The 57,671-nt window shown below is 30.4% G+C and carries 55 protein-coding genes, 1 tRNA gene, 2 pseudogenes and 2 riboswitches (1 of these 60 running past the window's edge); of the genes and pseudogenes, 52 read left to right on the top strand and 6 right to left on the bottom strand.

Going from position 1 to position 57,671, the window contains the following annotated elements; all coding sequences use genetic code 11:
• The 15 genes from ABNK64_RS04620 to ABNK64_RS04550 all read left to right on the top strand — a co-directional run.
• Window positions 1-844, top strand: partial view of a phage tail sheath protein gene (locus ABNK64_RS04620; RefSeq protein ID WP_349763630.1) — the 3' portion only. 311 nt of this gene lie to the left of the window's left edge; 844 of the gene's 1,155 nt are visible here — the last part of the coding sequence; its start codon lies beyond the left edge, outside the window; its stop codon occupies window positions 842-844.
• Between the two features lie 10 nt (window positions 845-854).
• Window positions 855-1,307: a phage tail tube protein gene (locus tag ABNK64_RS04615; protein ID WP_349763629.1), complete on the top strand. Its 453-nt coding sequence runs from the start codon at window positions 855-857 to the stop codon at window positions 1,305-1,307.
• A gap of 11 nt (window positions 1,308-1,318) precedes the next feature.
• The gene (locus tag ABNK64_RS04610; RefSeq protein WP_349763628.1) at window positions 1,319-1,696 is read left to right on the top strand and encodes a phage tail assembly chaperone; all 378 of its coding nucleotides are present in this window, start codon (window positions 1,319-1,321) and stop codon (window positions 1,694-1,696) included.
• Window positions 1,697-1,864: 168 nt separating this feature from the next.
• Window positions 1,865-4,015, top strand: coding sequence for a phage tail tape measure protein (locus ABNK64_RS04605; protein WP_349763627.1), 2,151 nt, complete (start codon window positions 1,865-1,867; stop codon window positions 4,013-4,015).
• A 12-nt stretch (window positions 4,016-4,027) separates the two neighbouring features.
• Entirely contained in the window at window positions 4,028-4,681 is a 654-nt protein-coding gene (locus ABNK64_RS04600; protein ID WP_349763626.1) for a hypothetical protein, read from the top strand.
• A gap of 9 nt (window positions 4,682-4,690) precedes the next feature.
• On the top strand, window positions 4,691-5,695 hold the full coding sequence (locus ABNK64_RS04595) for an XkdQ/YqbQ family protein (protein WP_349763625.1): 1,005 nt from the start codon (window positions 4,691-4,693) through the stop codon (window positions 5,693-5,695).
• A complete protein-coding gene (locus tag ABNK64_RS04590; RefSeq protein ID WP_349763624.1) occupies window positions 5,696-6,133 on the top strand; it encodes a DUF2577 family protein in 438 nt (145 codons plus the stop codon).
• Complete coding sequence (locus tag ABNK64_RS04585; RefSeq protein ID WP_349763623.1) at window positions 6,130-6,615, top strand: contractile injection system sheath initiator; 486 nt, start codon at window positions 6,130-6,132, stop codon at window positions 6,613-6,615. Before ABNK64_RS04590 ends, ABNK64_RS04585 begins: the two co-directional genes overlap by 4 nt.
• Window positions 6,602-7,645 (top strand): baseplate J/gp47 family protein, encoded by a 1,044-nt coding sequence (locus tag ABNK64_RS04580; RefSeq protein WP_349763622.1) that lies wholly within the window; start codon window positions 6,602-6,604, stop codon window positions 7,643-7,645. Before ABNK64_RS04585 ends, ABNK64_RS04580 begins: the two co-directional genes overlap by 14 nt.
• Before the next feature lie 15 nt (window positions 7,646-7,660).
• Window positions 7,661-8,038 (top strand): phage tail fiber protein, encoded by a 378-nt coding sequence (locus ABNK64_RS04575; RefSeq protein ID WP_349763621.1) that lies wholly within the window; start codon window positions 7,661-7,663, stop codon window positions 8,036-8,038.
• 12 nt (window positions 8,039-8,050) lie between these two features.
• Window positions 8,051-8,752, top strand: coding sequence for a hypothetical protein (locus ABNK64_RS04570; protein WP_349763620.1), 702 nt, complete (start codon window positions 8,051-8,053; stop codon window positions 8,750-8,752).
• A 1-nt stretch (window position 8,753) separates the two neighbouring features.
• A complete protein-coding gene (locus ABNK64_RS04565) occupies window positions 8,754-9,068 on the top strand; it encodes a hypothetical protein (protein ID WP_349763619.1) in 315 nt (104 codons plus the stop codon).
• Between the two features lie 4 nt (window positions 9,069-9,072).
• A complete protein-coding gene (locus ABNK64_RS04560) occupies window positions 9,073-9,621 on the top strand; it encodes a hypothetical protein (RefSeq protein ID WP_349763618.1) in 549 nt (182 codons plus the stop codon).
• 14 nt (window positions 9,622-9,635) lie between these two features.
• Window positions 9,636-10,463 carry a hypothetical protein gene (locus ABNK64_RS04555; RefSeq protein WP_349763617.1) on the top strand — a complete coding sequence of 276 codons (828 nt, stop codon included), beginning with the start codon at window positions 9,636-9,638 and terminating at the stop codon, window positions 10,461-10,463.
• Between the two features lie 9 nt (window positions 10,464-10,472).
• The gene (locus ABNK64_RS04550) at window positions 10,473-11,177 is read left to right on the top strand and encodes a phage baseplate protein (protein ID WP_349763616.1); all 705 of its coding nucleotides are present in this window, start codon (window positions 10,473-10,475) and stop codon (window positions 11,175-11,177) included.
• Here ABNK64_RS04550 and ABNK64_RS04545 read toward each other — a convergent pair.
• Window positions 11,170-11,628, bottom strand: a complete 459-nt coding sequence (locus tag ABNK64_RS04545; RefSeq protein ID WP_349763615.1) for a hypothetical protein — start codon at window positions 11,626-11,628, stop codon at window positions 11,170-11,172. The genes ABNK64_RS04550 and ABNK64_RS04545 overlap by 8 nt on opposite strands.
• 124 nt (window positions 11,629-11,752) lie before the next feature.
• On the opposite strand from ABNK64_RS04545, the gene ABNK64_RS04540 reads away from it, so the two are divergent.
• From ABNK64_RS04540 to ABNK64_RS11225, 3 genes and pseudogenes are all read left to right on the top strand, one after another.
• A complete protein-coding gene (locus ABNK64_RS04540; RefSeq protein WP_349763614.1) occupies window positions 11,753-12,682 on the top strand; it encodes a hypothetical protein in 930 nt (309 codons plus the stop codon).
• 62 nt (window positions 12,683-12,744) lie between these two features.
• A complete protein-coding gene (locus ABNK64_RS04535) occupies window positions 12,745-13,701 on the top strand; it encodes a tyrosine-type recombinase/integrase (RefSeq protein WP_349763613.1) in 957 nt (318 codons plus the stop codon).
• A 34-nt stretch (window positions 13,702-13,735) separates the two neighbouring features.
• A pseudogene (locus ABNK64_RS11225) lies at window positions 13,736-14,194 on the top strand (phage baseplate protein); the annotation flags it as partial.
• On the opposite strand, the pseudogene ABNK64_RS11220 reads toward ABNK64_RS11225, so the two are convergent.
• A pseudogene (locus ABNK64_RS11220) lies at window positions 14,186-14,668 on the bottom strand (phage baseplate protein); the annotation flags it as partial. The pseudogenes ABNK64_RS11225 and ABNK64_RS11220 sit on opposite strands and share 9 nt — an antisense overlap.
• A gap of 66 nt (window positions 14,669-14,734) precedes the next feature.
• On the opposite strand from ABNK64_RS11220, the gene ABNK64_RS04525 reads away from it, so the two are divergent.
• Genes ABNK64_RS04525 through ABNK64_RS04515 form a run of 3 tightly spaced genes read left to right on the top strand, consistent with a single transcriptional unit; the run spans window position 14,735 to window position 15,872 of the window.
• Window positions 14,735-15,148 (top strand): M15 family metallopeptidase, encoded by a 414-nt coding sequence (locus ABNK64_RS04525; RefSeq protein ID WP_349763611.1) that lies wholly within the window; start codon window positions 14,735-14,737, stop codon window positions 15,146-15,148.
• A gap of 11 nt (window positions 15,149-15,159) precedes the next feature.
• Window positions 15,160-15,411 (top strand): hypothetical protein, encoded by a 252-nt coding sequence (locus ABNK64_RS04520; RefSeq protein ID WP_349763610.1) that lies wholly within the window; start codon window positions 15,160-15,162, stop codon window positions 15,409-15,411.
• A gap of 14 nt (window positions 15,412-15,425) precedes the next feature.
• Complete coding sequence (locus ABNK64_RS04515; RefSeq protein WP_349763609.1) at window positions 15,426-15,872, top strand: phage holin family protein; 447 nt, start codon at window positions 15,426-15,428, stop codon at window positions 15,870-15,872.
• A 197-nt stretch (window positions 15,873-16,069) separates the two neighbouring features.
• On the opposite strand, the gene ABNK64_RS04510 is transcribed toward ABNK64_RS04515, so the two are convergent.
• Together ABNK64_RS04510 and ABNK64_RS04505 are read right to left on the bottom strand one after the other, a co-directional pair.
• A tRNA-Leu gene (locus ABNK64_RS04510) sits at window positions 16,070-16,156 on the bottom strand.
• A gap of 29 nt (window positions 16,157-16,185) precedes the next feature.
• Window positions 16,186-16,752: a hypothetical protein gene (locus tag ABNK64_RS04505; RefSeq protein ID WP_300341443.1), complete on the bottom strand. Its 567-nt coding sequence runs from the start codon at window positions 16,750-16,752 to the stop codon at window positions 16,186-16,188.
• Between the two features lie 356 nt (window positions 16,753-17,108).
• On the opposite strand from ABNK64_RS04505, the gene ABNK64_RS04500 reads away from it, so the two are divergent.
• Window positions 17,109-18,794 carry a sulfatase-like hydrolase/transferase gene (locus ABNK64_RS04500; RefSeq protein WP_349763608.1) on the top strand — a complete coding sequence of 562 codons (1,686 nt, stop codon included), beginning with the start codon at window positions 17,109-17,111 and terminating at the stop codon, window positions 18,792-18,794.
• A gap of 27 nt (window positions 18,795-18,821) precedes the next feature.
• Window positions 18,822-20,033, top strand: a complete 1,212-nt coding sequence (locus ABNK64_RS04495) for an anaerobic sulfatase maturase (RefSeq protein WP_349763607.1) — start codon at window positions 18,822-18,824, stop codon at window positions 20,031-20,033.
• 59 nt (window positions 20,034-20,092) lie between these two features.
• On the opposite strand, the gene ABNK64_RS04490 is transcribed toward ABNK64_RS04495, so the two are convergent.
• Entirely contained in the window at window positions 20,093-21,103 is a 1,011-nt protein-coding gene (locus tag ABNK64_RS04490; protein WP_291255609.1) for a hypothetical protein, read from the bottom strand.
• A gap of 284 nt (window positions 21,104-21,387) precedes the next feature.
• Here ABNK64_RS04490 and ABNK64_RS04485 point away from each other — a divergent pair, with 284 nt between their 5' ends.
• The 23 genes from ABNK64_RS04485 to fba all read left to right on the top strand — a co-directional run bounded on the left by ABNK64_RS04485 (window position 21,388) and on the right by fba (window position 49,800).
• Complete coding sequence (locus tag ABNK64_RS04485) at window positions 21,388-22,023, top strand: bifunctional 2-keto-4-hydroxyglutarate aldolase/2-keto-3-deoxy-6-phosphogluconate aldolase (RefSeq protein WP_291255608.1); 636 nt, start codon at window positions 21,388-21,390, stop codon at window positions 22,021-22,023.
• An 18-nt stretch (window positions 22,024-22,041) separates the two neighbouring features.
• Complete coding sequence (locus ABNK64_RS04480; protein WP_291255607.1) at window positions 22,042-23,079, top strand: sugar kinase; 1,038 nt, start codon at window positions 22,042-22,044, stop codon at window positions 23,077-23,079.
• 186 nt (window positions 23,080-23,265) lie between these two features.
• Window positions 23,266-24,024 (top strand): IclR family transcriptional regulator, encoded by a 759-nt coding sequence (locus ABNK64_RS04475; RefSeq protein ID WP_291255606.1) that lies wholly within the window; start codon window positions 23,266-23,268, stop codon window positions 24,022-24,024.
• A gap of 287 nt (window positions 24,025-24,311) precedes the next feature.
• Window positions 24,312-24,483, top strand: a riboswitch (Lysine riboswitch).
• Window positions 24,484-24,554: 71 nt separating this feature from the next.
• On the top strand, window positions 24,555-25,151 hold the full coding sequence (locus ABNK64_RS04470; RefSeq protein WP_291255605.1) for a nucleoside recognition domain-containing protein: 597 nt from the start codon (window positions 24,555-24,557) through the stop codon (window positions 25,149-25,151).
• A gap of 49 nt (window positions 25,152-25,200) precedes the next feature.
• Complete coding sequence (locus ABNK64_RS04465) at window positions 25,201-25,740, top strand: spore maturation protein (RefSeq protein ID WP_291255604.1); 540 nt, start codon at window positions 25,201-25,203, stop codon at window positions 25,738-25,740.
• Window positions 25,741-25,761: 21 nt separating this feature from the next.
• The gene (gene dacB / locus ABNK64_RS04460; protein ID WP_349763606.1) at window positions 25,762-27,414 is read left to right on the top strand and encodes a D-alanyl-D-alanine carboxypeptidase/D-alanyl-D-alanine endopeptidase; all 1,653 of its coding nucleotides are present in this window, start codon (window positions 25,762-25,764) and stop codon (window positions 27,412-27,414) included.
• 9 nt (window positions 27,415-27,423) lie between these two features.
• Window positions 27,424-28,347, top strand: a complete 924-nt coding sequence (locus ABNK64_RS04455; protein ID WP_349763605.1) for a S66 peptidase family protein — start codon at window positions 27,424-27,426, stop codon at window positions 28,345-28,347.
• A 245-nt stretch (window positions 28,348-28,592) separates the two neighbouring features.
• The gene (locus tag ABNK64_RS04450) at window positions 28,593-30,161 is read left to right on the top strand and encodes a ClC family H(+)/Cl(-) exchange transporter (RefSeq protein WP_349763604.1); all 1,569 of its coding nucleotides are present in this window, start codon (window positions 28,593-28,595) and stop codon (window positions 30,159-30,161) included.
• Window positions 30,162-30,322: 161 nt separating this feature from the next.
• On the top strand, window positions 30,323-30,757 hold the full coding sequence (locus ABNK64_RS04445) for a MarR family winged helix-turn-helix transcriptional regulator (RefSeq protein WP_291255600.1): 435 nt from the start codon (window positions 30,323-30,325) through the stop codon (window positions 30,755-30,757).
• A gap of 25 nt (window positions 30,758-30,782) precedes the next feature.
• Complete coding sequence (locus ABNK64_RS04440) at window positions 30,783-32,177, top strand: MATE family efflux transporter (RefSeq protein ID WP_291255599.1); 1,395 nt, start codon at window positions 30,783-30,785, stop codon at window positions 32,175-32,177.
• Window positions 32,178-32,216: 39 nt separating this feature from the next.
• Window positions 32,217-33,434: a peptidase T gene (gene pepT / locus ABNK64_RS04435; RefSeq protein WP_349763603.1), complete on the top strand. Its 1,218-nt coding sequence runs from the start codon at window positions 32,217-32,219 to the stop codon at window positions 33,432-33,434.
• A 143-nt stretch (window positions 33,435-33,577) separates the two neighbouring features.
• A complete protein-coding gene (locus tag ABNK64_RS04430) occupies window positions 33,578-34,927 on the top strand; it encodes a TrkH family potassium uptake protein (RefSeq protein WP_349763602.1) in 1,350 nt (449 codons plus the stop codon).
• Window positions 34,928-34,945: 18 nt separating this feature from the next.
• Window positions 34,946-35,602, top strand: a complete 657-nt coding sequence (locus tag ABNK64_RS04425) for a potassium channel family protein (RefSeq protein WP_291255596.1) — start codon at window positions 34,946-34,948, stop codon at window positions 35,600-35,602.
• Window positions 35,603-35,629: 27 nt separating this feature from the next.
• Window positions 35,630-37,513 carry a tRNA uridine-5-carboxymethylaminomethyl(34) synthesis enzyme MnmG gene (gene mnmG / locus ABNK64_RS04420; RefSeq protein ID WP_291255595.1) on the top strand — a complete coding sequence of 628 codons (1,884 nt, stop codon included), beginning with the start codon at window positions 35,630-35,632 and terminating at the stop codon, window positions 37,511-37,513.
• A 1-nt stretch (window position 37,514) separates the two neighbouring features.
• Window positions 37,515-38,216, top strand: coding sequence for a 16S rRNA (guanine(527)-N(7))-methyltransferase RsmG (rsmG, locus tag ABNK64_RS04415; RefSeq protein ID WP_291255594.1), 702 nt, complete (start codon window positions 37,515-37,517; stop codon window positions 38,214-38,216).
• An 18-nt stretch (window positions 38,217-38,234) separates the two neighbouring features.
• Window positions 38,235-42,674: a translocation/assembly module TamB domain-containing protein gene (locus ABNK64_RS04410; RefSeq protein ID WP_349763601.1), complete on the top strand. Its 4,440-nt coding sequence runs from the start codon at window positions 38,235-38,237 to the stop codon at window positions 42,672-42,674.
• Window positions 42,675-42,685: 11 nt separating this feature from the next.
• Window positions 42,686-44,770 carry a BamA/OMP85 family outer membrane protein gene (locus ABNK64_RS04405; RefSeq protein WP_300341420.1) on the top strand — a complete coding sequence of 695 codons (2,085 nt, stop codon included), beginning with the start codon at window positions 42,686-42,688 and terminating at the stop codon, window positions 44,768-44,770.
• A gap of 32 nt (window positions 44,771-44,802) precedes the next feature.
• Complete coding sequence (locus ABNK64_RS04400; RefSeq protein WP_291258685.1) at window positions 44,803-45,282, top strand: OmpH/Skp family outer membrane protein; 480 nt, start codon at window positions 44,803-44,805, stop codon at window positions 45,280-45,282.
• 22 nt (window positions 45,283-45,304) lie between these two features.
• Window positions 45,305-46,312: a UDP-3-O-(3-hydroxymyristoyl)glucosamine N-acyltransferase gene (gene lpxD / locus ABNK64_RS04395; RefSeq protein ID WP_300341417.1), complete on the top strand. Its 1,008-nt coding sequence runs from the start codon at window positions 45,305-45,307 to the stop codon at window positions 46,310-46,312.
• 71 nt (window positions 46,313-46,383) lie between these two features.
• On the top strand, window positions 46,384-46,977 hold the full coding sequence (locus tag ABNK64_RS04390; RefSeq protein WP_349763600.1) for a TIGR03936 family radical SAM-associated protein: 594 nt from the start codon (window positions 46,384-46,386) through the stop codon (window positions 46,975-46,977).
• Between the two features lie 26 nt (window positions 46,978-47,003).
• Window positions 47,004-48,275: a serine--tRNA ligase gene (serS, locus tag ABNK64_RS04385; RefSeq protein ID WP_291255588.1), complete on the top strand. Its 1,272-nt coding sequence runs from the start codon at window positions 47,004-47,006 to the stop codon at window positions 48,273-48,275.
• A complete protein-coding gene (locus tag ABNK64_RS04380; protein WP_300341414.1) occupies window positions 48,262-48,732 on the top strand; it encodes a CbiQ family ECF transporter T component in 471 nt (156 codons plus the stop codon). The genes serS and ABNK64_RS04380 overlap by 14 nt, the downstream gene beginning before the upstream one ends.
• An 87-nt stretch (window positions 48,733-48,819) precedes the next feature.
• Window positions 48,820-49,800, top strand: a complete 981-nt coding sequence (gene fba, locus ABNK64_RS04375; RefSeq protein WP_291255586.1) for a class II fructose-1,6-bisphosphate aldolase — start codon at window positions 48,820-48,822, stop codon at window positions 49,798-49,800.
• Window positions 49,801-49,879: 79 nt separating this feature from the next.
• Here fba and ABNK64_RS04370 read toward each other — a convergent pair whose 3' ends face one another.
• Entirely contained in the window at window positions 49,880-50,155 is a 276-nt protein-coding gene (locus tag ABNK64_RS04370; RefSeq protein ID WP_291255584.1) for an HU family DNA-binding protein, read from the bottom strand.
• 145 nt (window positions 50,156-50,300) lie between these two features.
• On the opposite strand from ABNK64_RS04370, the gene ABNK64_RS04365 reads away from it, so the two are divergent.
• The 6 genes from ABNK64_RS04365 to ABNK64_RS04340 all read left to right on the top strand — a co-directional run bounded on the left by ABNK64_RS04365 (window position 50,301) and on the right by ABNK64_RS04340 (window position 57,575).
• Window positions 50,301-51,131 carry an N-acetylmuramoyl-L-alanine amidase gene (locus ABNK64_RS04365; RefSeq protein WP_349763599.1) on the top strand — a complete coding sequence of 277 codons (831 nt, stop codon included), beginning with the start codon at window positions 50,301-50,303 and terminating at the stop codon, window positions 51,129-51,131.
• Window positions 51,132-51,168: 37 nt separating this feature from the next.
• A riboswitch (cyclic di-AMP (ydaO/yuaA leader) is annotated at window positions 51,169-51,302 on the top strand.
• Between the two features lie 86 nt (window positions 51,303-51,388).
• A complete protein-coding gene (locus ABNK64_RS04360) occupies window positions 51,389-52,969 on the top strand; it encodes an ABC transporter permease/substrate-binding protein (RefSeq protein WP_349763598.1) in 1,581 nt (526 codons plus the stop codon).
• Window positions 52,970-52,989: 20 nt separating this feature from the next.
• On the top strand, window positions 52,990-54,111 hold the full coding sequence (locus tag ABNK64_RS04355; protein ID WP_291255581.1) for a betaine/proline/choline family ABC transporter ATP-binding protein: 1,122 nt from the start codon (window positions 52,990-52,992) through the stop codon (window positions 54,109-54,111).
• A 33-nt stretch (window positions 54,112-54,144) separates the two neighbouring features.
• The gene (locus ABNK64_RS04350; RefSeq protein ID WP_349763597.1) at window positions 54,145-55,473 is read left to right on the top strand and encodes a hemolysin family protein; all 1,329 of its coding nucleotides are present in this window, start codon (window positions 54,145-54,147) and stop codon (window positions 55,471-55,473) included.
• Window positions 55,474-55,591: 118 nt separating this feature from the next.
• The gene (locus tag ABNK64_RS04345) at window positions 55,592-56,866 is read left to right on the top strand and encodes a serine/threonine protein kinase (protein WP_300341406.1); all 1,275 of its coding nucleotides are present in this window, start codon (window positions 55,592-55,594) and stop codon (window positions 56,864-56,866) included.
• Window positions 56,856-57,575 (top strand): MlaA family lipoprotein, encoded by a 720-nt coding sequence (locus tag ABNK64_RS04340; RefSeq protein ID WP_291255578.1) that lies wholly within the window; start codon window positions 56,856-56,858, stop codon window positions 57,573-57,575. The genes ABNK64_RS04345 and ABNK64_RS04340 overlap by 11 nt, the downstream gene beginning before the upstream one ends.
• Window positions 57,576-57,671: the final 96 nt, after the last annotated feature.

The raw sequence follows: 57,671 nt of genomic DNA, 5'->3' as shown, positions 1-57,671 counted from the left end.
TCCTTTTACAACAGGAGAAGATAAGCCTGAAACATTGGTATCTGATTTAGAAAGTTGGATAAATTCAATAAGAAATGACGAAACAATTAAACTTGGAAATGATATTTCTACAATAAAATTAGTTGTATCATCATCAGCTAAACCTGATAAACCTTGGATAATAGATTATGATTCAAGGCAAATAGCTCACACAATAGTTGATTTTGAAGATAAAGCTTATACAGCACAAGAATATACATTATGTATAGCTTCGTTATGTGCTGGAGCTCCACTCAATGCTTCTATAACTAATATGGAACAGTCTTGGTTAAAAGCATTTAAGACTAGTGTTGAAGATGAAAATACAGCAATTGGAGAAGGAAAATTATTAACAACTTTTGATGGTAAAAAATATACAATTCTGAGAGGAATCACATCATTTACAACTGCAACAGACACAAAGAATAGAAGTTTTACAAAAATAAGAAAAATGGAGATTATGGATCTTCATCAAAAAGATATAAGAAATGTTTTTAAGGAAAGCTATAGAGGTAAATATCAAAATATCTATTCAAATAAATTATTATTTTTAGGTGCAGTTAATGCTTATTTAAAAACATTTATAAAAGCTGGTCAATTAGATCCAGCTAATGAAAATAGAATGAAGATCGATACTGAAGCTGTTAGAGATTACATCATAGGAAAGGGAACTTATAAAGGTAAACCAATATCAGAAGAGGAAGCTAAGAAATTAACTGAATACGAGTTATTAAGAGCAAATACAGATGATATATTATTTGCCTATATTCCTGACTACAAACCTACAGATGTAATGGAGGAATTTGAAGGAGCAGCTTATTTATAGGAGGTAAAAAATGGCTGGAGAATTTAACTTTAAACCAGGTGATGTAGTAAATGGTTCATTTGGTAAAGTATATATGGATGGAAGAAATATAGCAGAAATATTAGAGTTTACAGGAAAATTAAGTTTAGAAGGAAAGGATGTAAAACTTGCAAATGGAGAAACAGGAAAAAAGAATACATCTAGTTCTTTAGAATTGACAATAAAATTACAAAAGGTATTTTCTCAAGAATTAAAAATTTTGGAAAATGTAAAAGCTGGAAAATTAAATAATTATTGTGATTTGAATATACAGATAGATGACCCAGATGCATATGGAGCAGAGGCAATAGCTATTTCAAATTGCTTATTTACAGGTGATTTTGATATTTTATCTTTCCAAAGAGGAGAACTTTTAGAAAGAGAGATTACTTTATCAGCACAACCAAGCAATATTGATATTTTAGAGAGTATTGAAGATATATAGGAGGAAAATTAATGGATATCAAAGAATTAATAGATAATGCAGAGAGAATAAAGGATAAATCTAAAATAAAAAGAACATCAGTTAAGGTAAAAATACCAAGATTTGAAGAATTAGGTTTTGAAGAACCTTTTGTTACATTAGAAAAACCTAGTTCATCTATATTATTAGCAATGACAGAAAGAAGTGATAAATTTTACTTACTTTCAGAAGCTATTATTAATCCTGATTTATCTAACAAAGAAGTTCAAACAGTTTTTAAAGTAAATAATAAATTGGCACTTTTGAAGAAAATATTTACAGAGGAAGAATTAGATGACCTTTTACAGCATGTTGGAAGACTAAATTTAACTCAAAATAGAGCAGTATTAATAAGTGATATAAAAAACTAATTAAATCTAATGATAGATTATACGGACTCTATCATTGGAGCTTAAAAGGACAGAATATATTTTCTAAACCTCTTATAGAACTAAATAGTATAGAACAGGCATTTTTAGAAGCCTGTTTTATATTAGAAAAGGAAGAAGAAAAACAAGGGATAAGAAATAGGAGGTTATATGGCTAGAGAAGTAGATTATATTGAAATTGTTGCTCAAGCAAAGGGACAACAAGAATTACAAAAAGTTGGTGGCATAGTTGATGAACTGATGGAAAGAGCTAAAAAAGCTGGAGTAAGTGTAGATGATTTAGCTGAAAAAATGAAAAAGCTTGGAAAAAAAGCTGAAAATACTCAACCTTATAATGCTTTTATAGGAAAGATGAAGCAGATAGCTGGAATTGCAATAGTTGGAATGGGTATAAAAAAATCCATTAATATGTTCACTGCGTTTGATGACGTGGCTCGTAGAGTTCAAGGGACAACAGGAGCTAATGCTGAAACAATGGAGCTATTAAGATTCCAAGCTAAAGAACTAGGGAGAACAACTTCTTGGAGTGCTAGTGAGGCAGCTGAAGCACAATTTGAATTTGCAAAAGCTGGATTTAGTAACAATGAAATTTTAGCAGCAACTCCAGGAATATTAGATACAGCAACAGCAGCACAAATGGGATTAGCTGAAGCTACTGAAATAACAGCTGGAGCTTTAAGAATGTTTGGTTTAGATGCTAGTAAATCTACACAAGTAGGAGATATGCTTACCAAAACGGCTAGTTCAACTACTACTGATGTTAGGAATTTAGCTGAAAGTTTAAAATATAGTGGAAATGGAGCTAAGCAATTTGGATTAAGTTTAGAACAAACTTTAGGAATTTTAGGTCAGTTAGGAAATTTATCACTAAAAGGATCACAGGCTGGGACTGCTTTACAAGCTGTATTTTCTACTTTACAAAATAATAAAAAACAAGAAATGTTAACTAAAATAGGAGTACAACTTACAGAAGATGGAAGTTATAGAAATATATTAGATATTATTGAAGATATTAAAGATAAAACTAAAGGAATGGAAAAAGCTCAAAGAGAAAGTTTTATAAGTCAAGTATTCCAAGAGCAAGGTTCTCAAGCAATGAATAGATTATTAGATACTCCTAAGGAAGAGTTAGATAAACTTATAAATGAAGTCCAAAGTTCAAGTGGTTTTGCTAGTCAACTTGCTAAAATACTTGGAGCTGGTGTTGGAGGAGCATTTAAAAACTTAACTTCAGCAACTGAGGGATTAGGTATATCGTTTGGACAATATTTAGCTCCAGCAATAATAGATCTTATAAATGTAGCTACACAACTTATTTCAGCAGGAACAGGTTTTATTGAGTGGTTAAACTCTGGAAGCTATGTAGCTGAAACTATGACCTTTACTATTACAGCACTAACGGCTGGTTTCTTAGCATATAAAGGAGTTTTAATTGCTACTACTATATGGGAGAAAGCTTTAACAACAGCTAGTGCTATAAAAAATGGTATTTTATTTGCTGGAAATATTGTTATGTCAGCAGCTACCATTGTAACTGCTCTTTTCACAGGAAATATGTTTTTAGCGACAACAGCAACGACTGCTTTAACTGCTGCTTTAGGAATTTTAGTCTCTCCTGTGGCTTTGATAGTAGGTGCTATTGTAGGGCTTGGAGTAGGTTTTTATATGTTATATAAAAAATCTGAAAGATTTAGAAATACAATAGCTCCATTAATTGATAAGTTAAAAAGTTTATGGGGTTGGATTAAAAAATTTAGTTTTGTTGAGGGAATAATTGATTTTGGAAAAAATGTATATAACAAAGCTAAAGATTTTGTTACTGCTGGAACTCAAGGTAAAACAAGAGAAGAAACAGAAAAAGAGATACAAGATAGAGTAAATCAAGTAAGGAATAATCCTAACCAAGCTTCTAATGAGATAAATGCTGGAACAGGGCAAGGAGTAAATACAGACTATTTACTAAGTGGTAGTGGTACAAGTAATGATAAAATTAAACATAACGGATATTATCTAAAAGGAACTAAAAATAATAGTGTTAATGGAAATATTTATAATAGTAATTCTAATAGTTCTACTTCAAATAATATTTATACCTCAGCCACTGTTGAAAAGACTATTGAAGAAAAAATGTTAGATACATTATTGGCCATAAAAAATCTTTTAAGTTTCAAAGGAGAAAAGAGCAATAATACAGCTACTAATAACTCTCAAATAGTTATTAATATCAATAAAGGTGATAGTGTAGAAGATATTATTTCTCAAGTTGTTGAAGATTTAACAATTGCTTTAGGAAATATCTAGGAGGTGGTAAATATGATGACAGAAGCACTTGAAAAATTATTACAAACTAGTTCTTTAGCTAAAATTGACCCTCAAACACAATTGAGTGAATGGGCCACAAATAAAATAACTGGAGGAATAGCAAGTAATATAAATCAGATAGTTCAAAATACTCCATTACTTAGAAAATTATATTCGTTTGTAAGAATATTTAAAGAGATAAAAATATCAATAGCAGAAGAAAAGAATGGAGTTGAACTTTCAATATTTACCTTTCCTGTTACAGCATCAAATATAAAATTTATTGGAAATGATAATACTATTGAGGAAGTTGATACAATAGCTGGAAAAATAAACTATAAAAAAGATATTGATTTTAAGGTAGTTGGTTTTTCCTCTTTCTTTCCAAACACCTACTATTCTTTTTCTAATGATTACAAATATTTTGGAATAGATTGTGTAAATAAAGTAGATGAATTAAAACTAAAAGAAACTCCAATTAAACTTGTAATTACGGGAGTAGGATTAGTTTTAAAATGTTATATCTCTAAATTTGAATATAATACAACTCCTGAGGGAGATATTAACTATAGTATTGAGTTCGAAGAAGCTAAAGATCCAAGCATTTATGAAACACAATCTAAAAATTATGTATTTAAGCCTGAAGCTTTTAACTTGAGTAAGTAGGTGCTTATAATGATAACTACGTATTGTATTAAAAATAATTCAAGCCAAATAATAGATATTTCAAATATAGTCAAAGAAGGAATGAAATTAAAGAAATCTATCTCAGAATTTGCTTGGACCTTAGATTTCTCTATAACTAAAAATCCTCAATTCTACAATGTAGAAATAGGAGATGTTATAGTTATAAAACTTGATGAAAAAGAGATATTTTCAGGGATAGTTATTAGTGGAGATATAACTAATTTGACTTATAAATCAGTGGACTATACTTGGTACTTTTCAAAGAATGAAGAAATTTATCAATTTGAAGATATTGAAGCTTCCATTGTTGTAAGAAAACTTATAGAAACATTTGGAGCTAAAGTTGGGAATATAGAGAGTTGTAATACTATGATTGATAATTTCTATTTTGGAAAAACTTTAGGAGAGATTATCAAAGAGATCATTAAGAATATTAAAGATCTAGAAAATCAGGAATTTAGGTTTTTCTATGAAGAAACCAAATTTCATTTTGAAAGAAGTAAAAAGAATAAATATAAAAGAGGTTTATATACTCCTCTCAACTCATTATCTTCTATTCTAAATGGTTATAAATGCAATGCCTTAAATTACATCAAAGAACCTAAAAAAACAATGGATATTGAGAATATGAGAAATTCAATCAAAGTATATAAGACCTCAGGTAAAGAATACATCCAAGTTAGTACTGCTAAAGATAAAAAAAATATTGAAAAATATGGTCTTATGCAAAAGTTAGTATCTTATAAAGATAATGATCTAAATGGTGGAACTATTACTGCTACTAACTTATTATCTCAAGAAAATAAAGTTAATGAAAAAATATCTGTTGAAATTCCTTTGTTGAGTGAATTTGTAAGAGATGGAGAACTATTAAAATTAGATTACTCTAAGTATGGAATAAGTGGAGTATTCGAAATTACAAGCATTACTTATAGTTTTAGTATGCATAAATCAATTTTTACAGCTTCATTAGAGCTAGAAAAGGTGGAATAAATGATAAAAGATGATAAATATTATAAAGCTATAAATAAACTAGCTCTAATGTTGAAATCTAGAGATAATCCTAAATTTCTTGGAGCTATTACTGGGGAAGTTGTAAAAGCTCCTCCTGAATTAGAAGTAAAATTAGAAAATGGAATAATTATAAAAAATAAAAAAATTATGATTAGCATAGAAAAAATTATTGGATATGAAAGAACTTACTCTTTGGAAGGCGATGTAACAGAGTATGATTTTGATAATACAACTAAATCAGATCCTGTTCCTCAACACCCATCTCATCCAATTCCAAAACTAAAAGGTAAAGGAACATATAAGGCAGAGGGAAAAATAAAATGGACTGATACTCTAAAGATTGGAGATAAAGTTTTAATGCTTCCAACAAATGATCATAAGTATTTCTATCTCATAGATAAGGTGGTGAGATTATGACATTACCTATTAGTTATTTAAGAATAAATGAGGATATTCAAGCTATTGAGGAACAAAAAGAGCTACAAATTCAAGAGGTTATAAAAGGAAAAGATGTTCTTTTTGATTATGAAAAAGGAAGTTTTGTTTTTGAAGGTTTAGAACCTAAGAAAATCTACAATAAAGTAGAAATTATAAAAGAATGGATAAAAAAACTGTTTTATACAGAAAGAGACAGATGGAATGTCCATATAAAAGATATTGGATATCCCTTTGGACTAAATATCTATAAATATGTAGGAAAGCAATTATATCCTAATATGGACCTAATAGAATTAATCAAAGAAGATATTTATAATTCTTTAAAAAATCATAAAGATATTGAAGAAGTTCATTGCTTACAACTAATACAAGTAGATGACAAAATGTATTGTGGATTCATAATAGAATTAAAAGAAACAGCTTTTGAGGTAGAGGAGGTAATAAAAATTGAGCATAGATAGAATCAATAAAAAAGTTAAAGATATGGCTGAAATGATTTCCTACAATACCTCAACAGGAAGCTTTGCAAGAGATATTATTTCATCTGTAGCAATAGAAATGGTAAAAGAGGAAGATGATTATTCAGAACAATTAGATAAAAGACTTATAGATACAGCAACAGGAAATGATTTAGATATATCTTGTGCTGATAAAGCTTTAGATAGACTTCAAGCAACTCAAGCAACTGGCCAAGTAAAGATAACAGGAGTAAATGGAAGTATTATCAAAAAAGGATATATAGTTATAAACTCTAGTACAGCAACAGAGTATGAAATACTTGAAGAAAAAACAATAGAAAATATCTCTACTACTGTTAAAATTCAATGTATAAAGACTGGAATTGTTGGTAACTGTGAAGTAGGACAAATTAATAAGTTTGGAGAGGAATATACTGGACTCTCTAAGGTAGAAAACTTAGAAAATATTACTAATGGGACAAATATAGAAACTGATGATAACTTTAGAAAGAGAGCTTTAGATTATATTAGAAAGCCAAGAATGAGCTGGAATAAATATGTATTTGAAGATAAGGCAAAAGAAGTTAAAGGTGTCGAACATTCTCATTGTATACCAAGATGGAGTGGAGCTGGAACTGTAAAAATAGTAATTACAGAAGAAGGAAAAGAGATAGTATCTTCAGAACTTAAAGAGGCAGTTAAAAATTATATTGATTTAGAACTTATATCAGATATAGAACTTACTATTGAAGGAGTCGAAATTAATAAAGTTGACATAATCCTTAGAGGAGCAATTTCAAGTGATTTTAATGAAGAGGCAGCTAAAACAACTTTGAGAGAAAAATTAAATGATTTTTTCTTTAAAAATTTATTTAAGAAAAAGATTTTTTACTTTGATATTGTAGAAACAATACAACATGCTGGTTGTATCATCAAAATAGGAGATATAACAATTGCTGGAAATAGAAATGATATAGAACTTAATGAAAATAAATTATGTAAAGTCAATAACATTACTATAAATCCATTATAGTGAAAGGAGGAGAAAATGGCTGGATTAACTCATTCAGGAGAGAACTTAATTATAAATGAAGTCTTTAGAAAAGAGGGAAAAAGTTATTATTTAGGATTACTTAAAGCTGATCCAACAGATAATGCTTCAAATATTCAAGAAATAAAAGGAGCTTCATATGCTAGACAACAAATAACATTTGAAGAACCACAAAATGGGGAAACTTATAATAAAAATGATATAAATTTTCCTGTTGCAACAGAAAACTGGGGTTGGATAACTCATATTGGTTTATTTGATAGTGCTTCAAATGGAAATCTTATAGCATATTCAGCTTTAGATTATAAAAAAGAAATAAGAGCAGCTGATATCTATAAGATACCAAAAGCTTTTTTCATCTTTAAAGTTGATTAGAGGTAGAGTTATATGTCAAAAGTAGCTTTAAAAAAATATATTGATGAAAATCTAGAATTTAATCTTGAATATTATCTAAATTATATTGGCCATGAATTTGCATTTAACTGGATAGATAAAAAGCTAATAAAATCAGATGTTACAGCTCATCAATTTATAACTATAAAAAAAGATCTAGTTGAATTAAAAGCTAAAACTCTTATTACAGTATTAGGAGTAGCTGTATCTAAAGATTTTGTTGAAAGAATCCTATACAATTTACCATTTTTTGAAAGAAAAGAACCTTTGATTGTAGAATTAGCAAAGGCAATATCAAGAGAATTACAAAAAATAGAACTAAAAAAGAGTGAGTATATTTCAAGTTTATCTATCACAACTGCTAATGCTATAAGTTTGAAAAGACTAGAAAAGATCTATGAAGTCAATACAGCTTATGAATTGGGAGTAAAGTTAAGACAAAACATTTTGATAGCTAGAGAAATTACAAAATATAGTACTTTTAATTTTGCTTATATTTTAAAAATGTGTGAACTTTTTGAAGTTGGAAATGTAATAGATATAATTAATGACAAAAAGAATAAAAGAATAACAATTATTTTAAATGATAACATTAATAATATTACCTCTCTTCAAGAGTTCTTAAATCATATGAATGAGTTAGGAATAGCTTTTTATGAAATAGTAGTTAAAAATGAAGAAAAAGAGGTGAAATAGTGTGAGTACAATAGTTAAAAACGAAGAAGAATTAAATACTCTCATAACTGAAGACTTAGTAACTGAACACTACGCTTTAGAAATTTTAGGGCTAAAAAATGTTGCCGATTTTAGAAAATTTTCTAGGTCATTTATGAAACTATCTAAAATAGTTTTTAACAATGAAAATAGAGTAGCTTCATCTACAAATCTAGGAAATATAAAGATTGGAAAAACTCTATCTATTTCAGATGATGGAACTGTTGAAATAAATCCTTTGTTAATTACCACACAAGAAATGATTGCTATTGTTGATAAATACAAGGCAAAGGAGTGATCAAATGAAAGAAATGTTGATAACTTGGGATATTCTTAGAAATGCTAATTTTTCTCCAATTTTTTTCTTGCAGGGTGATTATGGGATAGGATCTTTAAAAGTCATATTAAAGAATTTAAAAGACTTTCAAGGTAGTATTAGAGCTGTATTTTGCAGTTCTAACAATCCTACAGAGCCTTATTCAGTAGAGAAAGAGGTAGATAGTACAATTACTACTAATGTAGATATATTAATTCCCAATGAAGTTTTACAAGGTTTTGGGAAAGTCTACTGTAGATTAATTCTAAGAAGTGCAGATAGAGGAAAAATTGTAGGGAGTGTACAGGAGGTATATTTTCATGTAGTAGAGAGAAAAGATTGGGAATTTATAGAGCCTTTACTTCCTTCACAAGAAAAAGAATATGTCAAAGATGTAGTTGATGAATTATATGAGATTTTAAAAAATTCTAAGCAAGAACTAAAAAATTATGCTGATGAATTAAAAAAAGAGTTTGAAACGAAAGTTTTAACACTTGAAGAAGCAAAAAAAATAATAGAAAAATATAAAAATTAAAGGAGTGATGTAAAATGTCAAATGAAGAATTAATGATGACAGTAGCAGAGGTTTTAGAAAAGAAATTAATAACAGAAGAGGTTTATGATGAAACTCTTAAACAAATATTTACTGAGATAAAGAAAAAAGCAGCTGGAGAACATACACACAATGCAGATTCTATAACAGATGGAACAACTAAATCTATTCCTACAAAAGCAAAACAAGAAGAATGGAATAAAAAAGTTACTACTGAACAATTAAATGCAGCAGTTAATACATTTGCTGGAGGACTTGCTTGGAAAGGTGTATTTGAAACAATAGCGGCAAGAGATGAAAAATTAAAATCTCCTAAGGAAGGGGACTTTGTAATAATTACTAAAGAGCCTTCTTTTCAAAACAAAAACACTATGATGATTTATGAAGGAGAAAGTGTTAATGGGTGGCAAAAATTAGATGCTTTATTATTACCTGGAAAAGCTACTACAGAAGCTGATGGTTTAATGAGTAAAGAGGATAAGAAAAAATTAGATGGTTTAGAAAACTATACATTACCTGTTGCAAATAAGGCTACTCTTGGAGGAGTTAAAGCTAAAGAGGGTGGAGCTATCACTATAGGTGCTGATGGTGTTATTGATATTGATGGAGAAAAAGTAGTTACTACTGCTGAAAAACAAAAATGGAATAAAGCTTCAACTGATGCAACTCAAGCTCTATCAGATGCTAAAAATGCTCAAACAACAGCAACTCAAGCTACTCAAAAAGCTACTCAAAATGAGGCTAAAATAGCAGAAGTTGAAAAGAAATTTGTTTATATGACTGTACAAGAAGCTCAAACTATAATAGAAAAATATAAAGCTTAGGAGGAAATTATGAACAACAATTTTAGAGAGGGATTGAATGCTCTTAGAGAGATTTCAGATCCTGAAAAAATGAAAATGGCTTTAGAAAAAATCGCAGGTAAAAAACTTGCCGACTATGAGGGCATTGATGCCCTTGTAGGAGCTTTAATGGGATATTATAATGGAGAGTTAAAGAAAAAATTAAATACTGATGAAATTAATGAGAAATTAAAAAATTTCTGTCCATATTCAGTAGGAGAAATTCTACTGACTACTAATTCTGAAAATCCAGCAAGTAAGTATTTAGGTACAACTTGGCAGAAGATTGAAGGTAGATTCCTACTTGGTACAAGTGGAAGTGGACCTTCAAAGCAAACTGGAGGAAATAACAATATTAAATTATCTGTAGATAATTTACCACAACATACTCATAGTACCAATACTACTAGTCATAGTCATAGTTTAAGTAATCATAAACATGTAGATGGTTTTGGAAGAGCAGATGGCTATGGTTATTGTCATACACCTAATGGATTTGCTTATTCAAGAAATGAATGGAATACCTCTGGAGATGCTGGAGGATATTTTACAGTTAAATATCCTTATACAAGTGAATCAAGTGGAGAAGTGAGTTCCGCATCTCCAATAACTTCAATAGGAAGCACAGGAAATGGTCAAGCCTTAGATATTACACCTAATTACTATACAGTTCATATGTGGCTAAGAACTAGCTAGTTCTTTTCCAAAATTTAAGAGTAATATAACTAGGCTGAATATTTAAAGGGGTTCCATCTCCAAGAGAAATTGTTTGAGGTTGTGCTGTATTTGTAGTTCCTGTCCAAGCTCTTGAAGCTTGAAATCCTGCTGAAACTGCTGACCTCCATTCATTCCAAGTACCATTTCTTTTACCAGTAGATGTTCTATAAAATGCACCTTCAGCATCTAAAAAATCACCTTCAGTAGCTCTAAATGTACCTACCTTACCTGTAATTTCCATATTACCTTTTCCTAAAGAAAAGCTATCTAGTTGAATTTTAACAGTTGGAAGGTTAGTTTTCTCAATTTTAATAGAATTATTACCTCCACTCTGTAAAGCAGTATTACCTGTTTGGATATATTTTCCACTTGAAATAAGCTCCCAAGTAGTACCAAGCCAAAGGCTAGTAGGATTACTTTCATTCCACATTAGAAGTACTGAACCAACAGGAAAAGGACAGAAATTTTTTAATTACACATAAAATTATTGAGAAAAAGAAAATAAAAAATATTCAATTAAATATATATAAAATAAATAAGAAAGGAGTTTACAAATGTTATTTTATTTAGATAAAATTTTAGCAAAACAAGGTATAGCAAAATGTATTGCTGTATCTGAAAAAGAAATAAGTGAGAAAGAACTTGAAGAAAGAAAAGTATGTTTTAATACTCAAGAAATTCTGATATACAAGGGAATAGATATTCCACATAAATTTAGATACAATAAAGAACTAGATAGCATTGAAGAGATTATTGAGGTAGAAGAAATTCAACCTAGAGTACTAGCAGAACAAACTCAAGAAAAAGAGAGTGATTTTGATGAGAGTGTAGAGATCGATCCTGAAAAACAATATTTCTACCTGGATAAAGAATATGCTGATAAATATCATAAATCTCAAATAATAGCAGTATTTCAACAACCATTAAAAAATCCTACTGAATATTTCCAAAAAGAAGTTTATAGTCATTTTGGAAAAGATATTCCTTATTACATTTCTGTGGATCCTGAAAATGTAATAAGAGAAGCTACTGAATATGAAAAATACCAAAGAAATCAAAGAAAACTATCTGAAAACGAGGTGATTTTCAAAGAAAATATCATAGTACTTGAACTAGGACAATATATTGATGAAATAAAACAAAAACTTATTACAGTTCCTTGTCCTCCAGAGTATTTAGTAAAAGATTGGGACAAGAAAAAACATATTTGGATAGATTTAACAACTGATTATGATAGAGCTCAAGCTCAATATAGAGAATATGAGCCTATGGATACATACTCTACAGTTAAACAAATGGAAAGACAAGATCCTACACTTTCAGAAGAATTTGTTAATATGTTAATAGAATTAAGAACTATTATGAATTCATTACAAGAAAAAAAAGAAGTTAAAATTTTAAATTTAAATGGAGAAGAAGTAAGTTTGCCAAAACCTTCTCCAGCACTTAAAGAATTTAAAAATAGATTCAATAAAATTTTCTAGTATAAAATAAAGTTCTCCTATATAGTTGAGATATCGATTTTAATTATACAGGAGGACTTATTATGAAAATAAGTGAAAAAAATAAATTAATATATCAAGCCTATCTTGATAGCAAAATAGCTGTAAATTCAGCTACTAAAAATACTACATATAGAACTTATAAAAATTCTATGTATGATTTTATGGGATATTTACATATTCATGAGGGAAATAGATATTTATTATCAGATGATACTTTAAAAAGAATAATAGAAGTGTTAGAAAGATATATTATCCATTGCAGAGAGCTTGGAAATAATAATAGAACTATCAACGGAAAAATTACTGCTATTTCATCATTTTATAAATGGGCAGTAAGAAGAGATCTAATAAAACATCATCCATTTAGAGATAAGTTAGATAGATTAAAGATAACGGAGCAAGATAAGAGGAGAGAAAGCTATTTTTTAACTTGGAAACAAATATTTACTGTATCTTTGCTTATGGAACTAAACCCTAAAAAATTTGATATTAAAAGTAGGCTTTTATGGGAATTATTCCTTGATAGTGGATTTAGAATAAGTGCAGTTCATAGCTTAAAAGTATCTCAATTAGACTTAGAGAATAATATGTTTAGAGGAGTTACTGAAAAAATGGGAAAAGTTAGAGATTTATTTTTCTTTTCTACAACTAAAAAATTAATATTAACTCTTTTAGAAGAAAGAAAAGTTAAAGAAATAGAATTAGATTATTTATTTACTGTTAGGTATAATAATAAGTTTGTTCAAATGAGTCAAACTGCTATTAGAAGAAGAGTTAGAAAAATGGGAAAGTTAATAGGAATAGAGAAGTTATATCCTCATAGTTTAAGAAAAACAGCTATTAATCAAATAAATAATTTGAGTGATACAAAAACAGCTAGTGAATTTGCTGGACATAGCAGTACAAAGGTAACAGAAGAACATTATATACAGCATAAATCAGCAGTGGACCAGCAAAATAGGATCTTATTGATGAGAAAGAATGCTGGACTAATGTAAGAAATTAAAAAATTTCTGTCCTTTTCCTGTTAATTCTCTATATCTTTCCCTAGGTAATGAAAACCCTTCAAGCCTTTGGCTTGGTACTACTTGGCAAAAACAAGAAGGGAGATTTTTATTAGGTAGTAGTTCTAGTTATAACTTAGGTAGTACTGGAGGTAGTAATAATATTAAATTATCTGTAGATAATTTACCAGCTCACACACATAGTGCTAGTACAGCTAGTCACAGTCATAGCCAACCCGCACATAGTCACGGAACAAGAGGTACTTATGCATCATCCTTTGGTTTATCTGAGAACAGGGGCGATAATTTTGGAGGTGGAAATTTACAACAGGGTAGTGGAAGTTATAACAGAGAGACATACTCTGCTGGTGGAGAAAACACAGGCTCTGCTAGTCCTGTAACTTCAATAGGAAGCACAGGAAATGGAAATTCTATTAATATTATGCCACCATATTTAGCGGTTAATATTTGGAAAAGATTAAGTTAATCTAAGCCACATATGGCAAGTGTAGTAAGATGGTGTAATATCTAAAGCCTGTCCATTACCAGTATTTCCTACAGATGTTACTGGATTAGCTGGAGAAGTAGAACCTGACCATCCCTTTTGACCTCTAAAATTTATATTTACTATAGGTGCTCCTCCGTTGTTATCTCCAAGAATAGTTCCTACTCTACTTGTTTTTTCATAGGCACCGCTTATACCTTGACTCTGATATCCTATAGTACTTCCATCCGCTATAATATCCATAGTTCCCCTTGAGTGAGTATGAGCAGCTGTATTGATGGGGTGAGTATGTGCTGGAATATTAGCAATAGATAAAATTTTACTATTACTACCACCAGTAGCTTTAGAGTTTCCACTTCCACTTGTACCAAGTAAAAATCTACCTTCTATTTTCTGCCAAGTAGTGCCTAAATATTTACTTGCTGGATTTTCAGAATTGGTAGTTAAGTAGATATCTCCTACTTTGAAAGGACAGAAATTTTTTAATTACAAACATTTTAAAACAAAAAAGGAGTGAATATTATGTATAAATACAGTCAAAGAAGTTTAAAAAGATTAGAGGGGTTACATCCCAAGTTAAAAGAGTTTGCTATGGAGTTAATAAAAGTAACTCCTCACGATATTTCTATAACTTGTGGAATTAGAACAGCAGAAGAACAAAATAAATTATATCAACAAGGAAGAACTATTCCAGGGAAAATTATAACTAAATGTGATGGTTATAAAATTAAATCTAAGCATCAAGTAAAAGCTGATGGATTAGGATATGCTTTTGATATAGCTGTCATAATTAATAATAAAGCCAACTGGGATAAAAGAATATTTAAAGAAGTAGCTGATTCAGCTAGAGAATTAATGAAACAATATAATATAGAATGGGGAGGAGATTGGAAAAATTTCAGTGATTATCCTCATTTTCAATTGATATTAAAATAGGGGTGAAAAATATGAATATAGTAGCTATTATTGGAGGTGTAACAAATAAATTGATTGAGTTATTTTCTAAAAAATCTAAAAACGGAGAAAAACAACAAGATATAGAAGTTAAAAAGTTAGATCTATTCAATAAAGTTATTGCAATTATTATGTTAGGAGTATTCTTAATGTGTGTGCTAGCTTCAATATTTCCAAAGCTTTCTATAACAGAGTGGTGGTTTAATATTTTTGAAAGAATGATAAATTATCTATTTACAAACTAAAGGGGGATTACATAATGACATTAACAGAAGTAATAGAATTATTTATTGATGTAGGAACACTCCTTATCAATAAGATAGTATTGGCTATTGGAGCTATCATTTCTTTTATTTTCTTACTAACAGGTGGAGAAGATAAAATGATGAGTTGTTTAGTAGTTTTAATGACTGTTGATTATATAACAGGAGTAGCAAAAGCTTTCATAATTGAAAAGGTAAATAGTAAGGCTGGATTTAAAGGTTTACTAAAAAAAATGGTTATGATTGGAGTAGTTGTATTAGCATATCAGATAGATTTATTATTTGAGGGAAAGTTTGCCATTAAGAGCTTAACAATAGGAATTTTACTAAGTAATGAGGGGCTTTCTATTTTGGAAAATGCAAGTATTTGTGGAGTTCCTATCCCTGAAAAGTTAAAGAATATGCTTGAACAATATAGAGATAGTAAAAATAGAGGAAGTTAAATTTCCTCTATTTTAAATAAATATATTTTCATTAAAAGTATACTGCATAATTAACAAATGTCAATATACAGAAAGTGAACGTCTAAAACTGATTTTAAGGGAATTTGAAAAGAAAAGAGGTATTATTACATACCTCTTATTTTCAAAAATTATTTATTTTATATATTACAACCATATAATATGGGTGTGAGTTCTCATGGTGCCTAGAGAGGGACTTGAACCCTCACTCCTTCAACAGGAAACGGATTTTGAGTCCGTCGCGTCTACCATTCCGCCATCCAGGCACGCTAGTTACTCATTTATAATATACTATTTATGAGAATTTGTCAATATATTTTAGAAATATTTTTAAACTATTTTTTTCAGCCTCATCTAAAAGGTTATTTTTAGTTATATAATCTAACAGATTTTTAACTTCCTCTCTCTTGGCTAGCCTATATATGCTGACTGTTTTACCATTTCTGTAAAACATATTAAAATAGATAGGAGTATATATATTTTCAGTAATTTTTTCAGAGCAACTAAAAATAAAAATATTTTCATTTTCATTAATATTTTCACTAAAGGTATTTTTAATAATAGTATTATTATTTTCATTGGATTTTTTTACTCTCAGTACAAAATAATTAAAAAATTGTTTTGAAGGATTGATTTCATTATGTGTAACTTTAACTAAAAAAGAGTTTAAATACATTCTATTCTCTTTAAGCATAAAAAAATAGTTATTATCTTTGGAGAATTTAGGGGTAAGTGTTGAGTACTGTATAGTTTCTCCAACGTTGCTATTATTTTTTGTAACTTCAATATTATAGAGTTTTTCATATTTAGCAAAAGATATATTAAAAAAAATAATGAAATAAAAGAAAAATAGCTTTTTCATAATAACCCCCCCTAGTTAGAAATAAAGTTGTTATAATATTCTATCATATTTTATAGAGAATAAAACATTGAAAAAATAAAAATTCATTATTTAAAAAAAATATGAATTTTAAAATTTAAATAAAAATAGATATTTTTTCAAAAAAGAAAACTATATATATTGACACTAAAAAAATAATTAAGATCAAATTTTTTAATTTTTTTGTATACAAAGAAAAGTAAAAAAACAAATATTGACAACAAATAAAAAATGAATTAGTATATATTATATTAGTTTTATATGTCTGTATATAATAGATTATGTATTATTATAATAACAGACTATAATAATAAAAATAATAAAAAGAGGTGGAATTGATGTTAAATTTGAAAAATGGATCTAAGTATTTAACTCTTCTTTTGTTAGGAACATTTGCCACTGGAAGTTATGCAGCTACAAATGTAAAAGACAAAGGAACAGCAACAAATGTAGCATTCAATCAAAGTTTTGTACCTACAGAATACAAAACAGAAGGAAAACCAAATGTAATTATTATTTCAATGGATGACTTAGGATATGGACAACTTAATTTTGATGAAAAGGCTTTTGATAAAAAAGTGTTGGCTACGAAAGTTATTCCAGACAGATACAAAGTGGATGTAGATAAAGCTATAGAAGCTGCTAAAAAATCTACACCTAATTTGAGAAAGTTACAAGATCAAGGAATTATGCTTACTCAAGACTTTGTGTGTCATGGTGTTAGTGGACCATCAAGAGCTGGATTTATGACTTCTGAATTTCCATCAAGATTTGGAATTTATAGTAATGATGATGCTCAAGATGGAGTATCTGTAGATCATAAGTTTTTAGCAGAGTTATTCCAAAATCATGGATATGAAACTTCTGCTATTGGAAAATGGCATTTAGGAAGAATAACAAATGTTCCTGTTCCAAAAGAAAAACAAACAAGAGACTACCATGATAACTTTACTACATTCTGTGATGAACCTTTCCAACCACAAAATAGAGGATTTGATTATTTTATGGGATTCCATGCTGCAGGAACAGCATATTATAATTCACCTAGCTTATTCAAGAATAGAGAAGTAGTACCAGCTGAAGGATATATTACTGATCAATTGACAAATGAAGCATTAGGTAGAATAGAAGCTGCAGGAAATGATCCGTTCTTTATTTACCTAGCATACAATGCACCTCACATACCACTAGAACAACATGCTCCAGAAAAATATAGAATTTTTAATACAGGAAATGAAGAAGTTGATAAATATTATGAATCTATATATGCAGTAGACCAAAATATAGGAAGAATAATAGATCAATTAGAAAAAGATGGAAAATTGGATAATACTGTAATTATGTTCTTCTCAGATAATGGATCAGTTATAGATGCACCATTACCTATGAATGGAATTTTCACTGGAAATAAAGGGGAAACATTTAATGGAGGAGTACATATACCAGGATTTATAACATGGAAAGCTGGATTAAAAGCTGGAAAATATAATAAAATGGTATCAACTATAGACTATATGCCAACAGCTTTAGCAGCAGCAGGAATTGAAGTTCCACAAGAGTGGAAAGAAAAAATAGATGGAGTTAACTTATTACCATACTTGAAAAAAGAGGTTAAAGGAAATCCACACAAAGAATTATACTGGGCACAACCTAGAGCCTTCCACTGGGATCCAATAAATATTCCTTTCTGGAGAGATTATGATAAATATGTAACAGGAGAATCTGATTATTACCCAGTAAACCCATATATGGAGAGTCTATCAGAGTTCTCATGGACAGTTAGAGATAATACTTGGACATTACACTATTATGTAGGAGATAATTCATATGCTCTTTACAATTCAGTAAAAGATCCACAAGAGATTCATAATGTAATTGAAAAACATCCAGATGTTGTAAAAGAGTTAAAAGCTAAAATGAGAAATTATTTAACAACTCAAGCAGTAAAACCTAATACAGCAAACAATTTACCTAAGTATGAACAATTAATTAAAGCAACTGAAGAAGTACCTGCTACTAAATAATAGAACTTTGTTTTGGAGGAAAATATTATGTTAAATTTCATGATCAAACCTACTAGTTTTCAATGTAATATAGCTTGTAAATACTGCTTTTATTTAGAAAAAGAGAAGTTTATGCACTCTGAACTTAATAAAAAGGTTAAGTTTATGGATTTAGAAACAGCAAAAAAATTTATAGAAAAAAGAGTTACAGAGGGTAAAGATAGAGATATATATTTTACTTGGCAGGGTGGAGAACCACTATTAGCTGGGTTAGATTTCTATAAGGGAGTTGTTAGCTATCAAAAAGAATTAGCAAGATTATTTGGTAAAAAGATTCATAATGCCATTCAAACAAATGGGATATTAATTGATGAACAATGGGCTAAATTCTTAAAAAAACATGAATTTTTAGTAGGAATTTCAATTGATGGAGATCAGGAAATTCACGATATTTACAGAAGAACTGTGAACAATGGAAGTACATTTAGAAAAGTTAGTAAAGGATTGAGATATTTAGAACAGTATGGAGTTGAATATAATACTCTTACAGTAGTAAACAATTTTAATGTGAAATATCCATTAGAAACATACAAATTTCTTAAATCTATAGGAGCGAAATTTATGCAATTTATTCCAGTTGTAGAAACATTGGATAATGATGAAAATTTTAAACCGAATTGGATAGATGACAGAGAATTTAATGCAAGAGTGAGTGACTTTTCAGTTGATCCAGTAGCTTATTCAGAATTTATGAATAAAATTTTTGATGTTTGGATAAAAAAGGATATAACTAAAATCTCAATTCGTATGTTTGATTCATTGTTAACAAGATTTTCAGGGTATGAACCAACTCTTTGCATATTTAGAGAGAAGTGTGGTGGAAGTAATATAGCATTAGAGAGTGATGGAATGCTATATCAGTGTGATCACTTTGTTTATCCAGAATCTCAGTTTAAAATTGGAAATTTTCAAGAATTAAACTTGAATGAGATTGAAGGGCTAAGTGATAAATTATCTCAAAAAAAACAGGATATCAGTTCTAAATGTAGAGAGTGTAAGTGGCTTGAACTATGTCATGGTGGTTGTCCAAAACATAGGTTTATTAATTTAAATTCATCAGGTGAGAGAATAAGTTATTTCTGTGAAGCTTATCAAAGAATGTTTGAACATATGACTCCGGGGTTAAATTTGATGGTGGAATTTAAGGAAAAACATATTCCTTGGGAACTATTTGCAGGGGCAGTAGAAAAGATATATTAGATAATTTATAGCAATAGATAGAAAAGCTAAAGAGAGTTTCTTCTCCTTAGCTTTTTTGTTTACTTATACTCTCCCAACATAAATCTATAAAATGAAGGGTTTACATAGATCTCTTTTGTTTTTAATTTTATATTTTTATTTTTTGCTAATTCTTTTATTAAGGCATTTGATTTTTCAGGTAAAGTTAGTACATAAGCAACATAATCGTCTTGTTCAGCAATATTGACAATTAACTTTTCAAAACCTTCAACTTTTTCTGTTTGCATAAAAGGTTGCCACCAAGAATCAAAGATAAGTCCCTTTTCATCAACCTCATCTTTTTTAGCATACTTTTCAATAAGTTTTATAAATTGTAATTTTTCATCTTTATTTTTAAATTCAAATTGTAGATCATACTCAAGAGGAGTGATAACAATCTGTCCATTTTTCATTACAATATTAGGAGTAGCTGGTTCTCCCCAATCAGGCATATGAAGATAAGCTGAAGTTTTAGGTTCAATTTGAACTTTTGCATCAAGATGCTCACTCTTCATAAGAGCTAGAAGTTGTCCAGCATGTTTTATACCATTGTGACCATAAGTTAAAGAGAGTTCAGGATTAAAATTGGTAACTGCATCTTTTCTTTTAACATTATATCCTGTTGTTAATCCTTTAGATAGAGCTATATTTAAACTATCAATTAGTGGATTTTTTTTGATTACTTCAAAAGAAGAGTACTGTTGGTTCATTCTATTAATAATATTTTTATCTGAAACATTTCCAAGATAATTTTGATGAGAGTTTTTATAGTTATCTACGTATGTGTTTAAGATGTTTTCAATATCCTTAGAACTATTTAATTCATCAATTGTAATAGCACCTAGATCAACTAGTACAGATTTTGAAATCAATTCATCTAACTTCTCTTTTTTTAATCTTTTGTAGTTTTTTAGGTTCTTTTCAACTTTTTCTTGAGAGTAAGTGTTAACTACTTCAAACATATCTAATTTTTTTAAGCTTTCGTTGTAGATATCTTGAGCAAATAATGAAAAGCTTAAAAGTATAGAACCTATTAATAATCTTTTTTTCATAAATCTTCTCCTTTTTTTAATTAAATAGATTTTACAACAGCTATTATATCATATTTTAAAAAATTATAGAAAAATTATTTGATAGTCTAAAAAATTTTATATATGAAAAAAATATTTTCTTGAAAGTAGAAATTATACAATATTTGAGGAAATTTAAAATATACTAGTATCTTTTTGTTTCATATATAAAACTTAATGCTGAATTATTTTCTTGAATTTAAGATAAAATTATTATATATTTATAGTAAGAAATAAACAAAATTTTTCTTTTAGGAGGAAACGAAATGCTAAAAAAATATAAAATATTAGAAAAACTTGCTGATATAGGAATTGTAGCTGTAGTAAGAGGAGAGAATGTAGCTGAGGGAGTTAGAATCTCTAAGGCTTGTACAAAAGGTGGAATACCAGCTATTGAAGTAACTTATACTGTTCCTGGAGCAACGGAAGTTATAAAAGCTCTTAAAGAGCAAGATACAAATAATGAAATGGTTATAGGTGCAGGAACTGTATTAGATGCAGCTACTGCTAGAATAGCTATACTTGCTGGAGCAGAGTTTATAGTGTCACCTGGATTTGATAAAGAGACTGCTAAGTTATGTAATCTTTATCAAGTACCATATATGCCAGGTTGTATGACTATAACTGAGATGACAAAAGCTATGCAATATGGTGCTGATATTATAAAACTATTCCCTGGAAGTGCTTTTGGACCTTCATTTGTAAAAGCTGTAAAAGCTCCATTACCTCATGCAAATATAATGCCTACTGGTGGAGTTAGTTTAGACAATATGGAAGAATGGTTTAAAAATGGTGTAATAGCAGTAGGGGCTGGAGGAAAATTAGCTTCTGGAACAGATGAAGAGATCATAGCAACTGCTCAAGCATTTAGAAAAAAATTATTAGAAATAAGAAATAAGTAGTATCTTGGAGGAAAATTAATGAGTAAAATATTTGATTTTACAGAAAAAGAGTTTGGTTTAGTTTGTTGTGGAGAGATGATTATGAGATTATCTCCTTTAAATAATGAGATGCTTATTCAAGGAAATCTTTTGACAAAACAGATGGGTGGAGCAGAGTTTAACGTAGCTAGTTCAGTATCTATTTTGGGAGAAAAGACAGCAATGTTAACAACTTTACCAAACAATGAATTGGGAAAATTTGCTAGAAAATCAATGACATTAAATGGTGTAGCTGATGATTTTTTAATCTATGATGACAGTAAATACAAACGTATGCCTATATACTATTATGAGTATGGATCATCACCTAGAAAACCAAATGTTACTTATGATAGATTAAATTCATCTTTCCAAAGAATGACAGTAAATGAAGTAAATCCAGAAGTATATGGAAAAACTAAAATTTTTCATACAAGTGGAATATCATTAGGGCTTTGTGAAACTTCTATGACTTTAACAAAGGATCTAATTTCAAACTTTAAAAAAGGTGGAGCATTGGTGTCTTTTGATGTAAACTTCAGAAGAAATCTATGGTCAGAGCCTGAGGCAAAGGTTGAAATAGAGAAGATACTTCCAGATGTAGATATATTATTTGCTTCAGAAGAAACTTTTAGAAAGATGTTTGAAAAGACAGGAGATCTAAAAGATATTATAAGAGCATTTGCAAAAGAGTATGATCTATCATTTATAGCTTCTACTCAAAGAGTTGTAAACTCTCCTAAATCTCATAATTTCTCATCATTAGTATATGATAGAAAGTCAGATACATTCTATTCAGAAAGAGCTTATGAAAATATTGAGATAGTTGACAGAATAGGAAGTGGAGATGCTTATGTAGCAGGAGTACTATATGGAATCCTACACTTTAATGAGGCAGAAAGAGCAATGAAATATGGAAATGCTAACTCTGTTTTAAAGAATACGATAGTTGGAGATATTTCTTGTGCTGATTCAACTCTTGTAGAGAGCATTATAGCAGACCATGACAATGGAAATACATCTGAGATGAACAGATAATTAATATTTAACTAAAAATAATTTAACAATATAGCAGGAGGGAACTACTTTTGATACAGGGTAGTTTTTTCCTGTTTTTTGGAAAATTGAAGATTTTTGAAGTAAAATTATTAAAATAAATCTGAAAATATGTTATTATAAGATAGAAGGTAATAAAAGAAAGAGTTTATATCAGGAGGAAGTAAGTTGAGTGAAAAATCAAAGGTTCCAGCTATAGATAAAGCAGATAAGATATTTAACTATTTATACTATAAATACTCTGCAACTCAAAGTTCCATAGCAAAAGATTTGGGACTTTCTAAAGCTACAGTGAATAGATTGTTAGAAGTATTGACAAATTTGAAATATTTAAATTTTGAGGATAAAGAGTATACATTGGGAGAAAAATTTTACTTTTTTTCAAATAGAAATGAGAAATATACTCTCTTGAAGAATGTAACCTATCCATATTTAGAAGCACTTTCATTGAAGTTTAAAGAGACATTTAAGTTAAGCGTGTTGGATAATGATAAGATAAGAACCATTTCAACTGTTGAGAGTAGTGATATAATAAAGGTTTCAGTTTCAGAGAATGCAATATTTCCACTTCATGCAGGGGCAGCTAGTAAATTACTTATTTGCCAGTTAAGTGAAAATAGATTGAATAAACTTTTACCTAAGATACTCCCTAAGTATACAGAGAACACAATTATAGATAGAGAGATTTTAAAAAAAGCATTATTAAAAATCAATTTACAAAAAATCTCTTATGACAATATGGAACATTCCAATAATATAAAAGCAGTTGCTCTTCCAATATTAGACAATAGAAATAGAATTGTAGCAGCTATAAGTTGTCCATGTTTTCCAGATAATTTGACAGAGGAGAAGTTAAAATTAATAGTTGAAGAGATAAAAATAGCGTGTGAAGAGATAGGTAAAAAATTAGATTATTTTATAAAATAGATACAAAAAACACTTCTAGATAGTAGAGGTGTTTTTTATTTATAATATCAAATAATTATAAAGTCCAAAAAACGATAAAGAAGCCCCTTCGGCCTCAGGACTTCTTTATACGTAGAAATTAAAATGTAATTTAAGGAAATGTCTTATGACAATATTATTATAGCATATATTTTGTTATTGTCAATAAATATTTTGTAAATCTAAATAAAATATTTTTTTTAATATCTCTATATATAAAATATATTGTACAAAAAACGGTAATTATAGTATACTTACAATATAAATTGAATAAAGATAGAGAGCAGAGGACAAGAGTAAGAGTATATAGCTTGGCAGGCGTTATGATACTTTGAAAGGGGAATTTGCTGAAGTAAAAAAGAGGGCTGAACTTTTTTATTGGCACTATAAACAATATTTATAGTGTTTGTCATTAGTTTCTAATGAAGTACTATCTAGAGGGATACTTAGTAGATTATCACAGTTCAGCTGTGATTTTTTTATTTTAAATTAAATTTTAGAGGAGGATTTTTATGATTAATGCAATATGGTGTGGTTTAATAGTGATTGGAATTTTAGTTGGGATATTTACTGGGAATGTACAGGCAGTAACAGATTCAGCTATCTCTAGTGCTAGTACAGCAGTGACACTATCTATGGAGATGATAGGGGTTATGGCTCTATGGCTGGGACTTATGAAGGTAGCAGAGGAAGCTGGAATGGTAAAAGCTTTAGGTAAGGCAATGAAGCCTTTAATGGTAAAATTATTTCCAGAAGTACCAGCAGATCATCCTGCAATGGGAAGTATAGTTGCAAATATGGCAGCAAACTTTTTTGGATTGGGAAATGCAGCTACTCCATTAGGAATAAAGGCAATGCAAGAGTTACAACTATTAAATGATAATAAAGATGAGGCGACAAACTCAATGGTTATGTTTTTAGCAATAAATACATCTTCAGTGACACTGATCTCATCAAGTACTATAGCTTATAGAGTGGCAGCAGGATCTGCAAATGCTACTGAAATAATAGCTCCAACAATAATAGCAACTATTGTTTCAACTATAGTAGCAGTAGTGTCTTGTAAGTTTTTAGAGAAATTACCAGCATATAGAAGAGAAAAAATATAAAAGAGATTGAAATAATATTAAAATTTTAGTAGAATTTAGGAGGAGAAATATGTTTGTAAGAATAATGGAGAGTATATCACTTTATGCAATTCCTTTAATTATATTAATAATAGTGGGATATGCTTACTTTGTAAAAAAAGTAAAGGTTTATGAAGTATTTTGTGAAGGAGCTAAGGAAGGTTTTAATACAGCTATAAGAATAATACCTTTTTTAGTTGCTATGTTAGTTGCTATAGGAATATTTAGAGCTTCTGGATGTATAGATATAATGTTGAAAGTATTAGATCCAGTATTCTCAATAATAGGTATGCCTGGAGAGGTATTACCAATGGCAATTTTAAGACCTCTATCTGGAGGAGGAGCTACAGGAGTTATGAATGATCTGATGATAACTTATGGACCAGATTCATTAATAGGTAGAATAGCTTCAACTATGATGGGATCAACTGAAACAACTTTTTATGTTCTTGCAGTATATTTTGGAGCAGTAAGCATAAGAAAAACAAGACATGCAGTATTAGCAGGACTATTAGCAGACCTAGCAGGATTATTAACAGCAGTATGGATTTGTAGAATTATGTTTGCATAAAAATATAATTTGGAGAAGAAGATGGTAAAATTAAAATGTTTTGTACTAGCTTTAGTTTTATTGACAGGTTGTAGTAATACACATATACCAGTTGATATTCTAAAAAATGAAGATGTAGCAGTAGAGGAAATCTCAACAGAAAATGAAGTGAAAGCACCGGGGCAAATATTAAATGAGCTGGAGAGTGAGTTTTACAAGGAAGATGAGGGTTCTGAAGAGGTAAAGAGTGAGTTAGTTGAACAGGAGAAAGTTGAACCAGTAGAAACGGTTGTTGAAGAGGTAAAAAATGAAGTAGTAGAGGTAAAGCCGGAGAAAAAACAGGAGGTTCAAGAGAAAAAAATCACTCAAACAAGGGAGCAAAGAGCAGTAGAAAGATTTGTTAACCTAGAGATGTTACAGTATAGCAATATAGGAATTAGTATTGTTGATTTACAGAAGGGAAAACAGGTGGCTTCATATAATGAGAAGAGAGCTGTAACTCCAGCATCAATAATGAAAGTGATAACATCATCTACAGCTATTCAGAAGTTAGGAGCAGATACAAAACTAGAAACAAAGCTACTATATGATGGAAAGATAGACCCTAAAGGGATATTGATAGGGGATATATATATAATAGGTGGTGGAGACCCAACTCTTGGATCTGATGGTGTAAAGATAGATAGAATGGCTTTTATAAATGATTGGATAGCCAAGATAAAATCAGCAGGTATAAAGGGAGTAAAAGGGGATATAATTGTAATAGATAATCTTTTTGGATATGTTGGAGTTGAAGAAAAATGGTTATTAGAGGATTTTGGAACTAGCTATGGACAGGGAGTTTATGGAATAAGTGTCTTTGACAACCTATATACTTTAACTTTAAATTCTGGAGAGAAAGGTGTTGAAATTTTAGAGGTAAAACCTAAGATTCCTGGATTGAAATTTGAAAATAGATTGAAGATATCACCAAAAGGACGTAGAGATTTTTCTGTTAGAGGTTTACCACTTGAGAACAAGAGAGTTTTGACTGGAGAGGTACCTAAGAACTCAAAGATAGTAGTACAGAGTGATATTCCTAATCCAGGATTATTTTTAGGTGAGTATTTAAAAAGTAATTTAAACTCAGCAAACATAAAGGTCAATGGAAAGGTAAAAACAGCTAGAGATACATCTAAAAGAGCTAAAAATCCGAAGATATTAGCTGTGACAAAATCTGCACCAATAAAAGAGATGGTAAGAACTCTATTAAAAAGAAGTGATAACCACTATACAGAACATCTATTCCAATTGTTAAAACTTCAAGATGTTAATATAGAGGAGTTTTGGAAAGAGAAGGGTATAGATACAAAGGTATTGAACATGGACGATGGAAGTGGATTATCAAGAGGTGATTATGTATCAGCAGAGTTATTGACAGGTATAGTAGCATATATGTATCAAAACTATCCTGCTTATATTAAATTACTTCCTAGAGGTGGTTATGAGGGTACAGTTCACGACTTTTTAAATCCTAAAAAGTTTGATGGAGAAGTGAGAATAAAAAGTGGTAGTATGGGTGGAATACAATCATATACTGGATATATAAAAAAAGATGGTAGAGAGTATGCCTTTACTATCATAGTAAACCATTGGAATGGAAGTAGAAGAAAGTTGAAAAATGAGATGGAAAAATTACTGATAGATCTATTTTAGAGGTGATATATGTTAGGGAAAAAATTAAAAAAAGGTGATACTATTGGAATTGTAGCACCAGCAAGTAATACCTCTTTTGAGAGAGTTTTAGAGGCTAAGAAGAACATAGAGGCTATGGGGTATAAAGTAATTTTAGGAGAGTGTACTAAAAAAGAGTGGTACTCTTATGCTGGGACTGATATAGAGAGAGCTCAAGAGATAAATGAATTTTTTGCAAATAAAGAGGTATCAGCAATAATGTGTATGCGTGGTGGTTATGGTTGCAATAGAATAGTAGAGTACTTAGATTTGGATGTAATCAGAGAAAATCCTAAAATATTTATAGGATATAGTGATATAACTACATTACACATAGCACTAAATGAGAGAGCTCAGCTTGTGACATTTCATGGACCTATGGCTGTGAGCAATTTTTCAGGAAGCTATAACGAGGAGAGTTATAAAAACTTTGTAGAGGTACTTTCAAGCTCTTCAAAAGAGATAGAGATAAAAAATTTTTCAAAAGAGATTGGAGTGATATCTCACGGAAGAGCTAGAGGTGTACTCGTAGGAGGGAATTTAGCAACTCTTATAGCCACTCTAGGAACAGAGTATGACTTGGATTATAGAGATAAGATACTGTTTTTAGAGGAGATAGGTGAGAAAACTTACAAGGTTGATAGATTTTTAAATCAATTAAAAAAACATGGAGTTTTGGATAAAGTTCAAGGTGTTGTATTGGGTGATTTTAAAAATTGTGAGCCTGATTCTGAAAAGGATATGCCACTATTAGAGGTTTTTGAAGATTATTTTAAAAATTTAGGAAAGCCAGTACTGTATAATTTGGAGAGTGGGCATAGTGAGCCTATGTTAACACTACCATTGGGAGCTCTTTGTGAAATTGATAGTGAAAATAAAAGTATAAAAATAATTGAAAAAGTTGTAGTAGATTAGATTCAATAATTATGAACAATAAAATAGAATAGAATATAGTAAAAATAAAATATTAAATTATAAAACTATGAACAAAATTAATTTTTTTTTGATAGATAGAAAAGGAAAACTAAAGTTGGTATAATGCATATAGTAATATTTCTATATGCCTGCCAATAATATATAGAAATAAAAAAAATAGTTGAATAACAACAGAAAAAATATTAAAATAGAAGAGTTAGATAATAGAAATCTGGAGGTTGCTAATGAAAACGGAAACAGCAGCAGATAATCTAAAGCTCTTACAAAAAGGGAGTGGAAAGTTATATTTGCTATGTGTAGTGGTGGGAGCCTTGACAGGATTTACAGTATCTCTTTATAGATTGGCTTTAAACCTTTTTAACCATTTTAGAACTGAGGTAATAGGTAACTCTTTGGAAGGAAAACCATATTTTGTATTTGTTATTTGGTTATTTTTTGTTTTGATCGGATTATTTGTAGATTACATATCTAGAAAATATCCCAAAATATCCGGAAGTGGTATTCCACAAGTAAAAGGAATACTATTAAGACAATTAGATTATTGTAAGTGGCTACAGGAGCTAATTGCAAAATTTATAGCTGGTCTTATGAGTATAGGTGCTGGACTTTCTCTAGGAAGAGAGGGACCATCAGTACAGTTAGGGTCATATATAGGTTTTGGAATGACAAAGATTTTTGATCGTGATACTATCGAGAAAAAATATCTTGTAACTAGTGGAGCTAGTGCGGGATTATCTGGTGCTTTTGGAGCTCCATTATCGGGAGTTATATTTGCATTGGAGGAGCTGCATAAATTCATCTCTGCAAAGTTACTAATCTGTACATTTTTAGCTAGTATAGCCTCTGATTTTGTTGGAAGAAGAATATTTGGAATGAATCCTTCATTTGATTTGATTGCTTTATATCCAAAAAATATGAATCCATACTATCAGTTTATACTTTATATCTTACTTGGAGTTATTATTGCGTTTTTTGGTAAACTGTTTACAGTAACTCTAATAAAGGTACAGGACAGATTTAAAAGCATAAAACTACCTAGATGGGTAAAGATCTCATTTGTTATGTCTACATCTTTTCTATTCTGTTATTTTTTACCAGAGGTAACAGGTGGAGGACATGAACTAGTGGAAGAGATGGCTGGAGGAAATAGAACAATACAGTTATTGATGATAATATTCATAGTAAAACTATTTTTTACAGCACTATGCTATGCAACAGGGTTTGCAGGAGGAATTTTCTTACCTATGCTAGTTTTAGGAGCTATTATTGGTAAGATATATGGACTTACACTTATAAAGTATTTTGATATAGGAATAGGAGCTGTTCCACACTTTATGGTTTTAGGAATGGCTGGATACTTTGTGGCTGTAGTAAGAGCACCAATTACCGGGGCAGTATTGATACTAGAGATGACAGGAAATTTAGATCATCTATTAGCATTGGTAACAGTTTCTGTAATAGCTTACTATGTAACAGAGCTTTTAGGATTGGAACCTGTCTATGAGATATTATTTGAGCGTATGCCAAAAGATACACCTAAAGAGGAAGAGGTCTGTAAGAGTAAAACAATCATAACAGTACCAGTGGCAGCAGAATCAGAGCTGGATGGAAAAAAAATATGTGAAGTGGCTTGGGAACGTGATATTTTAGTTGTGGCAATCACAAGAAGTGAACACGAGATTATTCCTAAGGGGGATACTGTTATTGAGAGTGGAGATCAATTGACACTTTTACTTCCAGAGAGCAAGGTTTTTAAGATGAAGGAGCTTTTATACAAGCAGGGTAGTCATTAATAGATAAAAAAGAAAGAATATAAGTGAAAGAGAGATATGTAAGTATCTCTCTCTTTTTAATTTTTGATTAATTATAGTTGAGAGTAGTTCCAAATTTTTCAGTAAAAATAGTTTGATATAAAACTAATTTTATGATAAACTATTATGGAAAGGAGAGAGCGATGGAAAATTTTGAGATAAGAAATACACTTTTTAGTTATATAAGTAGGGTACAACATCGAGGTGCTATCTATATTGAGGAGTTATTGAGAGAAAAGGGGATAGATAATTTAGTGTATTCCCATATTAGAATCATTATAATATTAAGTGTTTATAAAAAGTTATCAATGAAGGAGATAAGTAATTTAATAAGCAAAGATAAATCAACAGTGACCTCTCTTGTAAATAAGCTAGAGAGAATGGGTTATGTGAAAAAAACTGCTTCTACAGAGGATAAAAGAGTTATATATCTCACTTTGGAAGAAAAAGCTGATGAGATTATAGAAACAGTATTTCAAGTTACAAAAGTTTTTCATAAGAGAGTGGAAAAGATATTAACAAAAGAGGAGATAAACCAACTTTTTTGTTTGATGGAAAAATTAGTTGAAAATTTTTAAAGTATTTTAAGGAGAGGATTTTATAATGGAGAAAAAACATCAATTGATGGGAACGGAAAAGATTACAAAGTTGCTGATACAGTTTTCTTTACCAGCTATAATAGGTATGCTAGTAAATGCTCTGTACAACATTGTAGATAGAATATATATAGGAAATATAGCAAAAGTAGGACACCTAGCTATAGCAGGTGTTGGAATAAGTTTTCCAGTAGTGATTTTTGTATTTGGTTTTTCTATACTGATTGGTTTGGGGTCGGCTACAAACTCATCATTAAACTTGGGAAAAAAGAGAAAAGAGGAAGCTGAAAGATATTTGGGAACTGCAGTGTTTTTTGGTTTTATAATCTCCGTAATATTGATGGTGTTTATTCTATGGAGATTGGATTGGCTGATAGAAAAGTTAGGTGGAAGTGAAAATACAACTATCTATGCCAAAGAGTATCTGAAAATTTTAGCTTTTGGATTTCCTGCAGCAGTGGTTGGATATGTTGCTAACGCTTCTATACGTTCAGATGGAAATCCTAAAATGGCAATGGCAACACTACTTATTGGAGCAATTACTAATATAGTATTGGATCCAATATTTATATTTTATTTGAATATGGGAGTGAGAGGTGCTGCTTGGGCAACAATAATCTCTCAATATGTATCAGGTATATGGGCATTATATTATTTCACTTCAAAATTTAGTGGAATGAAATTACATATGAAAAATTTTAGATTGGATGTAGTTAAAATAAAGAACATTCTATCTTTAGGAAGTGCTCCTTTTGCTATACAGATGGGAGCTAGTATAGTAAACTATATATATAATAGCACATTGAAAGATTATGGTGGAGATAGTGCTATTGGAGCAATGGCAATAGTTCAAGCTGTAATAACATTTATGCTAATGCCTATTTTTGGAATAAATCAAGGATTACAACCTATATTAGGATATAACTATGGGGCAAGATACTATCCCAGAGTAAAAGAGGCTTTTTTCAAGGCTATCTTTGCAGCTACAGTTCTATGTGTTATAGATTTTTTAGCTATTCAATTCTTATCAAAATACTTTATAAATATCTTTACTCAAGAGAAAGAGTTAGTAAGAATAGCTTCAGTTGGGTTGAAAATACAGACTTTTATGTTACCATTAATAGGGTTCCAGATAATCTCATCAATCTATTTCCAAGCTATAGGAAAACCTAAGATGAGTTTTTTCATGAGTTTAACTAGACAGATAATTGTGTTGGTTCCTAGTATATTTATAATGTCTAAATTGTTTGGTGTTGCTGGAATATGGTATGCAGCTCCTGTGTCTGATTTTATTGCTGCAGTATTGACTTTTATATTTATAAGATTGGAGTTAAAGCATCTTAAAGAGTTGGAGGAAAAGGTAAGAGGAGATAGAGAAAATATAGTTGAAAAAAACTCTTAAAAGTTTTACAATATATTAAACTAAATAGGGGGGATACTGATGATAACAAGATTTTTAAAGTATGTAAAGACAGCAACAGATTCAAATCCAGAGAGTGAACAATGTCCAAGTAGTGAGATCCAATGGGATTTAGCTAAGATAATAGTTGAAGATCTAAAGGAGTTGGGATTAGAGGAGATATCATTAGATGACAATTGCTATATTATGGCAAAGTTACCAGCTAATTGTGATGATAAGATTCCAACAATAGGATTTATAGCACATATGGATACAGCACCTAGTTATAATGGAAAGGGTGTAAATCCAAGAATAGTAGAGGGGTATAATGGTGGAGATATAGTATTAAATGAAGCTGAAAACATAGTACTATCACCAAAAGATTTTCAACATTTAAATGATTATATAGGACAGGATCTTATTGTAACTGATGGAAAAAGCTTGTTAGGAGCAGATGATAAAGCTGGAATAGTTGAGATAATAGAAGCTATAAAATATTTAAAAGCTCATCCAGAGATCAAACATGGAGATATTAAGATAGGATTTACACCAGATGAGGAGATAGGAAGAGGAGCAGATCTATTTGATGTTAAAAAATTTGGTTGTGAGTTTGCATATACAGTAGATGGAGGAGAGATAGGAGAGTTGGAGTATGAAAACTTTAATGCTGCCTCTGCTGTGATTAAGATTAAAGGTAGAGATATCCACCCAGGAAGTGCTAAAAACAGTATGATTAACTCTATAATAATAGCTATGGAGTTAAACTCAATGTTACCAAGTGATCAAAGACCAGAGCATACAGAAAACTATGAGGGATTCTTCTTGCTAGATGAATTTACAGGAACAGTTGAGGATACAACAATGACATATATTATAAGAGATCACTCAATGGCTAAATTCAATGAGAAGAAGGAGCTTATAAAAAATGCTGTAGCATATCTTCAAGCTAAATATAAGGATGCAGTAATTGAGATAGAGGTAAAAGATAGTTACTACAATATGAGAGAGAAGATAGAACCTGTGATGCATATTATTGAACTTGCAAAAAAATCAATGGAAGAGTTGGAGATAGCTCCTAAGATAAGACCAATAAGAGGTGGAACAGATGGAGCAAGATTATCATTTGAAGGGTTACCATGTCCAAATCTATTTACAGGTGGTCATAACTTCCATGGAAAATTTGAGTATATTCCAATACAATCAATGGAAAAAGCTAGAGATCTAATAGTAAAAATTATAGAAAATACAGCAAAATTATAAAAAGATAAGAGTTGTTATAGCAGGAGCTATAGCGACTCTTATTATTTTTTACAAGAGAATTCATAGTTGTAAAATACTAAAGAATCCTGTATAATATGAAGATAGAGAAAAATTAAAATTGAGTTAAATCAGAAAGGAATAAGATGAATATACAGGAAACAAAGGAGTATTTAAAAAAACTTTCTCCTTCAAGAAAGTTGATACTTGGTTTTTTATTGGCAATATTGATAGGAACCATTCTATTGATGATGCCTTTTTCATTGAATGAAGGTGAGAGCCTGAGTTTTATATCATCACTATTTACAATTGTTTCAGCTATATGTGTAACAGGGCTTACAGTAGTTGATACAGCTACAGTATTCTCTCCAATAGGGACTACTATTATCATATTCTTTATACAACTGGGTGGATTGGGAGTTATGACTTTTTCCTCTATACTATTTTTAGCTACTGGAAAGAAGATGACATTTCATGAGAGAGAGTTGTTAAAAGAGGAGAGAAATGCTGATAACAGTGGAGAGATAGCAGACTTTATAAAGAAATTATTATTTATAGTTTTTACAATAGAGAGTATTGGAGCTATAATATTGACAATGGAATTTATGGATCAGATGAGTTTTTGGAAGGCGTTGTATTTTGGAGTTTTCCATTCGATTTCAGCCTTTTGTAATGCTGGATTTGCCCTATTTTCTAATAACTTAGAGGGATTTAAATCCAATGTTACTGTAAACTTAACTATAGGATATTTGATTACACTGGGAGGAATTGGATTTGCAGTAATTACCTCATTTGTTGCAGTAATTAGAAATGGAATAGATAGATTTAATCTGACTTCAAAAATGGCTATATTGATATCAATAATGCTAACTTTTGGTGGAATGATACTATTTTTATTGTTAGAATATTCCAATCCAGATACCTTAGGAGATCTGAATTTTATACAGAAAATATTAGCTTCATACTTCCAAAGTGTAACTTTGAGAACAGCAGGATTTAATACAATTCCACTTGGAAATTTAAGAGATGCAACTATTTTTATAAGTTGTATTCTAATGTTTATAGGAGCTTCACCAGGATCAACAGGTGGAGGTATAAAGACTACAACTTTTGGAATAATTATGTTCTATGTGATTGGTATAGTAAAGAAAAAAGAGAATATAGAGGTATTTAATAGAAGAATAGATTGGGAGATTTTGAACAGGGCCTTAGCAATACTTGTAATAGGAATTACATATGTGGCATTTATCATCACTTGTATCTTGGTTGTGGAGAGTTTTCCAATGGAACAAGTTGTATTTGAGGTAATTTCAGCTTTTGGAACAGTTGGGTTAACTTTAGGAATCACACCATATTTGAGTGTTTTCTCAAAAATTCTAATAATTATCACAATGTTTGTAGGAAGATTGGGACCACTTACTTTTGCTTTGGCAATAGGTGAGAGTAAAAATAAAGCTATATCAAAATACCCGAAAGAGAATATATTAGTAGGATAAAATTAAGGAGCGAAAATAATGAAACAATATTTAGTAATAGGATTAGGAAGGTTTGGAACGAGTGTAGCTCAGACGTTATATGAGTCAAATGAAGAGGTACTTGCTATTGATACTGATGAGGAGATAGTACAGGATTGCATAAGTGAAAATACAGTGGACAATGCTATAATGCTTGATGCAACAGATGTGAAGAGCTTAAAAGAGATAGGTGCTGGAAATTATGATATAGCATTTGTATGTGTAGGAGAGATTGAACCGAGTATAATGATAACTCTAAATTTAAAAGAGTTAGGAGTAAAGAAGATAATAGCTAAGGCTGTTACTAAAAGTCATGGAAAAGTACTAGCTAAGATAGGAGCAACTAAGGTAATCTATCCAGAAGAGTATATGGGAAGAAGAGTTGCACAACTTGCAATGGAACCAAATTTAGTTGAGCACTTGAGATTTTCAGCAGACTTTTTACTATTAGAGGTAAAAGCACCATCTGTTTTTTGGGGTAAGAGTATAATTGAATTGGATATTAGAAAGAAATACAATTCCAATGTAGTGGGAATAAAGAAAGAGGATCAGAGTTTTAATCCAAACCCTTTAGCAACAACTATGATTGAAAAGGGAGACGTATTACTTATGATAACTGATGATAAAACAGCAGACTTTTTTGAGAATTTGAAATAAATTTAGAATAGATTTTAGGAGGATAAAATGCATAATTTTGATGTCATTGTAGTAGGAGCAGGACATGCAGGTTGTGAAGCTGCTCTAAGTGCAGCAAGAATGGGTGCAAATACTGCAATTTTTACAATAACTTTGGACAATATAGGAGTGATGTCATGTAACCCATCAATAGGTGGACCAGCAAAATCTCACTTAGTTAAGGAGATAGATGCTCTAGGTGGAGAGATGGGAAGAAATATAGATAAAACTTTTGTACAGATCAGAGTTTTGAATACTAAAAAAGGGCCAGCAGTAAGAGCTTTAAGAGCACAAGCTGACAAGGTTAAGTATGCAAAAGAGATGAAGAAAACAATAGAAAACTGCCCTAACCTAAATGCTATACAGGGAATGGTAACAGATATAGTAATTGAAGATGGGAAAGCGGTAGGAGTTAAGATTAGAGAGGGTGTTGAGTATAGAGCTAAGATGGTAATACTAGCCACTGGAACTTTTATGAGAGGACTTATTCACGTGGGAGAGAACCATTTTAGTGGTGGAAGAATGGGAGAGTTATCTTCTGATGATCTACCACTATCTTTAGAAAGAGCTGGAATAAAACTAGGAAGATTCAAGACTGGAACACCATCAAGAATAGATGCTAGAAGTATAGATTTTTCAAAAGTAGAGGAGCAACCTGGGGATACAGAGCTATTAAAATTCTCTAGTAGAACAAAAGATGAAGAGGTATTGGGAAGAGAACAGATCTCTTGCTACATAGCTCATACAAATGAAAAAGTTCATGAAATAATTAAGAGTAACAAGGATAGATCACCGTTATTTAATGGAACAATTCAAGGAACAGGACCTAGATACTGCCCATCAATAGAGGATAAAGTTTTTAGATATCAGGATAAAGATCAACATCATCTTTTCTTAGAGAGAGAGGGAAACGAGACAACTGAGATCTATTTAGGAGGGTTGTCATCTTCATTACCAACAGATGTACAAGAGGGAATGATAAAAAATGTTGCTGGTCTAGAAAATGCACATGTAATGAGATATGCTTATGCAATAGAGTATGATTATATTCCACCACAAGAGATAAAATACTCATTGGAGAGTAGAACAGTTGAGAATCTATTTTTAGCTGGACAGATAAATGGAACTTCTGGATATGAAGAGGCAGGAGCTCAGGGGCTTATGGCTGGAATTAACGCTGTTAGAAAAATTCAAAATAAAGAGGCAGTAGTATTGGATAGAGCAGATTCATATATTGGAACTCTAATTGATGACTTGGTAACTAAGGGAACAAATGAGCCGTATAGAATGTTCACAGCAAGAAGTGAGTATAGATTACTATTGAGAGAGGACAATGCTGATTTAAGACTTTCAAAGATAGGATATGAGATTGGACTACTACCTGAAGAGGAATATAGAAGAGTTGAAAAGAAAGAAAAAGATGTGGAAGAGATAAAAGAGAAGTTAGCAACAAACTATGTTGGACCAAGTAATCCTAGAGTAAATGAGGTACTTGAAAAGAGAGGGGAGACTCTATTAAAAGATGGAATCACTTATTTCGAACTTTTAAGAAGACCAACTGTAACATTTGAAGATGTAAAATATATTGCAGAATTGGGAAATTTAGAGTTAGGTGATTATTGCAGAGATACAGAGTATCAAGTTGAAGTTCAAGTTAAATATTCTGGATATATAGAGAGATCTATGAAGATGATAGAAAAACATAAAAGCTTAGAAAATAAAAAAATACCAGCAGACTTAGATTATGATAGTCTAACAAATATTCCAAAAGAAGCAAAAGATAAATTGAAAAAGGCGAAACCATTAAATATAGGACAAGCCTCAAGAATTTCAGGGGTATCACCTGCAGATATACAAGTGTTGTTGATATATTTAAAAGCGAGAGGTAATTAAGATGAGAGAGTTCTTAGTAAATGGATTGAAAGAGATTGGAGTAGAGTATACTGAAAAGAAGGTTGATAATCTTCTAAAGTACCTAACTCTTTTACAAGAGTATAACTCACACACTAATTTAACAGCTGTAAGAGATGAAAAATCTATGATAGAGAAGCATTTTCTAGATTCTTTACTGCTACAAAATCTGTTAGATGACAGTATGAAAACTGCTATTGATGTGGGAACAGGAGCTGGATTTCCAGGAATGGTACTAGCTATTTTTAATGAGAATATAAAATTTACATTGATGGATTCTATTGGAAAGAAGACAAAATTTTTACAATTAGTAAAAGATGAGTTAAATCTTGAAAATGTTGAGGTAGTTACATCAAGAGCTGAAGATTATATAAGTGATGAAAAAAGAGAAAGCTATGATTTAGGGCTTTGTAGAGGGGTGTCAAAGTTAAGTACAATATTAGAATATATAATCCCTTTCTTGAAGAAAGATGGAGTCTTCCTTTCTCAAAAAATGGAGGGAACAGGAGAGGAAACTGAAGCACAAAATGCTTTAGAAATTTTAAACTCTGAAATTATAGAGATATTTAATTTTGAACTTCCATTCTGTAAAGATCCAAGAGTAGTTATAAAGATTGAAAAAAGAGAAAAAACAGATAAAAAATATCCAAGAAGGTCAGGTATACCTTTAAAAAGACCTTTATAGGAGAAAGGAAGAGAGGAAATGACAGATTTTTATAAGAAAAATAGAAAAAAACTTATATTTGTTACTTTCCTCTTTTTATTGTTTTTTGGAGTTGCTTGGAATATAAAGTACAATTTGCCAAAAACAGTAGAAGTGGTGGTAAGGTTATTTGTAGGACCTACATTTAAAAGTAGCAGTATAGAATTTGAAAAAGAAAAGATAGTAATAAAAGATTTTATATTAGCAGATGGGGAAGAGGTAATTATAGATACTCCAAAAGTGGAGATCCTCTATTCAAAAGATATTTTAAAGAGGAAAAGGATAGATGAGATCATCATAGATGGAGGAACTGCAAATATAACTAGAAGAAAAAATGGAGATATAAATATAGTTGCAGCTTTTACTGGAGAGAGTGAACCTGAAGAGGAGAAAAAAGAGAAACCTAAAGATGAGAAATATGAACCTGGGATAGGAATCCCTATAGACAAGATAACGGGTATAAATGTAACAACTGTATTTAGAGATTTAGGATATAGATTACCAATAGAAGAGACAGCTTATAATACCAATGGATATCTAACTTTTAGCGAGAGTGAGGGAATAAATCTACACTTTATTGGAAGTAATAAGGAACAGGTGTATGACTTTGCCTTCTCTACGAGTAAAGAGCCATACTCTATGACTATAAAACTTAAGGATATAGATGTAAAAACAGAGTTGGTACAGTATGGTTATGATGGAAAAGAGGTATCATACAATGGTGGGAAATTGAATATGGATCTCACTATAGCATCTAGTGGTATGTTAGGTTGGATAAACTTTGATGGGGTAAATGTAAAATATATTGATCTAGCTGATGAAGTGAAAGAAGTAACTGGAAAAGTTGAGTTTACCAAAGAGGGTATATTTTTAAACGCTATTGGTAAAGTATTTGAAAAACCAGAAAAATTCACACTTTCATATAAGGATAATGAGCTTAATATAGATTTTAAATTAAAGGATATTAAGCAGAAAGATTTAGAAAAACTATCATATTTAGATGGAGTGGAGCTACCATTCAAAAATCTAGTTGTTAATGATGTAAAATTTAATCTCAACTTAAAAAATGAGTTGAAGATAAATATTGATGCCTTTGTAAAGAGGGCTGAATTGGAGCAGTTGAGATTGAATGATACCCAAGTAAAGCTTATCTATGATAAGTCCGGTATACATCTACCAATAATCTCCACAGATCTAGCTACCTTAGATAAGGAGAAAAATGTAGGGATAGAGGAGAAGATAACTGGGACATTTGATCTTATAGATAAGAGAGGAATGTTAAAATTTAAAGTGGAGAATGTAAATAATAAGAGTTACATTCCAAATATCAATGGAGATCTGAATTTTGATATTTTAGAGGATCAAATTGCTATTGTGTTAGATTCTAACATAATTGATTTAGAGGGAAAATATTTTACTAAAGAGAAAAAAATCCAGTTAGATAAGAAAAATCAATACTTTTTAGAATACAGTTTAGCTGATAAGAAGTTTTCTGATGGAAAAGGGAGAATAGGGTTAAATATTTTTGATCTAGATATTATATTTGACTATGCAATAGATAAGAATAGATTTTTATTAAATGAGGCCTCTATAATAAATGGTAAGAAAAAAGAGTTAGAGCTAACTGGAGAGATTGATTTAGAAAACAGTTCCTATGCTTTCAATATGGACGGGCAGAACTTGGATATCAAAAGAAAGTTGGGAGAGGAAGAGTTTTGGATAAAAGGGAAAATCCTTGGAACTTTAAAGAGTGAAAATGGTAAATTTAATGGAGATTTAGACATTCACTCACTGTATCTAAAATATCTAGGAGAGGTTCAAAATATTCACGGTAAGGTTTTATTAAATAATAAAAACAACTTATTTTTTGAGTATCAAGGAGAGATAGATAAACTTTCTTATGAAAATTACAGTCTAAATGGAGTTATAGTTTCATTGAGGCTGAAAGATGATATTTTTGAAATTAAAAATTTTAACAATCAGCTTTTGACTATAAATGGAAGCTATGATCTTAAAACATCAAAATTAAAAGGAAAATTAGAGACAAATGGTTTATCATTGGAAAGATTTAATATTGATTTCCCTAAGATCAAATTAAATAAAGTTACTGCAAGTATAGATGGGAATCTGGAGAATCCTATAGGAAAGATAAGTATTTCAGATGTTGGAATAAGTTTTAAAAATGAGGAAGAGATTAAAATTACTGGAGAGATCAACTATAAGGATAAGGTAGTAACAACTAATAATGTTAAGATAAACCAAAATATATTGAAAGCTAGATACTCAGTAAAAGATGGAAAGTATAGAGCCAAGTTAAATATATTGGAAGAGAATATAGGACGTTATTATAACTATGAAAATTTAAAATATAGAGTGATTGGAACAGTAGTGGCTGAAGGAGAGAATAAAAAGTTAAAAGTTGGGCTAAAATCCACAGTTGATAAGGTATATATGAATGGAATGATTTTTCCTACAGCATATATTGAAGCTGATTATTCAGCAGAGAATTTAAATGATGGAATAGTTAAGTTAAAAAATCTAACTTTTAGCAATCAAAATCTACAAGATCTATTTACTGTTACAGGAAGTTATGATCTACCTAACAACTTCTTGGAGGTAAAGGTAGATAAGCAGGAACTGCCACTAGCTAAATTGAAAGATTATATTCCAATAGATGGTGTTGAAGGTAAACTCTATTTAGAGGGGAAATTATTGGGAGAGTTAGATGATTTAAACTATAACTTTTCTATTTTAAGTAGTGAGATTGATGTAAAAAAAGTTAAGTTTAATACAATTAGAGTGTTTCTATCTGGAGATATGAAAGAGGTAAAATTAGATGAACTCTCATTTAAATATTTACATAATAAATTCTCATCAGATGGAGAGTATAATATTACAGAGAACAGATATAGATATTATGCAAAATCATCTAACATAGATTTAGATTTTTTAAATGTATTTTTAGAACCTTATAATATCTCAGATATAAGGGGAAATGCTGAGTTTGATTTAAAAATAACTGACAGTAGAAATGATGGATTTATTAAAATAAAAAATTTAAATTTAGAAAAAAAAGATTTTTTCTTGAAATTACAAGAATTTAACAGTACAATAGGATTAGAGAATAATAAAATATCTATAAAAGATTTTTCTGGAAAGTTGAATGATGGGGATTTAGGAGTTAAAGGAGAGATAATTTTTCCAACATTGAAAGACATTTCAGATAATCCATACTACTATGAAAATATAAAATATAATGGAAATTTAAAATTAAATGGTATAAAATATAGATATGGTGATTATTTTAATGTTGATTTTAGTGCTAATATAGGAATAAGAGAGAAGGATATCAGAGGAAATATTGAGATTGAAAAAGGTTTGGTATCAGAGATACCAAATACATCTAAGAGTATTTTTCAAAAGATAAAAGAGTTTTTATTTAGCTCTACATCTAAAACTATAAATCAGAGTGAAGATCTAGGAAGCGATTTTAAAATAGAGAGTATAATTGAAAATGCCCCTTCAATTGATGTTAGAATAAAAATAAATGAAGGAATAAAATTGGATATAGGGGATATAAATGGCTTAGTAGAGGATATAAAAGGAAATGTTATAGGTAATGGAGTTTTATCAGGAAAGAATGGAAAGTACACTTTTATTGGAAATACAGAGGTCTTAGGTGGAAGCTTTAACCTCAATGATAACACTTTTTATTTGGATAGAGCAGTTGTTATATTTAACGATCCTAAGAGTTATCTACCAAAAGTAAATCCAAATCTTTTAATAGATGCTAGAGTGTTAGTGCAAGATGATCAGATCGGTTTAAGTTTAAACGGTAATCTAGATAATTTAAAATTTACTATTAGTTCTAGAAATGGAAGTAGTAGTGGAAACTTAAACTCACTTTTAACAGATACAGATAGTTTTGGAGAGAATAATGAGGCAACTACAACTTTGATTACAAATGTAATTGGAGGACAGATAACACAGGTATTAAAACCTATAGCTAATCTAGTAAAACATACATTAAATATATCGAAGTTTAGAATAAGCTCAAACCTTTTGACTCAGAATACAAAAAATAGTTCTAACAATAATGATGATAAAAGTCAGAGTAGTTTAAAATTAGGTGCAGTATTAGAGGCAGAAGATAATATATATAAGGATAAAATATGGTGGGTTGCAAAAGGAACACTATTGGAGGAGGATAATACAGGAAACAATAAGCAAGAGGAGAGTAACGGAGCATTTAAAGAGTATGACTTCTCATTGGAATACAGATTTGATGCTGTAAAATCTATTGGAGTAGGAGTTGGAAAGTTACCAGAAAACAGAAAAAAAACATCAGATAAAGAATCTAAAGAGAATTTAAATTATCATATAGACTTTAAATTTGAGAAAAAATATGATAAGCTAATAGATATCTTTATAAATAAATAGTGGAGGTAGAGATGAGAAAAAGAATAGCTGGACTACTGATCTTTGTATTAAGTATTTTCTCCTTTGCTGATGTTACTAACTATCAAGTAACAAAGGTGGAGATAATAAATAATAGAGAGATTCCTTACGAAGTAATACTGGGGAGTATGAAGTCAAAAGAGGGGCAAAAATACATAACAGAGGATATGATATCAGACTATAAATCAATTAAAGATTTAGAGTATGTAGATGATGTATCTATATATCCAACTGTCTATGACAATGGTATTAAGCTTACTGTTGATGTAACAGAAAAGAAGGATACTAAAAAATTATTGGAGTCAAAAGGGATAATTCCTCTATCAGAGAGAGAAAAAGTAGATAAGAGTATAGTTGTATCAGAGATTGATATAATAGGAAATACTCATGTACCAACTAAAGAGATAAGAGCTATGATTCCTGTTCAAGCTGGTGGATATTTTTCAAAGAATAAGGTTATAGAGGGACATAAAAACCTTATTGAGAGCGGATATTTTAGAGATGTAATGCCAGATGTTGTAAAATCAGGAAAGGGTGTAAAAGTAATATACCACGTTCTTGAAAATCCAATCATAAATGGAGTTAATATAATAGGAAACACAGTTTATTCTACAGATGAACTTATGGAAGTAATCAAAACTGAACCTGGAAAGATATTTAACATCAACACAATCAGAGGGGACAGAGATAGAATAATCCAAAAATATCAAGATGCTGGTTATGTTCTTGCTGAAGTTACAGATATTGGGCTTAATGCAAACCTTGAACTTGAAATTTATTTAAGTGAAGGTATAGTTAGAAATATCGAGTTTAAAAAGATGGTAACAAAACAAAAAGGAGCTAGAAGAAAGGCTACTGATGATGTTTTAAAGACAAAATCATATGTAGTTGAAAGAGAGTTAGAGTTCCATGAAAATGAGATATTCAACTCTAAAAAATATGATGATACAGTACAAAATCTAATGAGATTAGGACATTTTAAAAATGTTAAATATGAAGCTAGAAATATACCTGGAGATCCAGATGGAAAAAATATAGTCCTTTTATTGGATGAAGAGAGAACTGCAATACTTCAAGGAGCTATATCTTATGGTTCTGAGATTGGACTATTGGGAACAATTTCAATAAAAGATACTAACTGGAAAGGAAAAGGACAAGAGTTAGGATTTACATTTGAAAAATCAGATGAAGATTACTCAAGTTTCTCAATAAATTTCTATGATCCTTGGATAAAAGGAACTGATAGAATATCTTGGGGATGGAGCATCTATAAGAATACTTATGAAGATGATGATAGTGCAATATTCAATGAGATAGATACTATTGGAGCTAAATTTAACATAGGAAAAGGATTGAGCAAAAATGTTAGATTGAGCTTAGGAACAAAAGTTGAGTATGTAGAAGAGACTTCTGATAAAGATCAGTTTATAGAGAGAAATGGAGTAACTGAATGGAGAAGTTACCCTGGAAGAGAAGCTAAGGGTCTAGATGATAAATATGTTATCTGGAGTATATTCCCTTCAATAACTTATGATACAAGAAATCATTTCTGGAATCCAACTGCTGGAGAGTATGGAAAATTACAACTAGAAGTGGGATATGCTAATGGTTATGAGGGAGATGTTTTTGGAAACATAACACTTGAACTTAGAAAATACCACAGAGGATTCTTCAAGAAAAATACCTTTGCTTATAGAGCAGTAACTGGAATAATGACAGACACTACTAAAGAGGGTCAAAGATTCTGGGTAGGTGGAGGAAGCACACTTAGAGGATATGACGGTGGATTCTACAAAGGAACAAAAAAATTAGTAGGAACTATAGAGAATAGAACACAATTTAATGATATTTTAGGATTTGTTGTTTTCTTTGATGCTGGAAGAGCTTGGGATTATGAAGGAAGAGACCTATCATATCAACATGATGATAAATTTGCAAATGATGTAGCTATGGCAGCAGGAGTAGGACTTAGAGTAAATACACCAATAGGTCCATTAAGATTTGACTTTGGATGGCCAATAGGTAATGATGATGCTAGTGGAATGGAATTCTATTTCAATATGGGTCAATCATTCTAATATAGATAAAATAATACTTTGGAGGTAATACAATGAAAAAAATAATGATAACAATTATGGCATTAAGCTTATCAGCATCAGTTTTAGCTGAAAAAATAGGGTATGTAAACTCACAAGAGGCATTTTCAAAATACTCTCAAACTAAAACAATCCAAGAGAACTTAAACAAAGAGAAAAATAGATTAGAGAACGAGATAAAACAAAAAGAAGTTGCTCTTCAAAAAGCACAATTAGAGCTTCAATCTAAAGGAAACAAAATAACTGATAAAGAGAAAGAGGGATTCCAAAAGCAAGTTGAAGCATTCCAAAAATTTGTAAGAGATTCACAAGCTAAGTTAAGTAAAGAAGAGTATACAAGAATGCAAGAGATAGATAGAGCAATGCAATCAGCTATAGACTCAGTAGCAAAAGCAGAGAAATATGATTACATATTAGAAGCTGGAGCAGTAAAATTTGGAGGAAAAGATATTACTGCTGATGTAATAAAAGCTATGGAAAAATCTAAAAAATAAATGTTAAACTAGGAGGATAATGATGAGATATAGTATTAAAGAGTTAGTGAACCTCCTAGAGTGTGAAGTAAAGGGAGATTTAAGTCTAGAATATGTTTCTGGGCTTGCTCCCTTTTTTCAAGCTCAGGAGGAAAATATAACATTTGCTTCAGATGAGAAGTTTTTAAAAAAATTAGATGAAACTAAGGCAAAAGTAGTGTTAGTACCAGATATACCACTACCTAATATTGGGAAAATGTACTTGGTAGTAAAAGAGAATCCAAGAACATTGATGCCAAAGCTTTTGAATTTCTTTAAGAGAGAGACAAAACCTTTTGAAAAAATGATAGAAGATTCAAGTGTCATAGGTAAAAATGTAAAATTAGGACCAAATGTCTATGTAGGGCATGATGCAGTGATAGGTGATAATGTTACAATCTATCCAAATGTAACTATTGGTGAAGGAGTTACAATTGGAGAGGGAAGTACAATATATTCAAATGTTACTGTGAGAGAGTTCTGTAAAATTGGAAAAAACTGTGTAATTCAACCAGGGGCAGTTATAGGATCTGATGGTTTTGGATTTGTAAAAGTAGGTGGGAATAACACTAAGATAGATCAGATAGGTAGTGTAGTAATAGAGGATAATGTAGAGATTGGTGCTAATACAACTGTTGATAGAGGAGCTATTGGAGATACTATAATAAAAAAATATACTAAGATAGATAATCTAGTACAGATTGCTCACAATGATATAATAGGAGAGAACTGTCTAATAGTTTCTCAAGTTGGAATAGCAGGAAGTGTAGAGGTAGGAAATAATACAACATTGGCTGGACAAGTTGGAGTAGCTGGACATATAAAAATAGGAAATAATGTTGTAATTGCTGCTAAATCTGGTGTAGTAGGTAATGTGGATGATAACCAAGTTTTATCTGGATATCCACTAATGGATCATAGAGAGGACTTAAAAGTGAAGATAGCATTGAAAAAAGTTCCTGATTTATTGAAAAAAGTTAGAAATATTGAGAAAAAATTACAGGAAAAGTAAAAAGGTATTTGAAATTTTATTAGAAAGTGGTAAAATATAAGAATACAAATATAAGAAAAGATGAGGTAAGAATGAAGAAAAGAGTTTATTTTGACAAATGTGGAGAAATGAAATTTATATCCCATCTAGACTTATTAAGATTTTTTGAGAGACTATTCAATAAATCGGAAATTCCTGTAAAATATAGTGAAGGATTCCATCCGAGACCAAAGATGTCCTTTGGAAGCCCTATATCCTTAGGAACAGAAGCTTATAATGAGATTATGGACTTTGAGACAGATGCAGAAATTTCCAATGAAGAGGTCGTAAAAAGACTTAATGAGAGTGGAGTATTGGGATTTAAAGTGCATAAAGTGGGAGAAGTTCCTAGAAAATCCTCGATAATGGAAGAGTTTACTAATATGTTATATGAGGTAGAGGGAAGTAGTTCAGATATGGATAAGCTTGAAGAGCTATTCAATAGAGATGAAATACTTGAAGTTAGAGAGAAAAAGGGAAAAGTTGTAACTAGAAACTTAAAAGAGAGATTGAAATCTTTTTCAAGAGAGGGAGATAAGATCTCTATGGAGATTATAAACACATCACCAAACTCATATTTAGAGATGGTAGGAATAGAGCAACAAAATGTGAAGATAAAAAGATTAGGTTATAAAACTAACAATTAAAATGTATTGTGAGAGGAGAAAAGAGTATGTTAGAGTTAAAATTCATACGTGAAAACAGAGAAAAAGTTGAAGAGATGTTAAGAAATAGAAATAGTAATCTAACTCTTGATGAGTTTTTTCAACTAGATGACAAAAGAAGAGAGATATTAGGAGAGGTAGAAGCTTTAAAACAAAAAAGAAACCAAGAATCTACTGAAATAGCTAGATTAAAGAAAGAAAAGCAAGATGCCTCAGCATTAATAGAAGAGATGGGAAAAGTTTCTGCTCAAATAAAAGAGTTAGATGCAAAATTAGCTGAAGTTGAAGAAAAATTAACTTATATTCAAATGACAATCCCAAATATGTACCATGAAAGCACTCCATTTGGAGCAGATGAAGATGCAAACGTTGAAATTAGAAGATGGGGAACTCCAAAAGAGTTTTCATTCGAACCAAAAGCACACTGGGATATAGGTGAAGGATTAGGTATTCTTGATTTTGAAAGAGGAGCAAAATTAGCAGGATCTAGATTTGTTCTATACAGAGGATTAGGAGCAAGATTAGAGAGAGCATTAATTAACTTTATGCTAGATCTACACACAACAGAGCATGGATATACTGAGCATATAACTCCATTTATGGTAAAAAGAGAGGTTTGTGAAGGAACAGGACAACTTCCAAAATTTGAAGATGATATGTATAGAACAACTGATGATATGTTCTTAATCTCTACTTCAGAAATCACTATGACAAATATCCATAGAAAAGAGATATTAGATGAGAAAGAGTTACCAAAATACTATACAGCATACTCACCTTGTTTTAGAAGAGAAGCTGGATCTTATGGAAAAGATGTAAAAGGAATAATAAGATTACACCAATTCAATAAAGTTGAGATGGTAAAAATAACAAATCAAGAGTCATCTTATGATGAGTTAGAAAAAATGGTAAATAATGCTGAGGAAGTATTACAAAGACTTGAGTTACCATATAGAGTTATCCAACTATGTACAGGGGATATAGGTTTTGGAGCAGCTAAAACTTATGACCTAGAAGTATGGTTACCTTCTCAAGGAAAATATAGAGAGATCTCTTCTTGTTCTAACTGTGAAGGATTCCAAGCTAGAAGAATGGGACTTAAATATAGACCAAATGGAAGCTCTAAGAGTGAGTATTGCCATACTCTAAATGGATCAGGATTAGCAGTAGGAAGAACACTAGTAGCTATAATGGAAAATTACCAACAAGAGGACGGATCATTCTTAATACCAAAAGCATTAGTTCCATATATGGGAGGATTAGAAATTGTTAAAAAGTAGTCTGTTCATACTACTACTAGTTAACATATTTTACAGTAATCTATACTATATTGGAATATCAACAGTTGTCTTGTTCATACTAAATCTAAAGTATAATAAGGATTTAATAAAGCATATAAAAAGAGTGAAATTTTTGTTTTTCTTCTATTTTATAACTTGTTTATTTCAGATATTTTATACACAAGAGGGAGAGGTAATTGCCAAGTTTTATAATTTTTATCTAACAAAAGAGGGAGTTATAAATTTCTTGTTAAATCTTTTAAGGATTTTTAATCTACTTCTTCTCTCTTGGGTAGTTTCTACTCAAAAATTATTAGAGGGTAGATTTTTAAAGTATCAGGACACTATTGAGACAGTTATTGAGTTAGTTCCAGAAGCAATGATGATGATAAAGAAAAGAATGAGAATTAAGAGTTTTTTTAGATACATTTTGAAACAAATAAAAGTAAAAAATTAATCTAAATAAAAAATAGAAAATTCTCTAATTGATTTTATTATTAATTTTTGTTAAAATTAATATATATAATTTTTCAGGAGGGAAAAAATGGGATACAATTATAAAGAATTAGGTCTTTCAAACACAAAAGAGATGTTTGCAAAAGCAAATAAAGAAGGATATTCAGTACCAGCTTTTAACTTTAATAATATGGAGATGGCATTAGCTATAGTTGAAGCTTGTGCTGAGATGGGATCACCAGTAATTCTACAATGTTCAAAAGGAGCTTTAGGATATATGGGAGCAGATGTAGCACCTTTATTAGCTAAAGCAGCTGTAGACAGAGCTAGAAATATGGGATCAGATATACCAGTAGCTTTACACCTAGACCATGGTCCAGATTTAGCAACTGTAAAAACTTGTATCGAAGCAGGATTCTCATCAGTAATGATCGACGGGTCACACTATGATTTTGCTAAAAATATAGAAGTTTCAAAAGAAGTTGTGGAGTATGCTCACTCAAAAGATGTTACTGTAGAGGCTGAATTAGGAGTACTTGCAGGAATAGAAGATGATGTTAAGGCTGAATCACACACTTATACAAACCCAGATGAAGTTGAAGAGTTCGTAACAAAAACAGGAGTAGATTCATTAGCAATAGCTATTGGAACTTCTCACGGAGCTCACAAATTCAAACCAGGAGAAGATCCTAAATTAAGACTTGATATATTAGAAGAGATCGAAAGAAGAATACCAGGATTCCCAATTGTTTTACACGGATCATCTGCAGTTCCTCAACAATATACTTCTATGATAAAAGAGTTTGGTGGAGAAGTTAAAGATGCTATTGGAATACCAGATATTCAATTAAGAAAAGCATCTAAATCAGCAGTAGCTAAAATAAACGTAGATACTGACGGAAGATTAGCTTTCACAGCAGCTATCAGAAGAGTATTAGGAACTAATCCAAAAGAGTTTGACCCTAGAAAATACTTAGGAGCAGCTAAAGATGAGATGAAAGCTTACTACAAAACTAAAATTGTTGATGTTTTCGGATCTGAAGGAGCTTATAAAAAAGGAACTAAATAGTCTTAAAGAGCAGAGAAATCTGCTCTTTTTATATATTTAGAGAAATTAAAAAAAGGAGCTGAATAGCTCCTTTATGTAATTAGTTCATTTTTTCAACTAAGTTTTTTCCAGCTTTGAATTTAACAGTCTTTTTAGCAGGAATTACGATTTCTTCACCTGTTTTAGGGTTTCTTCCAACTCTTTCAGCTTTCTCTACAACTTCAAATTTTCCCCAACCGATAAAGTTGATTTCTTCTCCAGCTTTTAAGCTTTCTTCAAGAACTTCAAGGATAGAGTCAAATTTTCTTTCAGCTTCAGCTTTAGAAGCAAATATTCCTTTTTCAAATAAAACTTTTGTAAAATCTTTTTTTGTCATTTTATCCTCCTAAAATTTATAAATACGCAAGTTTCTATGTTATATCACAAAATCCAAACATTTACAATAATTTTTTACAAATTTTTGCTATTTTTTTTAAAATATTGTAAAATATACTAGAAAAAATACTTTTAGGAGATAAAAAATGGTAAAAAAAATAATTATTTTCACTCTAACTATAGTTTTATCTTTATCATGTTCTAGAATTAATTATACTGTTAATAGTAAAAAGTATTTATCTAGGGGAATGAATGAAAGAGTAAAATTTATAGTATTACACTATACAGCAACAACAGATGAAGTGGGTTTGAGAGGATTGACTCAAGGGAATGTTAGTTCGCACTACTTTATTTCCACTAAAGATGAAGAACCTATATATAATATAGTTCCATTGGAGAAAAGAGCTTGGCACGCAGGTGTGAGTGAATTCAATGGACGGAGCAATTTAAATGATACATCCATAGGGATAGAGATAAGTAATAAAGGGGTAAGAAAATATAATGAGAGAGAGAAAAAGTATGGTTTTTTTATACCAAGAGAGGAATATATATACTTTCAAGAGGGGCAGATAAAGAAATTAGCAAACTTACTTCAAAAACTAATAGCTGAGTATAAGATAAAACCATATGACATTGTAGGACATTCGGACATAGCTCCTACAAGAAAGATTGATCCAGGTCCAAAGTTTCCTTGGGAATTGCTTTATAGAGAGTATGGGATAGGTGCTTGGTACGATGAAAAAGATAAAAGATTTTTTATGAATGAAAAATTATATCAAGTAACTCCTGTTGAGAAAATAAAAGAGGAATTCAGAAAATATGGTTATAAAATAAATTATAATGATGAATGGGACGAAGAGAGTAGAAGGGTAGTATATAACTTTCAAGCTCATTTTAACCCTAAAAATATGACTGGAAATATGGATTTAGAAACATATGCTATATTGAGGGCATTGAATAAGAAATATAAAAAATAGTTTGACTCTTTAAGAAAAATAATGTATAATTCAAACATAATCTAATATGCTTAATTTGTTTTGAAAAAACAAAGCGGGGGACCCACCTTTTGGGGCGAATTTCCTTAGGGAATAGGATACTTTTCAGTCCGAGTCCGTCAGCTAACCTCGTCAGCGTTGAAAAGAGTTAAGGGCTTTTTATATTGCAATTTTTTAAATATAAACACTATGACTCTACTCATAGTGTTTTTTTGTACAATTTTTTAGGGGGGATGACTATGAATTTTTTCACATATGTTGTTCAAGAACAGGAGCAGATATTATCACTGTTGATAGAGCATATAAATTTAACACTTATATCAGTGTTGTTAGCCATAGTGATAGGAGTTCCATTGGGAATTTTAATTAGCCATTTTAAAAGTTTGAATAAAAGTGTTATGGGAATTGCTAATACAGTTCAAGCAGTTCCAAGTATGGCACTATTAGGATTTTTAATACCTTTCTTAGGGATAGGATTGTTACCCTCTGTATTTATGGTTGTATTATATTCATTACTACCCATAATAAAAAATACCTATACTAGTATTGAGGGGATTAATCCACAGATGATAGAAGCTGCAGAGGGAATGGGTTTAACCAAGTTTCAGATCTTATATAAGATCCAAATACCAATGGCTCTTCCAGTAATAATGGCAGGTATTAGAATCTCTGCTGTTACAGCTGTTGGACTGATGACAATTGCTGCCTTTGTAGGAGCAGGAGGATTAGGATTTTTAGTTTTTTCAGGTATTAGAACAGCTAATACCAATCAAATTTTGGCAGGAGCGATTCCAGCTTGTCTTTTGGCTCTTTTTATAGATTGGACAGCAGCAGCTGTAGAGAAGGTAGTTGTTCCAAAGGGAATATCAAATAGTGATAACGATAGAAAGAGAGTAACAGTTTTTCAAAAAATTATTATAGGATTGACACTTCTACTAAGTACATTCATTATTGGAAAAAGTTTAATGGCTAAATTTAACCATAAGAGAGAAAAAGTAGTGACTGTAGCAAGTAAGGATTATACAGAACAGATTATTTTAAATAGTTTACTAGCAGATCTTATAGAGAGCAAGACAGATATAAAAGTTAATAGAAAATTTGCATTAGGTGGAACACAGGTAATATTTGGAGCACTTAATTCAGGAGAAGTAGATGTGTATATGGAGTATACAGGAACAATGTTTGCAGATATGTTAAAACATAATCCTGTCTCAAGAGATATAAAATCTTCAGAGGTATACTCAACATCTAAAAGAGAGATAGAGGAAAAGTATGATGTGATAGTTGGTAAGGAGATGAGGGCTAATAATACTTATAGATTAGCAGTGAGAAGAGAAACAGCTGAAAAATATAAGTTAAAAAATATAAGTGATTTAAAGAGTGTTGCACCTAATCTAATAATATCATCAACATTTGAATTTACCAATAGACATGATGGACTTCCAGGATTATTGAATGCTTATCCAGGATTAAGATTTAAAGATTCCCTCTCTATTGATGGTGCATTACGTTATCAAGCAATTGCTAATGGTGAGAGTGATATAATAGATGCTTTTGCAACTGATGGATTAATAAAAACATATGATTTAGTTGTATTGGAAGATGACAAGGAGTTTTTTCTGCCATATCATGCAGCTCCATTGATGAGAAAGGACTTAGTGGAAAGATATCCAGAGCTAATGAGTATAACAGACTCTCTTATAGAGCTTTTAAGTGATGATGTGATGAGAGAGTTGAATAATCAAGTGGATACATACAAAAAAGATCCTCAAGAGGTAGCACATCAATTTTTAATTGAAAAAGGGTTAATTTCAAAATAGAGAAGATAAAGGTGAGTAATATGATTGAATTTATAGGAGTTAATAAGATATTTAAAAACAATATAGTTTTACACGATATAAATTTGAAGATTGAAGATAGAAGTATTACAGTCTTTGTAGGTCCTTCAGGTTGTGGGAAAACTACAACTCTAAAGATGATAAATGGTTTGATAAAACCAACAAGTGGAAAGATATTGATCAATGGAGAGGATATTGGAGAGAAGAATATAATAGATTTGAGAAGAGGGATAGGATATGTTATACAGCAAACAGGATTATTCCCACATATGACAATAAAAGAGAATATAGAGTTGGTAGCTAAATTAGAAAAAGTACCTGAAGCTCAAAGAAGAGATAGAGTGAGAGAGTTGATGGAGATGGTGGGACTTTCCTATGAAAAATTTTCAGATAGGTATCCTAAACAGTTAAGTGGTGGTCAGCAACAGAGAGTTGGAATAGCAAGAGCATTGATGACAAATCCAGATATAATACTGATGGATGAACCATTTTCAGCTTTAGATCCAATCACTAGATCACAGTTGCAAGATGAGTTAATAAATATACAGACTCAGTATAAAAAGACAATTATCTTTGTCAGTCATGATATGGATGAGGCAGTAAAGATAGCTGATAAAATTTGTATTATGGGAACAGGAAAGATCATTCAGTATGATGATCCAGAAACTATATTAAAATCACCTGAAAATGAATTTGTAAGTAATTTTGTAGGAAAGAATAGAATTTGGTCATCACCAGAGTATATAAAAGTTAAGGATATAATGCTGGATAATCCAATAACTTGCTCAGCTGAGATGACTCTATTCAAATGTCTGAGAAAGATGAGACATGAGAGAGTAGATTCTCTATTAGTTGTGGATAGAAAGGGAAAATTTGAAGGAATAATAACAGGAAAATTAATTCAGCAAGAGAAAGAACACTATAAACCTGTAAAAGAGATTTTAGAGATACCAGCATTTACAACAAGTCCAGATAATTCAATAGTAGATGTTTTAAAAGAGGTCAATGAAAATAAACTCTCAAGTTTACCAGTAGTAGATGAAAATGGAATACTTAGGGGAATTATCACTAAAACAAGTTTAGTAACTACGTTAAGTCAACAGTTTGACATAACAGTTAATTAAAAATATATTTATATTTAAGGAGGAATTTTAAAAATGGACACGGGTCCCCAGTTTAATGTTTTTTTTAATCTTTTATTTTTAGTTTTTTTAACTATGACAAATGCTTTCTTTGCTTGTACAGAGATAGCAATGGTTTCAATCAACAAGAATAAGATAAATCTTTTGGCTGAGGAGGGCGATAAGAAAGCTAAACTCATACAGAAAATTTTAGAGGAACCAACAAATTTTTTATCTACAATTCAAGTGGCAATAACACTTTCAGGATTCTTTGCAAGTGCTTCAGCAGCAACAGGATTTGCAGAGGTTTTAAGTAGGAGATTAGAGTTTTTGAATTCAGCGTACACCAAAGAGATATCTATTGTGATTGTAACAATTGTTTTATCGTATTTTACTTTGGTATTTGGAGAGTTAGTTCCTAAGAGAATAGCATTGCATAGGGCTGAAGCAATAAGTATGTTTGCTATAAAACCAATATATCTCATTGCTAAGGTGGCATACCCATTTATAAAATTATTATCTGTCTCAACAAATGTTATTTTGACGCTATTGGGATATAAGTTGGATAATATTGAGGAAAAGATCTCAGAAGAGGAGATAAAATCTCTATTGGAAGTGGGACAGATTCATGGAGTGTTTAACAAGACGGAAAAAGATATGATAACCTCTGTTTTATCATTTGATGATAAATGTGCTAGAGAGGTTATGACCCCGAGGACAGATACTTATATGATAGATATAGAGCTACCATTAGAGGAGTACTTAGATGAGTTATTATCAAAAAAATACTCAAGAATTCCTGTCTATAAAGATGAAGTGGATAATATAATAGGTGTGTTATTTATTAAAGATTTTATATTAGAAGCTAGAAAAAAAGGTTTTGAAAATGTGGATATCCGTTCTATATTGAGAGTTCCATACTTTATACCTGAAACTAAGAAAATAGATGTACTATTTAAAGAGATGAGAGATTCAAAAACATTTATATCAATATTGATAGATGAATATGGTGGATTCTCGGGAATTGTTACAATTGAAGATTTAATAGAAGAGATAGTAGGAACAATAGAAGATGAGCATGAAAATCATGATCCAAAAATGAAAAAGATAAATGAAAATATCTATGTGGTTGATGGATTATTTTCTCTAGATACTCTAAATTATCAATTGGGAACTAAACTATATTCAGATAATTATGATACCTTATCTGGATTTATAATAGGAGAGCTAGAACGTATTCCAAATGATAAGGAGAAGATAGTTTTAGAGTATGAAAATGTAATTTTAAAAGTCCTATTAATGAAGGATAAGAGGATACAGAAAGTAAAAGTAATTGTGAGTGAAAGAGTTACAATTACTGAATAAAAAAGGTGAGGGGCAGTATAAAAATTGCCTCTTTTTTATATAATAATCATTTTTTCATTGAAAAAACAGTATTTATGAAGTAGAATATAAAGTACAGATTAAATAGTTGGAGGATAGTATGAAGAAATTATTAGGAATATTTTATATATTTATAACTACACTCTCTTTTGGAAACTATGATTATCCATTTCATAATCCCAATATAGCAACAATATTTGGAAGTTCAAATTTAATGGTTGAGGGAGTGAGCACAAAAGTTCCAAGAAAAGAGTATAGTATAAAGCTACCTTGGACAAAGGCAGTTGGTGAAGAGTTTTGGTATAATGAGGGTTTTAAGTTCTCATTGGTACCACAAAAGACAGAGGCACCTTTGATATTTTTGTTGGCTGGGACAGGGTCATCTCATAATTCTATCAGAATGGAGTATTTCCAGAGAATATTCTATGATGCAGGTTATCATGTTGTTTCGATTTCTTCTCCAATGAATAATAATTTTATTATTAATGGGTCTAGTTCACGTATGCCTGGATTAATAATGGAGGACTCAAAGGATATCTACAACATAATGAAAGAGATTAATAAAAGAATATCTAAAAAAATAAAGGTAAGTGACTTTTATGTAGTTGGATATAGTTTAGGAGCAACAGAGGCAGGAATATTATCCTATATAGATGAGTCAGAGAAAGAGTTTAATTTTAAGAGGGTATTTATGATTAATCCAGCAGTAAATCTCTATAATTCTGCTTTGAAGTTGGATAATTACCTAGATTTTCCTGAAAACGAGAGAGCTGAAAAAATAGGTGGTTTGATAGAAAAGATTATAGATACAGTAGTTAGCAGTACTTTACCTGAGTATACTTCAATAGATATAGAGACTATTTACAAGCTATTTTCTAAAAATAAATTGACCAATAAAGAGATGCAAGAGCTAATTGGAGGAGCTTTTAGATTGACATCTATTGATTTAAACTACATTACTGATGTGATAAATAATAGAAAGGTCTATGTAAAAGAACCAGTTGGAAAATTTACACCAATGTTTGGATATTTTGAGAAGATAAATTTTGCAACTTTTGATGAGTATATAAATAGAGTTGCACTTCCATATTATCGTGAAAAACTAGGAGAAGATCTCAAGTTAGAGCAGTTGGTAGAGAGAGCTAGACTGAATAATATAGAGGATTATTTAAAAAATAGCTCAAAAATAGCTGTGGTAACAAATGCAGATGAACTAATTTTAGATGAGAGTGATTTTGAATTTCTTAAATCAACTTTTGGAAATAGATTATTAATCTATCCATATGGTGGACATTGTGGAAATATGTTTTTTAGTACAAATGTAAAAATAATGTTAGAGTTTTTAGAAAAGGGGGAGTTAAGTCATGAGATTTAGTAAGATATTAGTGATTATACTTTTACTTCTATCCTTTACAAGCTTTGCTCAAGAGTTGGAGAAAAATAGTAAGGAATCATTTAAGTATTTTGAAGTGTATGATCCATTTGAACCATTGAATAGGAGAGTATACTACTTCAACTATCAATTTGACAAGTATATATTTTTACCAACAGTGAGATTTTATAAGACAGTGACACCGAAGCCAATTAGAACAGGAGTTAAAAATTTCTTTGAAAATACAGATTATATATCTGTAACAAGTAACTCACTTTTGCAGTTTAAGATAGGAAAGGCAATGAGAGCTATAGGGAGATTTACTATAAATACAGCTTTAGGTTTTGGTGGTTTAGTAGATGTAGCTTCATCATTGGGAATGCCTAAGCCATATGAGGATTTTGGATTGACATTGGCTCGTTATGGAATTGGAAAGGGACCATACTTAGTTCTACCTATTCTGGGTCCAAGTTTTGTAAGAGATGCTTTTGGAAAGGGAGTAGATACTTTTGGAAGAGGAGCAATCTATAGAGCAAGTGATCTAGATGAACTAAATAGTATAGGTGTAACAACAGTTTCAGCAGTGAATACTAGAGCTAATGTACAGTTTGAATATTACCAAACAGGATCACCTTTTGAGTATGAGTATATGAGATTTTTATTTTTTAAATATAGAGAGTTACAAAATGAATTAGGAAGCGAAGTTTTTTAAAATAGATTATTAATACAATGGAGACCAACTATGAATTGTCAAGCAAATTTTAAAAAATAAATTCAAATATTTTTCTTTAAATTTTGGCGTACTTTA

It is taken from the genome of Fusobacterium sp. SYSU M8D902, from assembly GCF_040199715.1.
In the GTDB taxonomy this organism is placed as follows: domain Bacteria; phylum Fusobacteriota; class Fusobacteriia; order Fusobacteriales; family Fusobacteriaceae; genus Fusobacterium_A.
The sequence above is the reverse complement of the archived record's forward strand: the minus strand, read 5'-3'. Positions and strand labels throughout refer to the sequence as shown.

Bases quoted from the DNA above. Each gene is read 5' to 3' on its own strand.
- ABNK64_RS04615 (WP_349763629.1), top strand. From the start codon at position 855: ATGGCTGGAGAATTTAACTTTAAACCAGGTGATGTAGTAAATGGTTCA.
- ABNK64_RS04610 (WP_349763628.1), top strand. From the start codon at position 1,319: ATGGATATCAAAGAATTAATAGATAATGCAGAGAGAATAAAGGATAAA.
- ABNK64_RS04605 (WP_349763627.1), top strand. From the start codon at position 1,865: ATGGCTAGAGAAGTAGATTATATTGAAATTGTTGCTCAAGCAAAGGGA.
- ABNK64_RS04600 (WP_349763626.1), top strand. From the start codon at position 4,028: ATGATGACAGAAGCACTTGAAAAATTATTACAAACTAGTTCTTTAGCT.
- ABNK64_RS04595 (WP_349763625.1), top strand. From the start codon at position 4,691: ATGATAACTACGTATTGTATTAAAAATAATTCAAGCCAAATAATAGAT.
- ABNK64_RS04590 (WP_349763624.1), top strand. From the start codon at position 5,696: ATGATAAAAGATGATAAATATTATAAAGCTATAAATAAACTAGCTCTA.
- ABNK64_RS04585 (WP_349763623.1), top strand. From the start codon at position 6,130: ATGACATTACCTATTAGTTATTTAAGAATAAATGAGGATATTCAAGCT.
- ABNK64_RS04575 (WP_349763621.1), top strand. From the start codon at position 7,661: ATGGCTGGATTAACTCATTCAGGAGAGAACTTAATTATAAATGAAGTC.
- ABNK64_RS04570 (WP_349763620.1), top strand. From the start codon at position 8,051: ATGTCAAAAGTAGCTTTAAAAAAATATATTGATGAAAATCTAGAATTT.
- ABNK64_RS04560 (WP_349763618.1), top strand. From the start codon at position 9,073: ATGAAAGAAATGTTGATAACTTGGGATATTCTTAGAAATGCTAATTTT.
- ABNK64_RS04555 (WP_349763617.1), top strand. From the start codon at position 9,636: ATGTCAAATGAAGAATTAATGATGACAGTAGCAGAGGTTTTAGAAAAG.
- ABNK64_RS04550 (WP_349763616.1), top strand. From the start codon at position 10,473: ATGAACAACAATTTTAGAGAGGGATTGAATGCTCTTAGAGAGATTTCA.
- ABNK64_RS04545 (WP_349763615.1), bottom strand. From the start codon at position 11,628: ATGTGGAATGAAAGTAATCCTACTAGCCTTTGGCTTGGTACTACTTGG.
- ABNK64_RS04540 (WP_349763614.1), top strand. From the start codon at position 11,753: ATGTTATTTTATTTAGATAAAATTTTAGCAAAACAAGGTATAGCAAAA.
- ABNK64_RS04535 (WP_349763613.1), top strand. From the start codon at position 12,745: ATGAAAATAAGTGAAAAAAATAAATTAATATATCAAGCCTATCTTGAT.
- ABNK64_RS04525 (WP_349763611.1), top strand. From the start codon at position 14,735: ATGTATAAATACAGTCAAAGAAGTTTAAAAAGATTAGAGGGGTTACAT.
- ABNK64_RS04520 (WP_349763610.1), top strand. From the start codon at position 15,160: ATGAATATAGTAGCTATTATTGGAGGTGTAACAAATAAATTGATTGAG.
- ABNK64_RS04515 (WP_349763609.1), top strand. From the start codon at position 15,426: ATGACATTAACAGAAGTAATAGAATTATTTATTGATGTAGGAACACTC.
- ABNK64_RS04505 (WP_300341443.1), bottom strand. From the start codon at position 16,752: ATGAAAAAGCTATTTTTCTTTTATTTCATTATTTTTTTTAATATATCT.
- ABNK64_RS04500 (WP_349763608.1), top strand. From the start codon at position 17,109: ATGTTAAATTTGAAAAATGGATCTAAGTATTTAACTCTTCTTTTGTTA.
- ABNK64_RS04495 (WP_349763607.1), top strand. From the start codon at position 18,822: ATGTTAAATTTCATGATCAAACCTACTAGTTTTCAATGTAATATAGCT.
- ABNK64_RS04490 (WP_291255609.1), bottom strand. From the start codon at position 21,103: ATGAAAAAAAGATTATTAATAGGTTCTATACTTTTAAGCTTTTCATTA.
- ABNK64_RS04485 (WP_291255608.1), top strand. From the start codon at position 21,388: ATGCTAAAAAAATATAAAATATTAGAAAAACTTGCTGATATAGGAATT.
- ABNK64_RS04480 (WP_291255607.1), top strand. From the start codon at position 22,042: ATGAGTAAAATATTTGATTTTACAGAAAAAGAGTTTGGTTTAGTTTGT.
- ABNK64_RS04470 (WP_291255605.1), top strand. From the start codon at position 24,555: ATGATTAATGCAATATGGTGTGGTTTAATAGTGATTGGAATTTTAGTT.
- ABNK64_RS04465 (WP_291255604.1), top strand. From the start codon at position 25,201: ATGTTTGTAAGAATAATGGAGAGTATATCACTTTATGCAATTCCTTTA.
- dacB (WP_349763606.1), top strand. From the start codon at position 25,762: ATGGTAAAATTAAAATGTTTTGTACTAGCTTTAGTTTTATTGACAGGT.
- ABNK64_RS04455 (WP_349763605.1), top strand. From the start codon at position 27,424: ATGTTAGGGAAAAAATTAAAAAAAGGTGATACTATTGGAATTGTAGCA.
- ABNK64_RS04450 (WP_349763604.1), top strand. From the start codon at position 28,593: ATGAAAACGGAAACAGCAGCAGATAATCTAAAGCTCTTACAAAAAGGG.
- ABNK64_RS04445 (WP_291255600.1), top strand. From the start codon at position 30,323: ATGGAAAATTTTGAGATAAGAAATACACTTTTTAGTTATATAAGTAGG.
- ABNK64_RS04440 (WP_291255599.1), top strand. From the start codon at position 30,783: ATGGAGAAAAAACATCAATTGATGGGAACGGAAAAGATTACAAAGTTG.
- pepT (WP_349763603.1), top strand. From the start codon at position 32,217: ATGATAACAAGATTTTTAAAGTATGTAAAGACAGCAACAGATTCAAAT.
- ABNK64_RS04430 (WP_349763602.1), top strand. From the start codon at position 33,578: ATGAATATACAGGAAACAAAGGAGTATTTAAAAAAACTTTCTCCTTCA.
- ABNK64_RS04425 (WP_291255596.1), top strand. From the start codon at position 34,946: ATGAAACAATATTTAGTAATAGGATTAGGAAGGTTTGGAACGAGTGTA.
- mnmG (WP_291255595.1), top strand. From the start codon at position 35,630: ATGCATAATTTTGATGTCATTGTAGTAGGAGCAGGACATGCAGGTTGT.
- rsmG (WP_291255594.1), top strand. From the start codon at position 37,515: ATGAGAGAGTTCTTAGTAAATGGATTGAAAGAGATTGGAGTAGAGTAT.
- ABNK64_RS04410 (WP_349763601.1), top strand. From the start codon at position 38,235: ATGACAGATTTTTATAAGAAAAATAGAAAAAAACTTATATTTGTTACT.
- ABNK64_RS04405 (WP_300341420.1), top strand. From the start codon at position 42,686: ATGAGAAAAAGAATAGCTGGACTACTGATCTTTGTATTAAGTATTTTC.
- ABNK64_RS04400 (WP_291258685.1), top strand. From the start codon at position 44,803: ATGAAAAAAATAATGATAACAATTATGGCATTAAGCTTATCAGCATCA.
- lpxD (WP_300341417.1), top strand. From the start codon at position 45,305: ATGAGATATAGTATTAAAGAGTTAGTGAACCTCCTAGAGTGTGAAGTA.
- ABNK64_RS04390 (WP_349763600.1), top strand. From the start codon at position 46,384: ATGAAGAAAAGAGTTTATTTTGACAAATGTGGAGAAATGAAATTTATA.
- serS (WP_291255588.1), top strand. From the start codon at position 47,004: ATGTTAGAGTTAAAATTCATACGTGAAAACAGAGAAAAAGTTGAAGAG.
- fba (WP_291255586.1), top strand. From the start codon at position 48,820: ATGGGATACAATTATAAAGAATTAGGTCTTTCAAACACAAAAGAGATG.
- ABNK64_RS04370 (WP_291255584.1), bottom strand. From the start codon at position 50,155: ATGACAAAAAAAGATTTTACAAAAGTTTTATTTGAAAAAGGAATATTT.
- ABNK64_RS04365 (WP_349763599.1), top strand. From the start codon at position 50,301: ATGGTAAAAAAAATAATTATTTTCACTCTAACTATAGTTTTATCTTTA.
- ABNK64_RS04360 (WP_349763598.1), top strand. From the start codon at position 51,389: ATGAATTTTTTCACATATGTTGTTCAAGAACAGGAGCAGATATTATCA.
- ABNK64_RS04355 (WP_291255581.1), top strand. From the start codon at position 52,990: ATGATTGAATTTATAGGAGTTAATAAGATATTTAAAAACAATATAGTT.
- ABNK64_RS04350 (WP_349763597.1), top strand. From the start codon at position 54,145: ATGGACACGGGTCCCCAGTTTAATGTTTTTTTTAATCTTTTATTTTTA.
- ABNK64_RS04345 (WP_300341406.1), top strand. From the start codon at position 55,592: ATGAAGAAATTATTAGGAATATTTTATATATTTATAACTACACTCTCT.
- ABNK64_RS04340 (WP_291255578.1), top strand. From the start codon at position 56,856: ATGAGATTTAGTAAGATATTAGTGATTATACTTTTACTTCTATCCTTT.